The 43,621-nt window shown below is 34.6% G+C and carries 43 protein-coding genes; 8 read left to right on the top strand and 35 right to left on the bottom strand.

Annotated elements, in window-relative coordinates:
- Positions 1-164 precede the first annotated feature (164 nt).
- The 3 genes from V7024_RS16055 to V7024_RS16045 form a co-directional block, all read right to left on the bottom strand.
- Entirely contained in the window at positions 165-1,124 is a 960-nt protein-coding gene (locus V7024_RS16055; protein ID WP_335521688.1) for an SPFH domain-containing protein, read from the bottom strand.
- A complete protein-coding gene (locus V7024_RS16050; protein WP_335521692.1) occupies positions 1,124-1,555 on the bottom strand; it encodes an NfeD family protein in 432 nt (143 codons plus the stop codon). Before V7024_RS16050 ends, V7024_RS16055 begins: the two co-directional genes overlap by 1 nt.
- Positions 1,556-2,070: 515 nt before the next feature.
- A complete protein-coding gene (locus tag V7024_RS16045; RefSeq protein WP_438824475.1) occupies positions 2,071-2,430 on the bottom strand; it encodes a DnaD domain-containing protein in 360 nt (119 codons plus the stop codon).
- Between the two features lie 399 nt (positions 2,431-2,829).
- On the opposite strand from V7024_RS16045, the gene V7024_RS16040 reads away from it, so the two are divergent.
- Positions 2,830-4,278, top strand: coding sequence for a L,D-transpeptidase family protein (locus V7024_RS16040; protein ID WP_335521686.1), 1,449 nt, complete (start codon positions 2,830-2,832; stop codon positions 4,276-4,278).
- Between the two features lie 122 nt (positions 4,279-4,400).
- Here the strand turns inward: V7024_RS16040 and V7024_RS16035 are convergent, their stop codons facing one another.
- The 6 genes from V7024_RS16035 to V7024_RS16010 form a co-directional block, all read right to left on the bottom strand.
- The gene (locus V7024_RS16035; RefSeq protein ID WP_335521684.1) at positions 4,401-5,150 is read right to left on the bottom strand and encodes a GntR family transcriptional regulator; all 750 of its coding nucleotides are present in this window, start codon (positions 5,148-5,150) and stop codon (positions 4,401-4,403) included.
- A gap of 141 nt (positions 5,151-5,291) precedes the next feature.
- On the bottom strand, positions 5,292-6,098 hold the full coding sequence (locus tag V7024_RS16030; RefSeq protein ID WP_335521682.1) for a PTS system mannose/fructose/sorbose family transporter subunit IID: 807 nt from the start codon (positions 6,096-6,098) through the stop codon (positions 5,292-5,294).
- Between the two features lie 2 nt (positions 6,099-6,100).
- Entirely contained in the window at positions 6,101-6,892 is a 792-nt protein-coding gene (locus V7024_RS16025; RefSeq protein ID WP_098917642.1) for a PTS mannose/fructose/sorbose/N-acetylgalactosamine transporter subunit IIC, read from the bottom strand.
- 15 nt (positions 6,893-6,907) lie between these two features.
- Positions 6,908-7,393, bottom strand: coding sequence for a PTS system mannose/fructose/N-acetylgalactosamine-transporter subunit IIB (locus V7024_RS16020; protein WP_098917643.1), 486 nt, complete (start codon positions 7,391-7,393; stop codon positions 6,908-6,910).
- Between the two features lie 19 nt (positions 7,394-7,412).
- The gene (locus tag V7024_RS16015; RefSeq protein WP_335521677.1) at positions 7,413-7,808 is read right to left on the bottom strand and encodes a PTS sugar transporter subunit IIA; all 396 of its coding nucleotides are present in this window, start codon (positions 7,806-7,808) and stop codon (positions 7,413-7,415) included.
- 20 nt (positions 7,809-7,828) lie between these two features.
- Complete coding sequence (locus tag V7024_RS16010) at positions 7,829-9,568, bottom strand: class I mannose-6-phosphate isomerase (protein ID WP_335521675.1); 1,740 nt, start codon at positions 9,566-9,568, stop codon at positions 7,829-7,831.
- A gap of 798 nt (positions 9,569-10,366) precedes the next feature.
- On the opposite strand from V7024_RS16010, the gene manA reads away from it, so the two are divergent.
- Complete coding sequence (manA, locus tag V7024_RS16005; RefSeq protein WP_335521673.1) at positions 10,367-11,311, top strand: mannose-6-phosphate isomerase, class I; 945 nt, start codon at positions 10,367-10,369, stop codon at positions 11,309-11,311.
- 595 nt (positions 11,312-11,906) lie between these two features.
- Here the strand turns inward: manA and V7024_RS16000 are convergent.
- The 9 genes from V7024_RS16000 to V7024_RS15960 all read right to left on the bottom strand — a co-directional run bounded on the left by V7024_RS16000 (position 11,907) and on the right by V7024_RS15960 (position 17,926).
- A complete protein-coding gene (locus V7024_RS16000) occupies positions 11,907-13,454 on the bottom strand; it encodes a recombinase family protein (RefSeq protein ID WP_335521671.1) in 1,548 nt (515 codons plus the stop codon).
- 340 nt (positions 13,455-13,794) lie between these two features.
- Positions 13,795-14,154 (bottom strand): GIY-YIG nuclease family protein, encoded by a 360-nt coding sequence (locus V7024_RS15995; RefSeq protein WP_335521669.1) that lies wholly within the window; start codon positions 14,152-14,154, stop codon positions 13,795-13,797.
- A complete protein-coding gene (locus V7024_RS15990) occupies positions 14,151-15,005 on the bottom strand; it encodes a recombinase family protein (protein WP_335521667.1) in 855 nt (284 codons plus the stop codon). Before V7024_RS15990 ends, V7024_RS15995 begins: the two co-directional genes overlap by 4 nt.
- 220 nt (positions 15,006-15,225) lie before the next feature.
- Positions 15,226-15,477 carry a hypothetical protein gene (locus V7024_RS15985; RefSeq protein ID WP_335521665.1) on the bottom strand — a complete coding sequence of 84 codons (252 nt, stop codon included), beginning with the start codon at positions 15,475-15,477 and terminating at the stop codon, positions 15,226-15,228.
- A gap of 244 nt (positions 15,478-15,721) precedes the next feature.
- Complete coding sequence (locus V7024_RS15980; protein WP_335521664.1) at positions 15,722-16,225, bottom strand: HGGxSTG domain-containing protein; 504 nt, start codon at positions 16,223-16,225, stop codon at positions 15,722-15,724.
- A gap of 204 nt (positions 16,226-16,429) precedes the next feature.
- On the bottom strand, positions 16,430-16,630 hold the full coding sequence (locus tag V7024_RS15975) for a hypothetical protein (RefSeq protein WP_335521662.1): 201 nt from the start codon (positions 16,628-16,630) through the stop codon (positions 16,430-16,432).
- The gene (locus V7024_RS15970) at positions 16,630-17,280 is read right to left on the bottom strand and encodes an HK97 family phage prohead protease (RefSeq protein ID WP_335521660.1); all 651 of its coding nucleotides are present in this window, start codon (positions 17,278-17,280) and stop codon (positions 16,630-16,632) included. Before V7024_RS15970 ends, V7024_RS15975 begins: the two co-directional genes overlap by 1 nt.
- A complete protein-coding gene (locus V7024_RS15965; protein ID WP_335521657.1) occupies positions 17,277-17,465 on the bottom strand; it encodes a hypothetical protein in 189 nt (62 codons plus the stop codon). Before V7024_RS15965 ends, V7024_RS15970 begins: the two co-directional genes overlap by 4 nt.
- The gene (locus V7024_RS15960; protein ID WP_335521656.1) at positions 17,465-17,926 is read right to left on the bottom strand and encodes a hypothetical protein; all 462 of its coding nucleotides are present in this window, start codon (positions 17,924-17,926) and stop codon (positions 17,465-17,467) included. Before V7024_RS15960 ends, V7024_RS15965 begins: the two co-directional genes overlap by 1 nt.
- 339 nt (positions 17,927-18,265) lie before the next feature.
- On the opposite strand from V7024_RS15960, the gene V7024_RS15955 reads away from it, so the two are divergent.
- Positions 18,266-18,889, top strand: coding sequence for a hypothetical protein (locus V7024_RS15955; RefSeq protein ID WP_335521653.1), 624 nt, complete (start codon positions 18,266-18,268; stop codon positions 18,887-18,889).
- A 341-nt stretch (positions 18,890-19,230) separates the two neighbouring features.
- Here V7024_RS15955 and V7024_RS15950 read toward each other — a convergent pair whose 3' ends face one another.
- From V7024_RS15950 to V7024_RS15905, 10 genes are all read right to left on the bottom strand, one after another.
- The gene (locus V7024_RS15950; protein ID WP_335521651.1) at positions 19,231-19,629 is read right to left on the bottom strand and encodes a hypothetical protein; all 399 of its coding nucleotides are present in this window, start codon (positions 19,627-19,629) and stop codon (positions 19,231-19,233) included.
- A gap of 322 nt (positions 19,630-19,951) precedes the next feature.
- Positions 19,952-20,776 (bottom strand): replication initiation protein, encoded by an 825-nt coding sequence (locus V7024_RS15945; RefSeq protein ID WP_335521650.1) that lies wholly within the window; start codon positions 20,774-20,776, stop codon positions 19,952-19,954.
- Between the two features lie 364 nt (positions 20,777-21,140).
- A complete protein-coding gene (locus V7024_RS15940) occupies positions 21,141-21,590 on the bottom strand; it encodes a hypothetical protein (RefSeq protein WP_335521648.1) in 450 nt (149 codons plus the stop codon).
- A gap of 322 nt (positions 21,591-21,912) precedes the next feature.
- Positions 21,913-23,037 carry a TIGR02391 family protein gene (locus V7024_RS15935; RefSeq protein WP_335521645.1) on the bottom strand — a complete coding sequence of 375 codons (1,125 nt, stop codon included), beginning with the start codon at positions 23,035-23,037 and terminating at the stop codon, positions 21,913-21,915.
- A gap of 234 nt (positions 23,038-23,271) precedes the next feature.
- On the bottom strand, positions 23,272-24,300 hold the full coding sequence (locus V7024_RS15930; protein ID WP_335521643.1) for a hypothetical protein: 1,029 nt from the start codon (positions 24,298-24,300) through the stop codon (positions 23,272-23,274).
- A 286-nt stretch (positions 24,301-24,586) separates the two neighbouring features.
- Positions 24,587-25,972, bottom strand: a complete 1,386-nt coding sequence (gene rlmD / locus V7024_RS15925; RefSeq protein ID WP_335521641.1) for a 23S rRNA (uracil(1939)-C(5))-methyltransferase RlmD — start codon at positions 25,970-25,972, stop codon at positions 24,587-24,589.
- A 10-nt stretch (positions 25,973-25,982) separates the two neighbouring features.
- Positions 25,983-26,846: a DNA-3-methyladenine glycosylase family protein gene (locus tag V7024_RS15920; RefSeq protein WP_335521639.1), complete on the bottom strand. Its 864-nt coding sequence runs from the start codon at positions 26,844-26,846 to the stop codon at positions 25,983-25,985.
- A gap of 58 nt (positions 26,847-26,904) precedes the next feature.
- Entirely contained in the window at positions 26,905-27,687 is a 783-nt protein-coding gene (gene pdaA, locus V7024_RS15915) for a delta-lactam-biosynthetic de-N-acetylase (protein ID WP_335521637.1), read from the bottom strand.
- A 238-nt stretch (positions 27,688-27,925) separates the two neighbouring features.
- Positions 27,926-29,452 carry a fumarate hydratase gene (locus V7024_RS15910; RefSeq protein ID WP_335521635.1) on the bottom strand — a complete coding sequence of 509 codons (1,527 nt, stop codon included), beginning with the start codon at positions 29,450-29,452 and terminating at the stop codon, positions 27,926-27,928.
- 118 nt (positions 29,453-29,570) lie between these two features.
- A complete protein-coding gene (locus V7024_RS15905) occupies positions 29,571-29,753 on the bottom strand; it encodes an SE1561 family protein (protein WP_020061169.1) in 183 nt (60 codons plus the stop codon).
- A gap of 488 nt (positions 29,754-30,241) precedes the next feature.
- Here V7024_RS15905 and yfkAB point away from each other — a divergent pair, with 488 nt between their 5' ends.
- The gene (gene yfkAB / locus V7024_RS15900; protein ID WP_335521633.1) at positions 30,242-31,369 is read left to right on the top strand and encodes a radical SAM/CxCxxxxC motif protein YfkAB; all 1,128 of its coding nucleotides are present in this window, start codon (positions 30,242-30,244) and stop codon (positions 31,367-31,369) included.
- Positions 31,370-31,416: 47 nt separating this feature from the next.
- Here the strand turns inward: yfkAB and V7024_RS15895 are convergent, their stop codons facing one another.
- Both V7024_RS15895 and cax read right to left on the bottom strand, forming a co-directional pair.
- Positions 31,417-32,214 carry a YfkD famly protein gene (locus tag V7024_RS15895; protein ID WP_335521631.1) on the bottom strand — a complete coding sequence of 266 codons (798 nt, stop codon included), beginning with the start codon at positions 32,212-32,214 and terminating at the stop codon, positions 31,417-31,419.
- A 72-nt stretch (positions 32,215-32,286) separates the two neighbouring features.
- Positions 32,287-33,342, bottom strand: coding sequence for a calcium/proton exchanger (gene cax, locus V7024_RS15890; protein ID WP_335521629.1), 1,056 nt, complete (start codon positions 33,340-33,342; stop codon positions 32,287-32,289).
- 200 nt (positions 33,343-33,542) lie between these two features.
- Between cax and V7024_RS15885 the strand changes: the two genes are divergently transcribed.
- Positions 33,543-33,959 carry a pyridoxamine 5'-phosphate oxidase family protein gene (locus V7024_RS15885; protein WP_335521627.1) on the top strand — a complete coding sequence of 139 codons (417 nt, stop codon included), beginning with the start codon at positions 33,543-33,545 and terminating at the stop codon, positions 33,957-33,959.
- A 234-nt stretch (positions 33,960-34,193) separates the two neighbouring features.
- Here V7024_RS15885 and V7024_RS15880 read toward each other — a convergent pair whose 3' ends face one another.
- From V7024_RS15880 to V7024_RS15870, 3 genes are read right to left on the bottom strand one after another with little or no spacing between them, the layout of a single operon-like run.
- A complete protein-coding gene (locus tag V7024_RS15880) occupies positions 34,194-35,198 on the bottom strand; it encodes a FecCD family ABC transporter permease (protein WP_335521690.1) in 1,005 nt (334 codons plus the stop codon).
- The gene (locus V7024_RS15875) at positions 35,198-36,232 is read right to left on the bottom strand and encodes a FecCD family ABC transporter permease (RefSeq protein WP_335521624.1); all 1,035 of its coding nucleotides are present in this window, start codon (positions 36,230-36,232) and stop codon (positions 35,198-35,200) included. Before V7024_RS15875 ends, V7024_RS15880 begins: the two co-directional genes overlap by 1 nt.
- A 48-nt stretch (positions 36,233-36,280) precedes the next feature.
- On the bottom strand, positions 36,281-37,204 hold the full coding sequence (locus tag V7024_RS15870; protein ID WP_335521622.1) for an iron-hydroxamate ABC transporter substrate-binding protein: 924 nt from the start codon (positions 37,202-37,204) through the stop codon (positions 36,281-36,283).
- 334 nt (positions 37,205-37,538) lie between these two features.
- Here V7024_RS15870 and V7024_RS15865 point away from each other — a divergent pair, with 334 nt between their 5' ends.
- Together V7024_RS15865 and V7024_RS15860 are read left to right on the top strand one after the other, a co-directional pair.
- On the top strand, positions 37,539-38,588 hold the full coding sequence (locus tag V7024_RS15865) for an NAD(P)/FAD-dependent oxidoreductase (protein WP_335521620.1): 1,050 nt from the start codon (positions 37,539-37,541) through the stop codon (positions 38,586-38,588).
- 218 nt (positions 38,589-38,806) lie between these two features.
- Positions 38,807-38,953, top strand: a complete 147-nt coding sequence (locus V7024_RS15860) for a BH0509 family protein (RefSeq protein WP_028411195.1) — start codon at positions 38,807-38,809, stop codon at positions 38,951-38,953.
- A 23-nt stretch (positions 38,954-38,976) separates the two neighbouring features.
- Here V7024_RS15860 and V7024_RS15855 read toward each other — a convergent pair whose 3' ends face one another.
- Positions 38,977-39,579 carry a DedA family protein gene (locus tag V7024_RS15855; RefSeq protein WP_335521618.1) on the bottom strand — a complete coding sequence of 201 codons (603 nt, stop codon included), beginning with the start codon at positions 39,577-39,579 and terminating at the stop codon, positions 38,977-38,979.
- Between the two features lie 364 nt (positions 39,580-39,943).
- Here V7024_RS15855 and V7024_RS15850 point away from each other — a divergent pair, with 364 nt between their 5' ends.
- Positions 39,944-42,742 carry a dynamin family protein gene (locus V7024_RS15850; protein ID WP_335521616.1) on the top strand — a complete coding sequence of 933 codons (2,799 nt, stop codon included), beginning with the start codon at positions 39,944-39,946 and terminating at the stop codon, positions 42,740-42,742.
- A gap of 59 nt (positions 42,743-42,801) precedes the next feature.
- Here V7024_RS15850 and V7024_RS15845 read toward each other — a convergent pair whose 3' ends face one another.
- Positions 42,802-43,233, bottom strand: a complete 432-nt coding sequence (locus V7024_RS15845) for a hypothetical protein (RefSeq protein WP_335521614.1) — start codon at positions 43,231-43,233, stop codon at positions 42,802-42,804.
- Positions 43,234-43,621: the final 388 nt, after the last annotated feature.

Below are 43,621 nucleotides of genomic sequence, written 5' to 3'. Positions count from 1 at the left end.
AACACCCTTATGGGCGCACAAATGCTTTTTCATCGTACCACCCTTTCTATACATGGGTATGTACAAGCTTTTTGCGATATACATTCTGATTGCACTATTTTGCATTCACATTAAATATGTTTCAAAAAAAGAAGAGAAACGGCATCCATTTCTCTTCATCGTTTCTATTGTTCGTTTTTCGTATCTATCGAAGGTAACTTTTTCTCTTTAAACAACTCTCCAATTGCCCCTAAGCTTCCTAATGTTTCAACAGCATTTGACGGAAGGAATACTTTATTTGCAGGTCCTTTTGCAATTTCTGTTAAGGATTCAAATGACTGGTATGCAAGTACTCTCTCATCAAGTCCTGACTGACGCAACATTTGAATCCGGATTTGTTCTGCTTTTGCAATTTCTTCAATCGCTTTCGCTTCCCCTTGTGCTTCTAATTCTTTCGCTTGTCGTAAACCTTCTGCCTCACGAATGCGCGCTTCTTTATCCCCTTCAGCCATTAAAATTTTACTTTGTTTCTCCCCTTCAGCCCGAAGAACTTTATCTTGTTTTGCTGCCTCAGCTTCAAGAATAATGGCACGCTTATTACGCTCTGCTTTCATTTGTTTTTCCATTGCTGCTTGTATATCTTTTGGAGGGTTAATATCTACAACTTCAACGCGTTCAATACGAACACCCCATTTTTCCGTTGCTTCATCAAGTGCTAAACGGATTTCTGTGGAAATTTTTTCACGTCCAGATAATGTTTCATCCAGCTCCATTTTCCCAATGATTTGTCGCATTGTTGCAGATGTAATATTACGAACCCCAAGTTCATAATTTGAAATACCATACGTTGCAAGCTCTGGATCAACAACTTGATAGAAAATAATCGTATCAATCTCAACTTGTACGTTATCTTTCGTAATTACTTTTTGCGGTGGTACAGTCGTTTGTTGAATACGCAAATCATGATAAAGACGTACACGATCGATAACCGGGATAATCATGTTTAAACCCGGGTGCATCACATGCTGAAATTTACCTAAACGCTCTACAACACCTACTCTTTGCTGCGGAATAATTTTAATTGATAATGCGATAAATACAATCACAATTAATGCTAAAATAATTGATAATGCTAAACCAACCATTATAATTCACACTCCCTTTTCACATGCACTACCGTGCTGCTTCTCTTTACAACAATAACGCTTTCTCCATCTAAAATTGGTTCATCTGACACAGCAGTCCACATATCTCCCTCTATTTTTACAATGCCATTCGCTTCATTTGTAACCGCTTGCACGATTATACCTTTTTTCCCAACAAGCTGATCTACTGCATCTGTATATCCTTTCGCCTCTCGAAAATTTTTAGAAATTCGTTTTGTAAAAAATGTCAAACTAAGACTAACGACAGATGCTATCACAACTTGAAGTAGCAAAGAGTTTGGTACAAATAATCCAATTAGACCTCCGACCACAGCACCTATCCCAAGCCATAATAAGTAGAACGTTACAGTTAGCATTTCCGCAATAAATAAAAGACCGGCAATGACAAACCAAATCATCCACCCTGTCATGTGCAACCCTCGCTTCCATTCTATTTTTATCCCCATTTACGGGCAGTAAGCCCCCCACTGATGGAAGTTTCACTTTATCTTAAAAAATAAAAAGACCGTAAGAAGATGATGTCTTCTTACGGTCTAAATAATCTGTGAATATAATTTATAAGCAAAAAATGTGTACGTCAAAAATACATTGTTATGCCTATATACTTCGCATCCTAAACAAAGGCGAAATATTTCAAAACAACTTTTGAAATATCTTATAAATTATAATCTCGATTTTAGTAAAGTAAGTTACCTTCTAAATCGCCTTAATTCCATAAAGAGCATAACAAAATAAACCTAACCAAATTAGGAAAATTGATACTCGTTATAAAATCCATATTAATTTTAAATTAAAATCAATATTAGCAATTAGTTGGTGTCATAACTTACTTTCCCCCTTCGGAATTTTCTTTATTATCTCACTTTTCTTTATTTTTGTAAATACAATTAATGGAATCCACAGTGTACAATCTCGTTCACGGATGTCATCCATGTTCCTGCAAAAACTTCTGGAGTTCTTCTTCAGACGGTACATGTTTCTCCCACTCTTCACACTCCTTTAGAAACTGCTCAGTCTCATGGACGACAGACGGTTCCTTTTTCCGAAACCTCACTTCTGCTTCTTCTACTTCACTCAGCTTCGTATATCCTTTTTCATGCCAGTCCCGCAGAATCCCCTTCACATAAGCAAGCGTATGCTTGTTATTTTCATGAGCAATTTGGAGTGCTTTCAATACAAGTTCATCTGACAGATCATCCATCCAAACATTCAGTTCCTCCGGCGTTAACTCCAATACAAAATCATCCTGCCAAAAATTCACCTGTACATTCCGGTATACTGCCATATTGATTCCTCCCATCTTTCCCGGCACATAGGAAATTGCCGCTTCCTTAATAGAAATAAAGACGAATGAGGAAAATTGGTAATTTAATTTTTTAAAAATGACTACTACGGTTTTATTTCTTTCAGGGATGATTCTTGTAGTAGTAGTTTTTTATTTTGTTTTTGTAATGATTTATTACTTGTAAGGGGCTTATAATGGGCTTACAAGGGGCTATTTATTGTGAATGGGAAGAGTTTGGCTATCATTTTTTATGTCATTCTATTAAAAAAAGCCAAATTTGACCAATTTAACATAATAAAATCTAATCAAAAATAATGAAAATTTAAGAATAATAAGGTAAACTAGTCAATGGTTTTAGTTTTAAATCGGTTGACGTTGATATATACGGAGGAAAGATTTATGAACAACAATACGCTAAATGAATCAGTTGAAGAAGTTGATAAAAAACGGGTAAACTCACGCAAGCGTTCTACAAATTGGAAGTTTATCACAGCGGGTGGCGTCGGTATAATTGCACTTCTCATTGGGGGAATGAGTTATTATCAGGCAACTCGTTTCAATTCACAGGTTACAATTAATGACACAAAAGTCGGCGGTCTGACTGCTGATCAAGCAATGCAGAAATTAAAAACATCTGGATTAGAAAACAAAGTTTATGTCGGCCAGCAACAAATTTTAGATGAAAAAGATACACAAACCGAACTTACGGAAAAAGATTTGCCTCAAGTTAAGAAACTATTAAAAAGCCAGTGGACATTTTTCCCTTCCTCAAAGGAAAAAAATTATTCGCTGCTACCGGAAAAGGCAGATCAGTATCGAAGCGAAACAATGAAAAAACTTGTAGAAGAAAAGCTCTTATCTATGAATAAAGATTTAAAAGCTCCTCAAGATGCTATGGCGAAGCTCGAACAGGGCAAAGTTGTTATCTCAAAAGGCGTTGACGGAAAACAGTATGATGTTGCTAATCTATTGAAGGATTACGACAAGCAGAAGTATAAAAGTGAAATCCATCTGAAGCCTGTATACATACAGCCTATTAAAGAAAACGATCCGATTGTAAAAAAAGAGGAGAAAGCACTTCAGGACCTTCTTCAACAAATCATTGATTATAAGGTACAAAATGAAGTTTACTCTTTAAAAGCGAAAGATCTAATTCAAAACGCCTCTATGTCAAAAGATATGAAGGCTACAATCGACGCGAGTGACATTAAGAATAAGGTTGCTGAAATTAATACTTCTAAATCAACATTAAATAAGGACTTCACATTTAAAACCCATTCTGGTTCGGTCATATCAGTAAAAGGCCAAGGCTATGGCTGGGCAATAAATGTTGAAAAAGAAGCAAAACGAATCCAAGAAGCCTTCGAAAAAGGGGAAAAATCGCTTTCCGCTTCTAATATTTACGGAAATGGCTGGGATAATGAAGGCATCGGTTATGAAACAACAGCAAATAACGGCATTGGAGACACGTATGCGGAAGTGTCAATTGCAGAACAGCAAATTTGGATTTACAAAGATGGAAATTTAGCAGTCACAACGAATGTAGTAACTGGTAAACATAGCACGAGTGAAGATACATCACCGGGAGTGTGGTACGTCCTTTATAAACGATCACCGTACACACTTAAAGGCAGCGCAGTAGGTAAACCTGATTATTCCGTTAAGGTAGATTACTGGGCTCCGTTCACAAACGGCGGACAAGGGTTCCACGATGCCGCTTGGCGGACGAACTGGGCAAATAATGCCTATTTAACAGGAGGTTCGGGCGGATGTGTTAACCTTCCTCCTAGTGTTGCGAAAACTGTGTATGATAATCTTAGTACTCATGAACCGGTTGTCGTGTACTAGTAAATAGCAAGTATGTATCAAGAACTTAAATTTATAAAAAAGAAGCAGGAAATCTTGAGTGATTTTCTGCTTCTTTTTTTATGTATGATACACCTTTACAAAGCTTCTCCCTAAAGTGATATTTAAGAAAATGCTGCTGAATTAAAATCTAAGTAGTAAGAATATTCATCTCCATTGTAATAGCATTCCGAACACTCAATAAAATCATCATTACTTTTATAAGCATAGCGAATACGTCTTAATATTGGACAATCTTGAGTTACTTCTAACATTTCTCTGATTTCCTCTGTAGATCGGAGCGCCGATAACTTTTCTTTTACTTGCGCTACAATAATCCCATTCTCCTCTAACAAAGCATAAAGAGATTCATAATAATCTTTAGGGTTTAAAGAGATCTTCATGTTAGGCTTCATGTAGGTTTTAAAATAACCTATTTTAACTCCATTAATTCCTCGTATTCTCCTTAATAAAATGACTTCATCCCCCTCTTTAACACATAAAAGTTTAGCTATATGTTCATCGGCTTTCGTAAGCTTAATATCAGCAAATAACGTACTAACATTTAAGCCTCGTTCTTTCATCTCATTCGTAAAGCTTTTTACGTAAGTTGATAATCCAGCCGGTACTGAATTAGCTAAATAATCTAATACATATGTACCCTTAGGTCTTTTCTTCTCAAGATAACCATCATTAACAAGTTCATCAATTGCTTGTCTAATTGTTACACGGCTAACATCATAAAAACTACATAATTCTCCTTCTGTAGGTATTTTCTCACCAATATCCCACTTACCTTCTTCAATCTTATTCTTTATATCAAGCTTTACTTGAATATACAATGGTGCCAAATTTATCATTTCATTATCATTCACTAATGACTATCTCCTTTTTTATAAAAATTTTTGTTCATAATCTATTATTTGTCATTAATTATAACGTACTATCATTATTTGGAAAATACAATAGGGAAGGGGGCAGTTATAAATAGACCCCTTCCTAATTATTTTTTATAATTAAAACAAACCGACTAATACACCTACAATAGATAGAGCTACTAAAAATAACAATACTTTTGTTGCGCTAACTTTCTTAATTGAAATTAGATACCAACTAATCATTACGGCTACTAACGATAATAAACCAGGAAAAAATCCATCTAAAGTTTTTTGGAGCTCTATAAATTTTTCACCATTTGGTATTTTCACTGTCGTTGTTAATTTTACAGAAGATGCCGCCAAACCGCCAATGACCATAGTTCCCAATACGTTTAAAGCATTTTTAATTCGATCAGCGTTCGCTCCCATTAAACCATCTAGAGCACTTGTACCAAGATGATATCCTCGGAAATATAGCCAATAAGATAGCGTCCCCATAATCGCTAAATAAGCAACAATATAGAATATAGCACCTAATGGACTACCACCATTAGAAATACTCATACCTACCGTTAAAAGAATAGGAATAATAATACCTTGAATTGTTGAGTCACCTATACCAGCAACAGGGCCCATTAATCCTGTCTTAATACTGTGGAACATTTCATCCGTAATTGGTTGTCCATTAGCACGTTCTTCTTCAAGTGAAGCTACTACACCATTTACAACACTGCCTACTTGAGGTTCAGTATTGTAAAATACAGAATGTCGCTTCAACGCTTCTTTTTGTTCCTCAGGATTATCTTTATATAGCTTTTTAATAATTGGTGTCATCGAATGAGCGAAGCCATGCGCTTCTAGTTTTTCAAAGCTTATAGAAGACAAGTGGAACATTGCCCATTTCAGCCAACCTTTTCTTAAATCCGCTTTATCTAGTTTTTTCATCGTTAAATCACCTCATCTTCAACTTCTTCAGGAGCATTATTTCCTGAAGCTAAGTAAACAATGTATGCAAACAATACAGCTATAATTGTTAAAGCAATCATGTTTGGAACGATGAATGCGATAATACCAAAACCACCAATAAAAAAGATTAAATATGTTTTTTCTTTAATTAACAAGTTCATTAATAAGGCAATACCTAATGCTGGAAGTAATCCACCTAAAACGTTCATAATATGAATAACTGTTTGAGGAATAGCTTTAAGTGCATTGTCTACGAAACCTTGTCCAAAATAAATAGCTAAAGCAACTGGAATGACACGTAATAAAAAATTGATGATTTGCGGATATACACCGTTGTTTAGAGCAATCCCACGCATATCTCCTCTTTCTGCAGCTTTTTCTGCTCGAGTATTCCAAACAGAGTTTGTAACCATCAACACATTATGGAGAATTAAACCTAGAGCACCAATACCAACCGCTAAAGTAACCGTTACACCCGGAGAGGCATGTGCAATCATACCAAGTGCAATACCACCATATGCTGCATATGTAATCTCAGAGTTTTGTGTACCACCAGTCGAAATAGTGGCAATAAACGCGGCTTGAACAGCTACCCCTAGAAGAACACCCGTTGAAACATCACCAAGAATAAGACCTACAATTAGACCCGCTACTAAAGGTCTTCCAATAATATAGTAGCCCCCTGTTACACCAAGTAACCACGGTGAGGAAACGGATCCAAGATAACAGAATATCCCTATTAATACAGCTTGAATTAAGATGGCAACATCCATAACTTATCCCTCTCTTTAATAGTTTTCTTTTACTTTTTTCCAAGAAAGAGGAGTTTCCTCCGGAATTAGCTGAAATGTAACACTAATATTTTTTTCTACTAGATAATCAAATGCCGTTTTTTCTTCTTCTGTAACAGCTGCATTTTTCGCCACTGTTTTAGCATTTGGACGAGCACTCATTGGTCCAACATTTATCTCATTACCAAAGTCAGCACCTGCTTCAACAAGCTTTTGTAGGGTAACTGGTGTTTTAACAATTACGAAATAACTATTTTTCGCATTTTTTGCTAGCTTAATTTTTTCTAGACCTTCTTCAATGCCATAAATTCCTACTTTAACACCTGAAGGAGCTGCATTTTTTAAGATTTTCTTTTGGAATTCATCCTTCACAATGTTTTCATCAATGACTAAAATTCCGTTTACCGCTTTTTGTCTAGACCATCTTGTTACAACTTGTCCATGGATTACTCGATCATCAATTCGTACAAATGTAATAGGCATTACTCATTCCTCCCAGAGATTATAATGTAATATATTCAATCGATTGCTTACCTGCATCACTCGCAAAGATTGCTAATTCATCCAGACTTTCTACACTGCTACGGCCAAAAATCGTTTCAATTAACATTGGTAAATTTACACCTGCAACTACCTTTATTTTCCCTTCATTAATGAAGCCATATCTCAAGCTTTGGTTACATGGTGTTCCACCTTTTAAATCACACATCACAAGAACTTGATTATACTTTTCTACCATTTCGTCTAACTTTGTTTCTAAACGACTAGCAAAATCATCTATTCCATTTTCATCTAATGAAACAGCGTCAACTCCTTCTTGTTCACCAGCAATCATATGCGCTGCATGTAACAATCCGTTACAAAGTTCACCATGAGTTGTTACTAAAATACCAATCATACCCATTCTCCTTTTCTACTTTAAATTCTTACAAAAGCTTTAATTGTAGCAATTTCTTTTCCTTTTGATTTTCCATATGGTTTTATCGTGTATTCCTCCACACATTCAGGAATAATAAATGTTTCAGCATATCGAACGATGAAAGGCTCGAATTTATTCGTTGGACTTTCAACAATCGCTTCTTCACCTTCAATTAAATTCAACATATTAACGCTTCCATTCGTATTGTGATGAACAGTTGAAGTAAACCAATGTCTTCTAGTCTCAATAAATTCTCTTTCATGAAGCCCTGTTCTTTCTTCTCTCCATCCTTCACCATTTGCAATTGTCTCGATACGATTAATTAAATTCGCTTCTACCCACTTCGTATCTCGATTCCATGCAATATTTTTCTCACCATGATCAATGTGAACAGGTCTTGGTAATCCATCAAGGCCAAGTCGGTCCCAGTCCCATAATTTAAAGGTAAAAATATACGGTGTGGAACTAATTTCCAGAACCATTGTATCTGTACCTGAACAATGAATTGTTCCAGCAGGTATTAAGAAATGATCGTGCTTTTTGACTGGAAATTTATTTATATATTTTTCATCAGGGAAAGAAATTTCTCCACGTTCTGCTCTACGTAAATCCTCCATCATTTCTTCAGGATTCACATCAGATTTCAGTCCAAGATATACATCAGTATTTTCTTTTGCATCAAGAATATAATAACTTTCATCTTGCGTATAGTGCATTCCAAATTTTTCTTGAATGTATTCAACCAATGGATGTACCTGTAAGCTCAAATTTTGCCCAGACATTGTATCTAAAAAATCAAATCGAATCGGAAACTCAGTTCCAAATCTAGCATGCACACGATCTCCTAATAAATCAGCAGGATGCAAGAATACTGTATTAATTGATGGTGTTTCAATTCGTACATCACCAAAAGTTAAATATAAACTGTTTTCTTCTGGTACTCCATCAAAACTCCAAGCAAAGTTCTCTTTCTCTTTATCAAGACCACAAACATCTTTCATCCATTGTCCTCCCCATACTCCGGGATCAAAATAAGGAACTAAACGGAATGGTTGATTAACTGTTTGACGCATACCTTCTAAAAACGCTTTTCCGGATATCATCTTCGCATTATCTTTTTCATTTGTATCTAAATAGTAATGAATATCATTATATAGCGTCTTTTTATGACGATCACTTACTCTCCATTCAACGAAGAAACCGCGCTTATATTTTCGTAGAATATCTTCATCATGATTATCAATTTTCCAATTTCCCAATTCTTTAGAGCGATATCGCTGTTGAATTTCCCAACGAGCTAGGTCAGCGTATATTAATATATCACCTTTTGTTACTAATGAAGCCCCTACACCATAGACCACAACCATTCCATCATGATCTTCTACTTTTTTTCTTGCGTCTTGGATTTTACTCATATCGAAGAATTCTTCTAATGTATGACAGGACAAAACTCCAAATACGCGATCATCTGTTAAATTACGTTTTATTAATGTAGTAATTTCTTCACCGGAATATGCTAAATCATCTGAGAAAATAACTAAATTTGCACCTAATCCATCAATTAATTTTGTTTTAATCTCATCATATCGAACACCTGGATAACAATCGATAACGACTGTTTTCATATTTTCATTATTACTCAGCTGATGTGATAATTCTTTTTGAATTAAGTCATACCCTTGCCAAGATTCATTGATTAGAGGACCTTTTACTCTTATTTCAGGAAACTTATTATACATAATGTTCCCCTCCTTATCATTATAACGTTATAATGATATGATAAAACAACCCTTTCTCCATTGCAAGCGTTTTCTTATAAATTTAAATTAAATAAATTTATACAAACAAACTCCCTAAAAATTATTACAATCCCTTTTCGAGTGTATAGGATTCCTTACTAAGAAAACCCTTGAATTCTTTCAATGGAGTGAAGAGATACGTTTTCTATCTAAGTTGTAGAGTAGAAAACAGGAATTAGATATTGTCTTCTTGTCCTTGCGTTTTAGAATGCTCCACCTTACTAAGCCAGGCAGGAGGGCAATTCCTTTTCCTACTTTCCCTCATACAGCTTTCCTATGCTCTTCTTTATTTTGGTATGGATCTAGCCACTTATCAAAAATGCAATAAGAATATTGAGGCTCCAAGAATGATTGACAAGTACCATGTTGTTTTGTTTAAACTTCGTTAGGTCAGAATTTACAAATTTCCTTTTACTTGAATTTAAAATAAGGAAAAAGTTTTTAATAAAATATATTGAATTAAATAAAGTTTTTATGTACCCTATTGTTATAACATTACATCATTATTACTTTTATAGACTTTAAAAAATTAGAAGCCCACGGTTTCGCTCATTCCATGTTCCATTATTTCTATTCTAAATACGTTATATAAAGATAATACAAGTAAATAAGAGAAAGCTCTAAAAAGACATTCTGTTTTTTACAATACTGAACCTCCATCTGGAAGTCTTGTAAGTAGTATTGTTGCTTCATTTAGAAGAAAAAGAAAAGTTAAACCTAATTCAGGAGGTAATAAAAGTGCAACCTTTATTTTTAAAATCAGTTTTTAAAGAACGAATTTGGGGTGGAACAGCCTTACAAACAGAATTTGGTTACGCTATTCCTAATGATAAAACAGGTGAATGTTGGGCAATTTCCGCTCATTCAAATGGACCTTCGATCATAGAAAATGGACTATATGCCGGTATGGCATTGGACGAGCTATGGAAAAAGCATCCTGAGCTATTTGGCAATCCAAAGGATAAGGTCTTTCCTCTTTTAACAAAAATATTAGATGCGAACATGGATTTATCCGTTCAGGTCCACCCAGAAGATTCTTATGCAAAGGTTCATGAGAATGGTGAGCTTGGCAAAACAGAATGCTGGTATATTCTTGATTGCAAAGAAGGAGCCGATATGATCTTCGGCCACAATGCGCAAACAAAAGAGGAATTAGTTGAGAAAATAAACAAAGGAAATTGGAACGAACTGCTGCGCAGAGTGAAAATTAAACCTAGTGACTTTTTCTATGTTCCAAGCGGAACCATTCACGCATTATGTGAAGGTACTCTAGTATTAGAAACACAGCAAAGTTCTGACACAACCTACAGAGTGTATGATTATGATCGTAGAGATGACAACGGTAACTTGCGGGAACTTCATTTAGAAAAAGCCATAGATGTAACAACTGTGCCATATCATAACACTGCGGTTCCGCCTAAAGTTGAGAAAAAGAATAATGTAATAATTACCACATTTGTAGAATCAGAATTTTTCTCAGTGTACAAGTGGGATGTAAAAGGGGCAGCTATTTTTTCATTTAATGATCAATATTTGCTTTTAAGTGTTATCAAGGGGGACGGTGTCCTTGTTCATAATGGAGACAAATACTCACTAAAAAAAGGAACACATTTAATTATTCCGGTAGGATTAGGTGAATTTGAAGTAGATGGAAACTGTGAATTGATCGTTTCCCATCCGTAATATAGAAGAGCTTTATGTAATTGAAACAGGATAAGAAAAGATCCGACAATCTTTTCTAATAAATTGAATAAAAGCTTAATTCAACAGGGGACCGTACGGTGGTGTGAAAGAGATAAATGGGGATTAGTCGCCTCCCCCTTTCTCAATTTGGTAGGCCTTTATCCCACAACAAAAAGTCATTTCTACTTCGTTTTGATATTGATCTTGCTAGAGACCAACAACTAATTCCAATTAGGTATTAGATTTATTGGATAAAAAATTTGATTGCTTCGATTTGAGAGATAGTAGTAACTATAGATTGAATGCAGACAATAAACTCATTTTTATCAATTATGGAATGACTAAACGCTTATATGAATCGGAGTCCATTAGCCGAAACTAGTGTGCTTAGACGATGTTATTTGTGCAATAAGGAGTAGTGTTTAATTCTTGATTCTAATTCAACTAAATCAAGTAGTGATCGTCATTTTGACTGTTATTTGATTTTCCTTTCCAAACACCGTCCTATGAAGGACATTTCTTCTAAACTACAGAAATGTCCTTCACTCTGATTTTCGATACAGGATGGCAATTAACTTAAAAAAGCCGCCTCTATTTATGGTACGGTTCTGCGAACTTTATTAGATGGTAAAACACTATTAGGTAAAAACCAGAAAGTTATTTCTTTTATATCCTTCCGGTTCTCTTCCATTTGAATTTCTTTAATTAAAGACCTTATAAGTAACTTTCTTTCCTCATCATTTACCATCTTAAAAAACTTATTAAAATTTTTAAGAGCATGTATTACTTCTTCTTTGTTTATCATAGAGTAATTTTTTGTAATTTCGTTCTCAGATTCTCTAATATTTCTTTTTAATTTATTAATTTCTATTTGTAGTCCATTCATTAAACGATTATAAGTACTACTTTCTATGTTCCCCTCAAAGTAATCATTATCCAATTTTGTACGTTTATCATATGCTTTGCTAAGTTGTTTTTTAAATATTTTTATATCTGCTATATGTACCTCATTAACTTTATCATTATCACTATTCAATTCATTTATTAATGCAGTTACAATATCATCTTCATTCACTAAAAGTGATATTACATTTAATACTTGCTGTTCAACTTGGTCTTTGTTTACTAAATTTGCACTACACACCTCTCTTCCCTTACTGTGATATGCTTGGCACATATAATATAGATAATAATCATCACTATTTTTCTTTTTTATTTTAGTCATGACAGTACCAGCCCCACATTTAGGGCATCTTAATATTCCAGTTAAAAGAAAGTTTCCATTAAAATTCCTATTAGAAGAAAATGAATTCTTTTGAAGTTCATTGACCTTTTGTACCCTTGTCCATAAATCTTCGTCTATAATAGCATCGTGTATCCCTTCTGCAATTATCGGTTCTGCTTTCCCTGTTCTCCTCTTTGTATTCCAATCTTGATACTTTTTCCATACCATCATACCAGTGTATATATTATTATTAACAATCAATTTAATTGCTGGAATACTGAAGTTTTTACCTGTCTTAGTTGTAACCCCTCTTTTATTTAAAGTGTTAACTATAAATTTATATCCTTTTCCCTCTGCTCTAAGTTGAAATATTTCTCTAACAATTTTACTCTCATTTTCATTAATAATTAGCTTTTTATCCACTGAATCATATCCTAAAATTAAGCCCCCATTCCAATAACCCTTCTCAGCTCTTTTTTGCATTCCTGCTTTTACACGGTCTATAATAGTCGCTCTTTCATACCGTGCAAACGTACTAAGTAAAGATATAAACATATGTCCTGTCGGCGAAGATGAATCCATATCAATGGAAGTAATAATTAAACTCTTGTTTCTTGGCGTTAACTCAGTATCTATCAGTGACATAACATCGGTATTATTACGAGATAGGCGGTCAACTTTCCATACTAAAATTACATCAATTTTATCGTTCTTTAAATCACTTAATAGTCTTTGAGCTTCAGGTCTATCAAAGTTCTTTCCTGAGTATCCACCATCACTATACACATCATATATTTCATAATCCTTTTTATCTGCAAATTCTTTTATCATGCTTTCTTGTGCTTCTAATGAATGACCTTGTTTTTGCTCTTCTGTTGATACTCTTATATAAATTCCCGCCTTAACTTTATTATTCATTTTTTCCCTTCCCTTGCTATTTGTTCCTACTCTTCTTTTGTTAATTCACCTATATACTTTCTAATAAGTTGTGCAATCACTTTAATTGCTTCATCCTTTTTTAACTCTGCTACATACTGATTATTTTCCATAAACCTATCATCCTTACTATGTCCTTATTAAAGCCATATAAATTGTTAGCTTTATTTATCTTCTAATAGTATGTATAAGAGAAATAACTCATTTTTTAAGTTAGTCCATAAACTTTTGCTGCGTTCCTGTAATTATATATATCTAAATAAAGTTCTTTTTCACCAGTGGTATCGTTAAATTAGGGTATATAGTTATAAAACTCATTTGTTTACCAACTATAAAAATATCTATACCCATTTAACAGCGGTTCAAACTCTTTTATGTATTTACGTTCTAACGTTGTAGGGTCACCTTGCGTATATTTTATTCCTATAAAAAGTACTTCATCAAAATATCCTTCTAGTTTTCGTTTACCTTTATATAAGTGTGATGGCAATCTTGTTTTTAAATCCTTAGAGCAACCTACATATAATGGCTCAAATTGCTTATTAAATATCACATAAACCCCTGAACCATTATCATTTTCAATGAACCACTCTTTTATAAGTAATCTATCAAATTTAGGTGCTTCAATGAATTTATCAAACTTAGCTACAAAGTCATGACCACTTAGACACTTTAGCTTCATATAAACACTACCCCCTTAATGCTCCCATGCTTTATTTTCTGTGTATGTCCCCCTCTTTTTATAACCTCATTCACCGAGTTCCAAAGCTGAGGGCTAACAATTCTAGGGAATACTCCCTTTTGTACAATGCCATTTTTTTCGATTTTACCGTCATACATTTTAATTCCCTTATACACTTGATTTAAAAGTACGTTCTTAATACCTTGTGATGTCCATTTAGTACTTCTTTTAGGACTTATTCCCTCGTCATTTAGTCTCTTTGCAATCTTATACATTGAGTGCCCTTCTAAGTACTCTTGATAAATACGTTTTACAATCGGTACTTGTATTTGGTGTTTCACAACTTCATCGTCCACAATTTCATATCCATAAGGCAGTTCTCCACCAGCAAACTTATTGTTTTTAGCTGTGCTAATACGCCCACCCTTTGTGCGTTGGTAAATCAGTTCTCTTTCAAATTCGGCAAAGCTACCAATCATTTGTAAAAACATCATGCCTTGTGGGGAACTTGTATCAAACATCTCTGTAACACTAATAAAGGATATATCCAAAGGTTTCAGCTCATCTTGTATCATGACAAGCAAATTCTTCAACATGCGGTGAATTCTATCTGATTTCAGTACCAAAATTGCTTTTATGTTTTCAGTTGTCCTTTTTACATATTCAAGCATTTCATTGTAACCTGCACGCTTTTCAGTTTGTTTACCACTTACACCCTCATCTCTAAAAACCTTTACCAGTTCCCAACCTTGAGCCTTGCAATATGCTTGTATTCTTTCTTCTTGCTCCGCAATTGATGTATTTTCAATTTGTGACTCCGAACTTACTCGTACATATCCAACTACTCTCATATAGAACCTCCTAAAAAATTCCATTTATTTGTAATTTAGTGTACGAGTTAATATAAAGAATTACAATACTTTATATTAAAATACTAATTGATGTATTGATGCATCGGCTTTTTACGCTACTTTTTATTATTATGAAGTCTAATTTCCACTAAAATTTTATAAACCTATTTATACAAAAAGCTATCAAAGTATAATCTCGATAGCTTTTTTGTATCCATAATTATTCATTTTTTTGTTGATTGTGAACGCATTCTAGATAAAATTTCTCAAAAGAATCAGCATCTCTCTTTTTAAGTGCTATACATCCACCATAATATTCCTTAATACCCTCTAATAATTTTATTAAATCATCACATTCCTTTTGTACATCTCCACATTCTAATTCATCACGTGGCTCATCAATACTCAACTTAACTGTAATACGCCCTAATACTTCAATATCAAACTTAGGTGATTTAAATAATTGCTCCATAAACACACTTCCTCTTTTCTAATTTTCAAGTTCATACATAAGTACCTATATCAAAACACTCCAATTTTTTAAGTGAAGTTGAAACTTTTTTATAAAAAATAAAAAAAGCACGTCTAGTTAGTCGTGCTTTAAAAAACGACGTTTGTATTCACCTTGTATCATGTTTTTAAAAATAAAGTAATAGTTTTACACTCGAACGATTTAAACCGTCTGTACGAGCCAAATAAAAAGTTCTTACGAGCCATTAATTTTTTTTTTGGCGTTGTTCTCTGATAGTGTTCAAGATTCCGCATAATTGGTCTAATGAACCATCCTCTTTCTTCGTTGTTTTTGATTCTAATTGTTCTAACAGTCTTTCATACTCTGAAGCTCTAGCATCAATACGTATTAACGCCGCATCCAGTTTTATTAATTCATCATCATCAGTTACAAGTGCTTGACGCTTCATAAATCTATTAGCACGTATTTCAAGCATTTTAATCTTTCCAGATAACCTAATTACAGGGTCGTCTGGTATTAACTCATATGAATATTTTTCATCATCGGATAACGTATGATATGAGATTGTTTCATATTCACCTGTTTTAAGAGCATTCTTATTACCTCGCAAACTTGCACTATGCTTTGCTTTATCCTTCGGACCCGTACTCAACCCTCCATGAAACCTACATTTCCCATTCGCCATAGGCTTATTCTTACACTTTCCCTTTTTGCCTTTCTTATTTGCTCCACATATAGCCTTCTCCATGCTTCGCCCTCCTTACCTCATATGCATAGAGTATCGTTTTCAAAAATAAGGGGGAGCCATTTGCCCCACCCTTTTTATCTCCTAATCTAGCTATCTAGATATACTAGTTCCTCGCCAATGTTTTTAAGTGTATTCGATTCTTGCTGAATCCTTGTAAATACTTTGTATAGTCCTTGTATTGTCTGTCGTAGTCTTTGTGTTCTCTTATTTGTCTTCATCAAGCTTTATCATTCGTTTTCTTAATGCTAGGCGTTGCTTTAGGAACTCTTCTTCTAGTCCTAATTTTTTTATGATTATCATATATTCAAGTAATTCAATTCCTCGGCGTTCCGCAACATCAAGCACATAATCAAAGTCTTTCTCCAATTGCTCTTCTAGTTCTTCCATAGTCATAGTCATGTTCATTATTGCTTCCCCCCTCTAATCGAATTTTGCACCGCTGCCTCAACAATTCCCTTTAATTCTTCTGTTGAGCAATTTATATCTATGTATTTACATTCAACGATTTCAATGCAATCATTATCCTCTATTTCGATATATGGTTCATCTTCATTTATTTCGAAATACTTAGCTATTCCGTTACTCATAAGTCCTAATGACTTTGCTTGTTGCAATGCCATCGGATTGCTTGGCACTGGCACCGCTGACAACTCTAATAATTCTTGTCTAGTAAACTTAGTTCCTCCTGTTGGTAATGGCTCGCCCTCTTTACCAATAAAACCAACTGACGTAGCATTTATAAAACCTCGTTTATATAAGTCATATACTTGGTCTGCAAATTCATATATTTCCTTCTCTGGAAACTCAATATCAAATATTAGTTTGTCCGCTTCTCTAAATACATTTATTGCTCTACCAATCGGCGGTTTCGAGTAATCATGTGCCCATAAAAACACTGGATTCTTTTTATAATTATCTAGTTCCCACCCACTTGCTAAAATCACATCACCGTCTCGGTCTGCATGTTCACATGAACCAATGAACCGTAAAATACGCTCTTGCTCGCTGCCTATCTGTTTTACTGTAAAATCAATCGTTTTATTATGCTTACTCATATATTTCCCCTTTCCGCTCGTCGTTTATGAAAACGTGCCTGCCGTGCCTTTTCTTTATCTGGATTATTTCGTCTATATTCCCTGTCATATTCCTTTTCTTTTTCCCTGTATTCAGGATTTTTTCGACGTTTACGCATAGACTCCCTACTTCTTCTCCGTTTAGCTTCAAGAGTCGCTTCATTCATTATTTACCCCTCCGTAACTCCTCTAACTCCATTTTACTTTTCTCTATCGTCCATTCATCCTGTTTTAAATCCCCTTGGATGCTTCGTAAATCCCTCTCTAGCTTTTCTTCTAATTCCTGTTTTCGATTTGCTAAATAAATCTTATGTTTTGTTGCTCTATCTATATCATTTTCCAACCGACTTATTTTAAATTGGACATACCTTAAATGCTCTTGTGCATTTGGTCTATCATTATTTTCTAAATAATTTGCTTGTTCTATATGATTTTGAGATTGCTCTCTTAAAGACTTACCTTTCTCTTTAACACTTATATCCCAAGGACTATTCTTAACAAGTCCTTCAGCTTCATTCCATAATCTCTTAGCTTCCCTATAATTATCTTCAATCTGGTTGCTCACTTCTTTAACTCGTTGTTCCGCTTGTGCAAGCTCCCCTAACTCCTCTTGTTGTTTCCTTGTCATGTTATTTCCCCCTAAAAATAGTTGTATAAACAAAAAAGCCTTACTTCCCCTAACACAAGAGAAATAAGGCTTATAAGTGTTTTTAAGTTGGCTATGCTGATTAGTGGCGATAGTATAACACCTATCATGTAAAATGTTAACTCGTTTATACTCGTTGGCATAAACTTTTTTTAAAACCTGCTCAGCATGATTTACCGTTATATTTTTAGTAATAATTTTAAGTCCTTTTTATATTTTTGTACTTCTAAAAAAATCCAAAAAGGACTTAAAATCTAGACAAAAAATAACTATAATATGGAAATGTACAGATTTAATGTCTAAAAAAAGGGGGGAATAGCAATGGGAAATGATTGGGTGCAGCGTGCTAAGAAAAACTTGTTTGAAAAGAGTAAGGAAAAAGAAGATTTCCAAAAGGCACGTCAAGAATGGCAATACAAAGGCTTGGAAGACAATGAATACTGTGAAGCAGAATGTGAATTATGTAACCATGAAGAAATCCGTTATGAATACATTATTAAAAATAAGCTAAACAACAATATAATGGTTGTAGGTTCAGAGTGCATTAAAAAGTTTACAGACGATTTTAAAACAGATTTTTACGATATAGAAGGTAATCTTGTTAGTGAAAAACGCTTAACAAAAGATAAAAAGGAATACTTGAAAAATATTCTACATGAAGCATTAGATAAAAGGTTAGCTAATTCAAATAGTAATTTTTACAAAAGCATTGCTGAAAAAATTAAAAAAGATGGAAAATTAACACCTAAACAATTAAAATGTTTACATAATTTTTACCCAACACTTGATGATATGGGAAAACGAGCGTTTAAAAGTGTTGTGAAGGTGAGTTTGAAAAAAGACAAAGAAAAAGAACAATTAACTACTCTTAGTCCGATTGATTTAGAGTTTGTTGCACAATTTATGACAAGTGAACAACGAAAGACCCACGGTATTGCTACCTAATGTTAAATAAAATCATACTATGAGATTAGTTAAATATATAAAGGACGTACAATATAAAAAAATTACCTTGCGAAATAATCAATCTTTTTTTATAAACGTTCCTATACTAATATCATGTATAGTGCTCGTTTTAATCAAACTATATTCAAAATGAATACTATTGTTTTGAATAGTTACGTTTTACCTTTTCATTAAACTTTGTTCTAGACTAACAAAAACCAGTAAATTTATACTAAAAAACAAAGTAGTAGCAAGTCTTATTGTAATGAATCTAGTACAAAGTGCTTATAGTGTACCAGGTATTATAAAAAAGCATATCGAAAGTGATATGCTTTTTTATATCAATAATTTAATGCTCTCTCAATCATAAAATCACTTATAACTGTTTGTTCTGAATCACTAAAACCATCTGCTAAATTTATTATTGATTCTTTATATGTCTTATACTCAGAAATAACGTCATACTCAAGATTTTGTAAATCATTTTGGATACTCTCATACTCTGCTTTGTTTTTTAAATCACTAAGCATAGAAAACATTCCCTCTATGGTTATTAGTAACTTACTTGTATCTTTATACAATGAATCCGCTGTCCACATGCTATCCCACAATCCCCCAAGGTCTGCTCTAAAAGTTCCGTCCGCATTATAAACACTTTCCATTAATGCGTCATATTCCTTTTTTATCTTCTTATAACTATTTCGAATCTCTTTAAATCCATGATTATTTATACCTGCCATCAATAATACAACTCCCATCCATTATATTAAGTAATACAAATATAATACCTAGTTTACTACAAATGGAAAAATTAGCATACAAAAAAGACATATCACTATTAGATATGCCTCACTACTCATTAAGTTTTAATTGCCAGTAATGCTTACTTGTTTTTCTACGAATAACTTGTACGTAACGTATATCCATTATACGCATACTGTAAGAACTAACCTAAAATCTACACAACCCCTTATTTTATAGTCGTTTTTCCTCTAGCAAAATCGTACACTATAAATAATCATTACAATATATTTAAATCCTATTAGTATTAAAGCCCGTTCGTTACGCTACTCCAAGTATAATTGAACACGGCTCTTGTATTAACTTTTCCCAATTTAACCTTGCCAACTCGTCGAAGTCCACTTGATACTGGTTGGTAAGGTTCTTTTTTATTTCTCTTCTCACATATTGTGTATACATCTCTTTTCCATCTCGTAAGTTAATTACTCTTTCCACTTGTTTCTTTTTTAAAGTTTCCCAATCTGTTACCACTGCCGCAAAATAATATTCATTCTGCTTCGGTGGATATTTTACTATATCGTTCAATAGTATTTTCTCACTGATTTTATACACAATCTCTATCCTACTTAAATCATGTGTTATATAAATACCTCGATTCCGTTCCAACTCTAGCCTCTTATCATAAATTCGGCAGTATCCATTCTGCTTTCGTTGTTCGGGTTTACCAAAATAGCGTGTTGTCTCATAGTGACTCATTTTCCTTCGCGCATCTGTCGGTATCACAACTATATCTTCTAGTCCTGTTTGTATATCATACGCCACGTCACAACTTACAAATTCTATTCGACTTGCCTTTTCTGCTAGCATCCCTAATATTTCTTGAAAATGTGCATAGTACTCGGGTCTTGTCTCTATTCTTAAAGTATGTAAATATCCCTCCGTTTCTCTAAAATTTTTGTAATACAAGTACATATATGTACCATCACATTTCCCTATATATATTTCATGACCATACGAACCTGTGTATGTCTTTTTTCTTACCTTATACTTCTGCGATACAATCATATACAAATGTAAAAATACTGAATGTGGAATATCTTTATACTCCGTAACAAATTTATCAATCGTCACTTGTATTCCTAGCATATAATCATCCCTTCTATCACTTTTACGCTCTTGTTTATAAAAAATTTAACACTTATTGCACTTATAAATTATAGTATTTGCGACACCATTAATCGCAAAATACAAAAAGCACTTATCGTCCGCAACAGACAATCAAGTGCTTTAAGTTAGTAATTTTATAAGTTTCTTTAAGTTTTTAAGCAGGAGTATCTTATGTGATAGTATGACAGCTCCTATATATATTAACAAGTATAACGTTTAAACCAACGAGCTTGTTCATTCTCGTGAGTTTATTCTCCTTGCCCTGTATTTGTACTTGCTACCCAGTAAAATGTCATCGTGAAAAATCCTCGTACTTGTATACAAACATTCATGTGTCTTCTTTTTATAAAATCATTGATATAGTTTTTTCAAAACGATATCGTTCCAACTCCGGTAAATTCTTTTCCGAAATATTTATTCCCCACTCTGGCTCAGTCTTTAGTCCTTCATAATCGCGGCTTACGAAAACACCATTCGGTTTCTCCCATACTGTTGACGGTATAAGGTAACAGTCAGGTTCTTTTCCTTCATTAAATAGCACCCACACAACAAGCAAATCATTCCTTAGTGAGATTGTGCTTTTCTCAAAGTACACATAATCCAATTTCGTAAGCGTCCTAACTTTAATATCATAATAATTATCGTCTTTTTTTATTTTAAAACCCAAACCTTTACCAAATACTTTGAATGTACAAATATCAAAGCCATAATATCTAAATTTCAATTTTGCAAGTTCTTCGCCGTGGCGTCCTTTTTGCAGATTGTCCAATTGTCTTAAGTTATATTGAGACATTCTATTAGCCCTCCTAAAATTATATATTTAATCTATATAATTTTACGTTCACTAAAAGAGGACCTTCTTACAATTACAATCTTTTTAGCTTTTATCAAATAATTTTATATATACAGGATTTATGATTAATATAGTTTGCTTACTTCAATTATTAGCTTTTACCAACACTTTTAATACGATTTCACCTTATCCTATCTAGGAGCAAATTAATTTTTGAACATAAAATATTTGTTTATATTTAACATCACGCCCCATAATACATTATGGGGCATTTTCACATGAGCAATCACTTATCTATAACCAATAATGGTAATCTTCGATATTAAAACGGTAAATCATGATAAACTATATCTGGATAATTCTTTAATTCTTCCTCAAATACATTCCACCACGGATGGCTTTCTTCAAACATTATCTGTGAATTTAATTTATCTATTATTTTATCATCATTATTATTGAGTCCTGTTGCAATATAATCTTGTAACCAATAATTTATATCATCACGATTTGCCTCACAGATTTTTCTCCAATAGAAATTTTCTATATAAGCTTCCTCTTCAGTATCACCAGATTTTATTTTATTCAACAACATATACATCCAATCTCCGAAATCTTCGAAGTTAACTAAATGTCCCGCATTTATCCAAGTCCCAAGAGAACCAAATGTACACTTTTGAGTCGAAGAATCATATTTCCCCTTCTCTGCACTTTGATATAATATTTCTTCTATCCTAATCTTTACTGCTTTATCTAGTCGGCTCCAATATTTTGATGGCACTATATGTAATATTGTAGCTATATCATCATGCGCACTAGTATACTTTAACTCTTCACTAATTACTTTATATACACGTAATATGTCGCTTTCCTCTAACTTATCGAAAAGAGAGTTCATAAAATATGATAACTTATAGATATCTCCATCCCTCCGAGTTAAAATAATAGATATGGCAATATCAACTCTCTGGCGTTTTGGAATCTCCTTTACTAATAAATCAGAGTATTCCTTCGATTTTACGTAATATTCATCGAATACTCTTTGTAAAAATGTGGATTTTTCAAAACTAGTTTTTGATTTATCAATAGTCTTTAATAAATAACTGATAAAATATATTATTGAATCTGCTTCCTCTTTTGAATCATTATACCTTTCATGGCTTCTTGGGTTCCTAATTGTGGTATATAGACCTCTTAGTAACTCTTGCATCCCTTTTTGTATATTTTTTTCTGATTCTGTTTGCAATTTATTTAATTGTAATTTTGGATTTTCACCACCAAAAGCTTGTCCTATCAAGCCTGAGCCATCACCCTCTAAACCAGTCTTATTTCTAATAGTGTCTGTTAATAAATGCATAGCGTCTAAAATAGCAGTAGAATAGCTTTCATTTTCATAGTTCTTCTCTATAGCTCTCCACAATTCTTGTTCAATATTGACCTTTAAATCCATCAACTAGCTACCCCTTTCTCTATACTGCACGTGTGTTTCTTCAAGTTTCTCTAGATACTGTACCTTATAAGGATAGTATGTCAGCTTTCATATTTCTTACCAAATATAGTATTTAAACCACTGAGCTTGTTAAATTTCACAAGTTTTTCCTGGTGCATTTATTTGTATTCGCACCTTCGAAAAGTGTCATATTGACATACTATCGCGTTTTTTATTATCTTCTAAATTAATTGTTTATTTAAAAAAACTACCCATCTCAAGTCCAGGTGCAAATTTTTTCCCTTCTCTATATCTAAGGTATTCTTGGGCCTTCTCTAGCCCTTTGCTTACAAGTTCTTCATTCTTTACCTTATAGTCTTGTAAGCTATCAATATATAGCCTTAAGGTAATAATAGTACCTGTTACAAAGCATTCTAAAGAACGTTCCATTTTTCCCGAAGCATATAGTACATCTGTATTAGACGCAAGGATAAAATCCCCAGTATCTCTACCTATTTCACTTGTCATATATAAACCAAAACCGGAATTTGGTGCACTATCAATATAATGAGTTGTTGGTTTACTACTGCAACCAGGAACTAAAGCGAACTTCAATACATTCTCCTCTTCATCGCCAAGTTCTTCAATTAAAGAATTTTGTATCCCTATCCCCTCATCCATAATTGCAACTTCAATAAGCTTTCCACCAACAGTAGTTGGCCAATATTGTGCACAATACCATATTTCTCGTTTACCACTATGCTCAATTACATTACGTAATATTTCATTTATGCTAAATTCCATATATTCATACAAATTTTCATTTCCTCTAGAAATCACTTTTGCTATCCTTTTAGAAATCAAATTAATCTCATCTTGTTCATGAATAGCGTTACTAATATCACTAAAATCCGATTTTATTATCGGTATAAATCTTGCTGAAGATGAAACCACGTAATCAGTTTCCGGAGGTTCACCTATATCTAGACCTAAACTGCTATAAAATCTCAATGACCTTGCATATGTGTTCTTTATACCATATTCTTTTGTATACCTTATTTTTATAGGGACATCATGCAATCCACATTTTCTTTTTAAGCTTCTTATAGAATTAATTACCATAAGAGCACCAAAAGGTTCAACTTTCCCATTCGCCTTACTAAAATTTGTAATATCGATTATTACTAAATCTTTATTATTAATCAAATCAATACTCTTTAATTTGTTAGAAAACTCAATGGCAGTTTCGTAATTTAAGCAGATAGGTAAAAATATTTCTCTCATTTTGCGTCCCCTCAACTACATAATAATCTAATAATTATACCATTATTTTGAAATATTATAAGTAGCATAAAGTTATCTGCTTAAAAATTGTAACTATATTACTTAATTTTAAAGAATTACGCTAAATAACTACCCATTAACTTTTTTAATTTCCCCATACAAATAGTTAATTCTACTTTTTTGTTTACCATCACTTGTGGTACGGTTCAGCGTAATTCATCATGAATAAAAATCAGGCCTTATCGATTTTTCGATAAGGCCTGTCCTTCAATGCTGTACCTTTACTTTACTTTTCTTTTCTAACAAGCTTCACAACATTCTCCACATGCGCCGTATGCGGGAACATATCCACTGGCTGTACATACTCCACGTCATAACTCTTCATCAACGTTTTCACATCACGCGCAAGTGATGATGGATTACAAGATACATACACAACCTTTTTCGGTTTTACTTTTAAAATTGTTTCGAGTAATTTATCATCACAGCCTGTACGCGGCGGATCAACAACGATTACATCAGGACGCCAGCCTTCTTTTACCCATTTTGGCAGCCATTGTTCCGCTTTTCCAGCCTCGTACTTTGTATTTGTGAAGCCGTGACGCTTCGCATTTTTCTTCGCATCTTCAATCGCTTCTGGAATCACATCCATACCGCGTACTTCTGCTGCATCTTTTGCAAGCCAAAGTCCGATTGTTCCAACGCCGCAATACGCATCTACGACTTTTTCTGTCCCTGTTAAAGCAGCTGCTTTTTTCGCTTCGTTATATAACACAACGGTTTGCTCAGGATTTAACTGGAAGAATGCGCGTGCAGATAATTCAAATGATAGATCACCAAGTATTTCTTGAATCACTTCTTTTCCAGCTAAGCGGAATGTTTTATCACCGAAGATAACTGATGTGTTACGGCCATTGACGTTTTGCATAATCGATTTTACAGATGGCATTTGTTTTTGCACTTCTGCAATAAATTGTTCTTTATTTGGCAATTCTTCTTTTGTCGTAATTAATGTGACTTGTACTTCCCCTGTTTGTACAGCAGCACGCGTCACAATTGTCCGTACAAGACCTTTTTGTTTTCTTTCATTGTAAATAGAAATGTTCAGTTTTTCTAATATACGTCTTACCACTTTTGTTGCTTCGTTTGTTGCTTTATGTTGAATCATACAATGAGAAATATCAATTAAGCGGTGTGAGTTTTGTTCGTATAATCCTGTGATGACTTTCTCATCTTTACGCCCAACTTGTAATTGACTTTTATTACGATAATGCCACGGATCTCCCATGCCAAGTGTCTTACGAATCTTATCTTCCATACTTCCGTTCATGTACTTCTCAAATGCTTGTACAACGATATCACGCTTTTGATTTAATTGCTCTTGATAATCTAAATGTTGAAGCTGACACCCACCGCATTTCTCATACACAGCACACGGCGGTTTTACGCGATGCGGCGAAGCTTTACGAATTTTTTTCACTTTTGCTTCTGCAAAACCACGCCCCATTTTCGTTGTTTCTGCAACAACTTCTTCTCCTGGAAGCGCCCCTGGAATGAAGACAACTTGTCTCTTAAAGTAACCTACGCCCTCTCCGTTAATCCCAAGACGCTTAATTGTCACCGGAAACGTTTGGCCAACTTCTAACTTACTCTCATGTTGTTTTTGTATCATTGTTCCACCTCTACTCTATACTTTTCCATAAATATAATGATGCATAACTGCAATATGGTTCACACTCTTGTTTCATTCGTTCTAAAAATACGTCATCTGGCTTTTGTTCTAATTGAAATAACTGTTGAAGCGCACGTTGAATCCCAATATCTGCTTTTGGAAACATATTTTGACGTCCAAGAGCAAACAATAAGAAATTTTGTACAGTCCATGCTCCAATACCTCGTATTGGTAATAGCATTGCTGCAACTTCTTCGTCTGTTTTTCCCTCTAACTCCTCTAAGTTTAACTTTCCGTCCACAATATACTGTGCAAGTCCAATGATATACTCTGCTTTACGCTGACTAAATTTTTGATTTCTCAATTCTTCTACTGTAATAGTTGCTACTTGTTCAGGAGCCGGAAAAAAGAAAACATCCTGTTTCTCCGTGCCATATGTTTTTACAAATTGTTCTGTAAGTGCTGTCGCAAATTTCACGTGAACTTGTTGATGAATAATACAACGTAGAAGACAAGCAAAATAATCGAACTCTAAAATAATTGGAGTATATGCAAATGTTTCAAAAAGCGGCCGTAATGATGTGTTTAAAAAATGATGCTGAATCTCATGAAAAGGTTGATTCCATTGAAAAATAGAAGAAATGCGCTTCATAATTTCGTCTTGTTTATCGCTTTGGCTAGAAACCCAAAATTGCGGCTCCTCAGTTGTCGCCTTCCCTTGTACACGGACAATCACTTGTTCTCCATCTAGGGTAAGTGGGACATGAATCGTTTTATCTTCTAAATGAATGATATGTAACGGATCAAAAGATAAACGTTTTAATACTTCTTCAAAACGATATGGATAGTCTAACGTAATTTGTTCGCTCCACATGCATTCCTCATCCTTTTTACACATCATTATAGCATGAGAAAACCGCAAGCATACATGCTTACGGTTGATTGCCTTTTACTAAATCATCTAAGCTTTTAAAATGATACCCCTTCTCGCGTAAATCATCAATGATTTTCGCAAGTGCTTCTGTGTTATCCTTCGAAACAGAGTGCAGCAAAATAATCGCCCCGGGGTGAACCATATTCATTACATTATTATGAGCATATTGCCATCCTCTTTGCTGATCCACTTTCCAATCAAGAAAAGCAAGTGACCAAAAGACATTATAATAACCCATATCTTTCGCGAGTGCCAATGTACGTTCACTGAAAATTCCGCGCGGTGGCCGAACATATCGTACTTCCTTTTGCCCAGTTACCTTTTGAATTTCATCTGTTACAGTTTGCAGTTCTTCACGAAGCTTTGCATCATTTACCGTTGTAAAATCCGGATGAGTCTGTGAATGGTTTCCAACAATATGCCCCTCATTTGCCATTCGTTTTAATAAATCTTCCTGAGTTTTAATATAGTGTCCTGTCACAAAAAAGGTTGCCGGTACTTTCTTTTCTTTTAACACATCAAGAATTTTTCCGGTAAAGCCATTTTCATATCCATTATCAAACGTTAAATAAATATCTTTTTTCTTTGTATCCCCTAAATAAAATCCTCCATTTTTCTGCAGCAGCTCTGTAAATTTCTGACCAGCATCAGGAGGAGTTTCATTCTTCGCACGCGGAATTCCCCAATGATTTGGTGTATTCACATAAGCAAGCACAGAAGCTGGAACAAGTACCATCATAATTGAAAAGATAATACCAATATAGAACCAATTACGCTTCATTTATAAGCTCCTTTTCATATAGAATCGTACTTGTAGTTTCTGTGTCTATAATTTTTTCATGCTGAACACGTTTTTCCATTTATACCAATACAAAGCAAGAAGCTGACTCAATATATCGACCATTCTTTGCAATATATCGACCGTTTTTTAACATTTATCGGCGCTTCGACACGAATTAAAGATCATTCGACAACGTTCGACGCACAAAAAAGAGCCGACAAACGTCAGCTCCTCTTTCTTATTTAAAAACTGGTTCTTTAAACGTTGCTAATTTCTCTAAAGATGATTTATCCACATCAGCATGTAAGCTATTACCATGAGAATCCATTGTTACAACTGCTTTAAATCCTTCTACACGTAAATGCCACATTGCTTCTGGAATACCAAATTGTAAGAAATCAACATCTTGTACATCTTTAATGCACTCTGCGTAGTACTGCGCTGCACCGCCAATTGCATTTAAGTATACGCCGCCATGTTCATTTAATGCCGCCAATGTTTTCGCACCCATGCCGCCTTTACCAATAACAGCGCGAATACCGAATTTCTTCATAATATCGCCTTGGTACGGTTCTTCACGAATACTTGTTGTCGGTCCTGCCGCTTTAATTTTCCAATTGTCGTTTTCATCTTTTACAACAACTGGTCCGCAGTGATAAATAACTTGTCCGTTTAAATCAACTGGGCAGTCGTTATCCATTAAATGTTTATGAATTGCATCGCGGCCTGTGTACATCATACCGTTAATCGTTACAACGTCACCAACGCGAAGTTCGCGAATTTGTTCCTCTGTAATTGGCGCCTGTAAGACGATTTCACGTTGCGTATTTGCCTCTTCGTTTGCTTCCTCGTGTGTTAACGTATCTTCACCTTCTTGGTATAACCAGTCAAGAATTTCACCTGATTCTGGATGAATCGTTACACCTAGGCGGCGATATGCCCAACAGTTATACGCAACAGAAACATAGAAGCTAGCTGGAAGACGGTTGTATACACCGATTTTGCAGCCAAGTAATGTTGTTTCGCCGCCAAATCCCATCGTTCCAATACCAAGCTTATTAGCATTTTCCATAATATAGTCTTCAAGCTGCTTTAATTCTTCTACTTGATTTTCATCATCTAATGCACGGAACAATTGATTTTTCGCAAGCTCATAACCTGACGTGCGATCTCCTCCGATACCAACGCCAATTACGCCAGCGCTACATCCTTGTCCTTGTGCTTGATATACCGCATGAAGAAGGCATTTACGAATTCCTTCTAAATCGCGGCCAGCTCGTCCTAGTCCTTCAATTTCACAAGGTAAGCTGTATTGAATATTTTTATTTTCACAGCCACCGCCTTTTAAAATAAGACGTGCATCGATATAATCTTTTTCCCATTGTTCAAACTTAATGACAGGTGTTCCTGGTCCTAAGTTATTTCCGCTGTTATCACCAAACAGAGAATCAACAGAGTTTGGGCGAAGCTTCCCGTCTTTCGTCGCTTGTTCAATCGCTTTGTAAATTGCTTCTTTAATGTGTAATTGATTTACACCAACTGGTGTGTACACTTTAAAAGTTGGCATCCCTGTATCTTGGCAAATTGGCGAAATATTATCATCTGCCATTTTAATATTATTTGTAATTGTGCCAAGCGCCATCGCTGAACGAGTTCCTGCACTTTCTCGTTCTTTCGCTTGTTGAATCACACGTCGAACATCTTTTGGTAAGTTTGTTGACGTCTCAACAATTAGTTTATACATGCTTTCTTGAAGCTTTTTCATGATTACTTCCCCCTCAATTGTGAACGCTACCAAAATGCATTTCAAAATTTCACAATTTGATTATACATCTTTTTGGGCATTGCTTCTAACAAAAAAGAATCAGCAGTTCGCTGATCCTTTACTCACTCTTTTTAAATTGCTCACACTTAAACTCAATATCATCTAACATTTCAAGAAGGCGATCCACATCTTCTAGTTCCACGTCTTCTGGTTCAATTGTATCAATAACCTCTATAAACATATTTAAACGTTCTTTCAAATATACTAATTGTGAATCTTTATCATAAGTAGCATTTCCCATAGGTGCTCTCTCCTTTTTATGCGAGTTATCCTAATTTCATATCTAGCATACTCATTTGTTTACTTGTTGAATCTTTCTTTTATTATACAGCAAAAGTGATTATTACGGTCATGAAATTTCCCATCAATTTGTGTAAAATGGTTCATCCCGCTATTCACGGACAGTAAAAGTCCGACTGGTTCAACTATATATCCACTTTGATTTTTCAATACACAAATCGCTACTATGCAGAATACAACATGCCCTGCTACTAGCCTGCTCCTTTTGTTTCAAACATCGCATGTGGCAGGAAAAGGCCCTGACCGCTCCTACGCGCGGCCAGACGCTCTCGCCCTCCCCTAAAAAAATGGGGTTTTTATGTCGGTTTTTCAATTTATATTTATATATATACATTCATTTTGATTTTTTCACTTTATAAATAAGCAATCTTCTTCTATCATAGAGGATGGACAAATTGTTATTTCAATAGTCAAAGGAGTATTTCATAAATGAATACATCACAAAAAATGAAGCCAATTACTCCTTCTTATGATCCATGGGAAGCTTATATGGACCTTGAAGAGTATGGCAAATTATTATTAACAAACGTTGAATTTACAACGACAACATTATGCAATATGCGCTGTGAACATTGTGCTGTTGGTTATACATTACAGCCAAAAGATCCAAACCCACTTCCGCTTGATTTATTATTACAACGATTAGATGAAGTTCCACATCTACGTTCTTTAAGTATTACAGGCGGCGAGCCGATGCTTTCCAAAAAGTCTGTTGATAATTATGTAACACCACTCTTAAAATATGCTCACGAACGAGGCGTTCGCACCCAGATTAACTCTAACCTAACTATAGATTTAGCCCGTTATGAACAAATTATTCCTTATCTCGATGTTTTACATATTTCTCATAACTGGGGAACGATTGATGATTTCGCCCAGGGCGGATTTGCGATGATGGAGCGCAAACCGTCATATGAACAACGTGCCAAATTATTTGAACGGATGATTTCAAATAGTAAAGCCTTATCAGAAGCAGGTGTTCTTGTTTCTGCTGAAACAATGCTCAATAAACGTACACTTCCGCATATTGAACATATTCACCGTCAAATCGTTGAAGAGATGGGCTGTAAACGTCATGAAGTACATCCAATGTATCCAAGTGATTTTGCTAGCAATCTTGAAATTTTAACGAAAGATGAAATTTTGAGTGCCATTTCACACCTTCTCGATATTCGCGATGAAAATGTATGGATGCTATTTGGAACATTGCCATTCTATGCATGTAGCAGCGACGAACGCGATTTAGAAATATTCAAAAAGCTGCATACAAGTAAAAATGTCACAGTACGTAATGACCCAGACGGTCGTTCTCGCTTAAATGTAAATATTTTTGACGGCAGTATTATCGTTACAGATTTCGGTGACGTTCCAATGCTCGGAAATGTTCAAACAAATACACTGCAAGAAGCTTATGACAAGTGGAGTTCCTCACAAACAGCAAAAGAATTAAGCTGTCATTGTCCAGCTGTTAAATGTCTTGGACCAAACATTCTTGTAAAAAATAGTTATTATCCAACAGAAAATTTCTTAACGAAACAAGCAAACATCACGTTATAAGAAAAAACGTCAGCGTACTATCATGCTGACGTTTTTTGTATGAACCTTTACCTTGGATCAGGAGACGAAATAAACTTAAAGGAAATATGATCTTGAATTGGTATGGATGCTCCAATTCCTTGTGATGTGATATTTTTAATCATCAATTTTCGCTGATTCCCTTTTAAGACAAGATATACTTCGCCAAATGTTACTTTTCCTTTTTCGTTAACTGCTGGCGTATACGCATATAAATATCCAAGTTGTTTCGGACTAATATTATATACTCGTTCATGCTGGGTTCCATAACCAATAATTGTTTTAAACGAAAGAGGTAAACGTACTTTTTCCATCGCTTTTAACAGCATCATCTTCTTCACATCTTCTGCATCCTTAATGTAAGAAGTAAGCCCACCTTCTACTAGCTTTTGTGCTTCTTGTTTATAGCGAAGTGGATAAAATCCCTGTCCACCGCGATTATCATGAACATTCCGATTGACTTGCCTGTATTCCCAGTTCATTGTTGTTTCAATCGATTCATAATTTAAAGGCCATTGTCCTAAATAAATTTTCGCGCGATATCCAACTGCAAGTGGTGCATTAGAAATAGATGTTTCATTAAACATTCGAATTAAATCCGGATTTTCAATCTTTATTGGCGATGTCTCAAGCAATGTTTTTGCTAGTTCACTCGGTTGTAAGCGCGGCAGGTCCTCTGTTGGATTTGGATACGTATTTTCTTTTGAGACATTTAAAACAGATGGTGGAACTTTCATATTCAATTCTGTCTTCGCAAAACTACTACAAGGAAATAAAAAGATAAACGAGAACATAATGGTGATATAAATATTGCACACTCGTTTCATCCGTAAAGCTCCTTCCTAATGGGACTATACGGTTATATTCTTTTCCCTGCTCTCTATTGTTATCCAAACTTTTTATAATAAATAAAAACCGATTCCCATAATGAGATAAGCGGCAAGTAATGTTAAACCTTCAAACCAATTTGTATCGCCATCATTTGATATGGCAATTGTCAAAAATACAGCCGTAATCATTGCTACCAATTCTGGAATCGTGAATACAAGAGGCATATTTACCGCAAAGAACATAGAAATAATGACAAGTACAGGCGCAACAAACATGGCAATTTGTAATGTTGAGCCAACTGCAATTTCAACAGCAATATTAACTTTATTTTTATAAGCCATAACTATAGCCGATGCATGCTCTGCTGCATTTCCGACAATCGCCACAATGATAATCCCGATAAACAATTCACTCCAGCCAAATGTCTTAGCAACTGTTTCAATTGTATGTACAAGTGCCTCTGATACATAAGCAACCGCTACTGTTGCAATCGCTAAAATAAGCAACGCTTTTCCTTTTGACCATTCTGGCTCTTCATCATGCTCTACTACTTCTTCTTTATGCTGATATACGCCGCGGTGCGTAACAAGTTTGAAAAACAATGCTGCTAAATATAAAACAATCATAATAATAGCAATGCCGATACTAAGTTGGAACGTTTTCTCGACGTTCATTTTCATTGAAAATATTTCGGGAATCACAAAAGCAACAACGACTGCAAAAATTAATAAAGATGAATTATGCCTCGCGTCATATACATTAAAGGTTTGACGTTTATACTTCAGACCACCTACAAAAAAAGAGAGTCCACCCACTAATAATAAGTTCCCAAGAACAGAACCTGTTAACGAAGCGAGTACGACTTCTGTTAACCCAGCTTGCAATGCAAAAATAGAAATAATAAGCTCGACTGCGTTACCAAATGTTGCGTTTAACAAGCCACCTATACGAGGTCCTGACACAACCGCCAAACTTTCCGTTGCTCTCCCCATAAAACCGGCAAGTGCAATAATTGTGACGCAATATACAGCAAACATAATTGTTTGTGGCCAATGCATTACGTTACCAAGGACAGAAAGCGGTACACCAATGACTGCAACAAATAAAAAAATCTTATTAAACATCCTTTTCATCCTTCCCTTCCTTTATCAATCACTCTTTATATTACCATTATTCTTCTTCTAATTTACCCAATTTTTATCGTAATTACGTTTTAAAAGATGTATTGAAGAAAATAATAAGAGCGAGCATAAACAATTGAACTCTTACAGGAAATCCCGCTTCAGAAAAACAGGAGTGTTACACTCGAAAGGAGCAGAAACAAATGCATATAAAAGAAAAAATCGAAAAGATTATCCAAAACCAACAAATCGGTGTTCTCGCAACCATTCGTGACAACAAACCGTACAGCTGCTTTATGATGTTTTTTCATGAAGATTTCGTATTGTACGCTGCAACAGATCGGCAATCAAAAAAAATAACAGATATCGAACAAAATGCAAATGTTCATGTTTTACTTGGTCGCCAGGGAAAACACTGGGAAGAAGAATATCTTGAAATAGAAGGCATTGCTTCTATTGAAGAAGACAGTACGTTAAAAAATAAATTTTGGACAAATAGTTTAAAACGTTGGTTACTTGGTCCTGAAGATCCAAATTACGTGTTAATAAAAATCAATCCTGATACCATTTATTACATTGATAGTGCTGGTACAACACAACCAGAATTTTTACGTCTATAATAAAGTGAAACTTCCATCAGTGGGGGTTTTCTTCATCCCCCACTAATGGAAAGCCCGCCCAATCGGGCTTTTACGGGCAGTTTTCTCCCCGTGCTTCCCCAGCCTTTACTGCCCACGAATAGCGGGATAACGAACAAAACAAGACTTCATTAGATTTTAAATATAGTTTGAAGGGTATAGTCAATAATAAAAAATAGAAAAAGCCTTGAGAAAGGAGATTCTCGAAGGCTTTTTCTACTTTTTCAGTAACAAATACATAAAATAGGGAGCACCAATAAAAGCAACCATAATACCTGCAGGAATTCCACTTGGTTCTACAATATGCCGACCAATTGTATCTGCAAGTAATAATAGCCATCCACCGATCAGAATGGCTACAGGGACAAACATTTGATGTCTTGGCCCAACTAAAGATTTTGCAATGTGCGGGGCCATAAGCCCAATAAAGGCGATTCCCCCTGTAACTGAAACTGCAGTGGCTGCTAATGCAACGGCTGCTAGTAGTAGAGAGCGGCGTTCTTTTTCAATTTCAATCCCGACGCCAATCGCTACGGGTTCGTTTAAGGCAAGAATATTTAGACGGTTTGCCTTATATAATGTGAACGGAATCAGTATAGCTAACCATGGAAGGATAGCCAATACAAAGACCCAATCATCTCCCCAAATATTTCCGGCAAGCCATTTTGCGATAAAATCTACTTTGGCACGTTCAGCAGAGGAGATAATTACAATCATTGTTCCTGAGAGTGCGAATGAGAATCCAATCCCCGTTAATGTTAAATTTATCGGCTGAAGTCCCGTAGTTTTTTTATATGAAAAGACATAAATCAGGCAAGCCGTAATAAAAGCCCCCATAAATCCAACAACTGGTAGTAAGTATACAAATGAACCTGCATCGATTGGAAAATACAAAAAGAAAATCGCAATCGCTACACCTGCTCCTGAATTAATACCGATAATTCCAGGTTCAGCTAAATCGTTTCGAGTAATCCCTTGTAATATAGCCCCTGATAAGGCAAGTGCCATGCCGGCTAATAGTGTAATTGTAATTCTAGGCAATCTAAGAGAGAATAAAACAAATTCTTCTTTAAATGTTCCTTGTCCAAATAATGTTGGAAGCAGCCTATCGTAGGAGAGTGAAGCAGCTCCTAATCCCATACCGACTATGATTGTTGCGATAATAAGTATAAGTAAAGCCATTATAATGAGTCGTTGTTTTTTTAAAATTGATTGTTGAATCATGAGAATGTTCTTCCTCCTTTACGTACAATGAATAGGAAGAATGGTAAACCTACAATGGAAACAATGGCAACAAGTGGTGTTTCATATGGAGCATTCATTGTACGTCCGATTGTGTCAGCCAATAGCATAAAAGAAGCACCAACAATTGCAGACATCGGGACAACAAAGCGATAGTCTGGCCCGACGATTGGTCGTACCATATGGGGCACCATTAAACCTACGAATGCCATGTTTCCAACAAGTGCAACAGAGGCACCTGCAAGCAAAATAATAACAATAAAAAGAACGGTTTTAATGACGATGATTTTTTGACCAAGTCCAATTGCGACTTCTTCACTTAGACTTAAAATCGTTAATTTCTTTGAAAATAAAATGGCAATAAATATACTTACTGAAATAACTGGAATAATGATTTGTAGCTGGCTCCATGTTGTTCCAATTACGCCTCCTGCTGTCCACATAGATACGTCTTGCGAGATCTTGAAGTAAATCCCAATCCCTTCTGAAACCGCGACTAAGAATGCTGAAACTGCCGATCCAGCAAGGACGATTCGAAAGGGAGAAAGCCCTCCCTTTTTCATCAACCCAATGCCAAAAACCATCATTGCACCGAGTGCTGCTCCAATAAAGCAGGCAATCATCATATAAAAATAATTTACAGAGGGTATAAAGGCAATGGTAATAGCAAGTGCAGCGTTAGCACCACCAGTTAGACCAAGTAGACCTGGATCCGCAAGTGGATTGCGGGTTAATCCTTGCATAATTGCACCAGAAACAGCGAGACCGGCCCCAACAAAAATAGCTGCAACTTCACGTGGTAAGCGTAGTTCACGGATTATGGAAAGCTTTTCTCCTTTGGCTGAAGAAGTAAGCGCTAACCATACATCCTTTACAGTTGTATCTGCCGCACCAAACAACATCGCGATTATAAAAATAAGGAAAAACGCAATAATTCCTAAAATAAATTTGTACGTAAAGGAAGCAGAACGTAGATTGTTTTTTGTCATTCGTTTCACATCATTTCTTTTCATAGAATAAAGGAAGAGGAATTCTTAAAATAAGAATTCCTCATTGTTGAATTATTGACCAAGAAAACTTTTCTTGAAGAAGTCTAGTTGGAAATCTAATGTAAGTGGATCATTAAAGTAGAATTCCATCATGTTTACTTCGAATGCTCTATTATTTTTCACAGCTGGAATGTTTTTGTATGATTCTGTTTCTTGGAATGAGTTATCAGTATCTTTATTTTTACTTACAATTAAGTAATCCCCAGCATACTCAGGTAAAACCTCAGTAGATAATGCATAATAACCTGGTTTTAATGCTTTTTCTTTTACTTTTTCAGGCATTTTTAATTTCATTTCTTGATAAAGAATTTCTGTTCCGCGGCCCCAGTTCTCGCCGTACACATAAATTTGCTTGTTGAAGTTTTCAATAACAGAAACAGTTGCGTCTTCTCCGATTTTTGCTTTAATATCTTTCCCTGCTGCTTGTGCGCGTTTCTTGAAATCATCCACCCAAGCTTTTGCTTCTTTTTCTTTATTTAGTAATTTACCGATTTCTAAATGTTGAGTTAAGTAATCTACTTTTCCGTATGTGAATGTAACAGTTGGAGCAATTTTCTTTAACTTATCAACGTTTTTAATATTAGACAAACCAATAATTAAGTCTGGATTTAATTCAATAATTTTTTCGATATTTTCATCTGATACTTCAACAACATCTTTTAATTTCTCTTGAAAACGCGGATTTTGTTTGGACCATGAATCTACCCCAACAAGATTTACACCTAAAGACATTACGTTACCTGCGAATGATGATAATACAACGACTCGTTTTGGGTTTGCAGGGACTTCAACTTTACCATTTTCAGATTGGTATGTAATTGTTTCTGATTTACTTCCCTTTGCACTTGAATCTTCTTTCTTATTTGTTGATCCGTTGCTACAAGCACTCATAACAAGCACAAATAGAACTGTAAGTGAAATAAATAATTTTTTCATTCGTCTTCTCCTTTTATAAAGTGAATGTAATATATAGCTTTCTAACAGGATGAAATCTCACAATTCGTTCTATATTGGACTTATAAATCTTGATCTCGAGATTTATTGTAATAAAAGTACTTGAATAATTTATAAGTCAATGAAACGTTACATTCCCTCCAATTTTGTTAATAGTTTACAAATTGAAAATGATTATCAATTTCAACCACTTAATAATATAATTTTATCTTTTTATATTGTCAATAGTAATTTGGATTGTAAATCTAATTGAAACAGGTTATATTTTATTGAGAATGATAATCAATATACATTAAAAACTGAGGAGTGAACGCGAATGAATCAAGAGGAATTATTTGATGTAACTGTGATTGGTGGTGGACCTGCAGGGCTTTATTCAGCGTTTTATAGTGGATTAAGAGAAATGAAAACGAAGATTATTGAATTTCAGCCACAATTAGGTGGAAAGATACATGTTTATCCAGAAAAAATGATTTGGGATATTGGCGGATTGCCACCAGTTATGGGGGCTAAGTTAATTGATCAACTTGTAGAGCAAGGATTAACATTCCATCCAGAAGTAGTATTAAATGAAAAAGTAGAATCGATAACTCGCAATGAAGAGGGAATCTTTGTGTTAAAGACATCCTCTGGAAAAAGACATTTTTCAAAGACTGTTATTGTAGCAACAGGGAGCGGAATATTAAAGCCACAAAAATTAGCAATTGCAGGTGCTGAAAGATTCGAAGTATCGAATTTAAATTATACTGTAAAATCTTTAAAACATTTTCAGGATAAAACGGTCATTGTTTCAGGCGGAGGCAATTCTGCAATCGATTGGGCTAATGAACTGGAGCCAATTGCAAAAAAAGTGTATTTAACATATAGAAAAGATACTTTGTCTGGTCATGAAGCACAAGTAACACAACTTATGAATAGCTCTGCAACATGCTTCTTGCATACAACAATTACAAAGTTAATTGCAGATAATAATCATGAAGCAATTGAGCGTGTGGAATTAACAAATCATGAAACAGGAGAAGTTTCATATTTACCAATTGATGAAGTCATTATTAATCATGGATACGAACGTGATATGACATTATTGAAGAATAGTGAACTAAATATTGAAATAATAGATGATTACTTTATTGCAGGTAATGCAAATAGTGAATCTTCCATAGAAGGGTTATATGCTGCGGGAGATATTTTAAAACACGAGGGTAAATTGCATTTAATCGCTGGTGCTTTTCAAGATGCTGGGAACGCCGTGAATAAAGCAAAACAATTTATTCAGCCGGATGCAAGTGAATATGGCATGGTTTCTTCCCATAATGATGTTTTTAAACAACGTAACCGGGAACTTATTAAGCAAATGATGGAATAAAAAGCATTCGTGAAATAACGGATGCTTTTTTATATTTTCTTTGCACACAAAAATAGATAGAACTGAGATTATGGTATGAGTTTGTGAGGTCTTGTTTTGTCGAAAAGTTCTTTTCCAAAAAAAATTGAAAAAGCTGGAACTTTCTAAAGATTCTGTTATATAATAGTACTAACTTAAATAAACTGTATTAAAACAGATTGAGAGGAGAAATTAAAATGATCAAAAGAGAAGAACGGAAAAATATGATTGAATTTATTGAAAAGAAAAAAGGAATTGAACGTGAAGAACTGATGTATATGACAGATGACGAGGTAGAACATATTTATAATGTGACGTACTTCTTATATGAGGAAATTGCAGAATAACATAAAAAAAACCGCTATATACATTAGCGGTTTTTCTTATCTTTTTGTATTTTTACATATGTATAAACAATCAAAGCGATAATGATTGAAACAACACCAATCCAAAATCCGTATCGATGTAAATTGTACTCTACATCTCGCCACTTTTCTCCTAATTTCCACCCGAGTCCAATAAAAACGCTCACCCAAATGAGCGCACCGCCATATGCATATAAACAAAACTTACCCCATTTTAAGTCGGACATTCCTGCAAAATAAGCAGTTAAATGTCTAACACCAGGTATAAAATAGCCAAACACCAATAAAAAAGGACCATATTTCTCAAATAAAATATGAGTCTTCTCGATTTGAGCTTCTTTAATCCCCACTTTAGAACCATATTTTTTCAATACAGGGAGTCCTAGTTTTAAACCAAGCATATAACTTAATGTAATCCCAATGATAGCCCCAGCCATGCCGCTCGTAAACGCCTCTGTTCCTGACATATATCCCCTTGAAATATTATATCCGACAAATGTAAGTAGAAATTCATCTGGTATTGGTAATCCGACGATTCCTCCAGCAAGCGCAATAATAATTCCATAATAACCGTAGTGTGCGATTAATTCACCAATATGTTCTTCCATTCGCACGACACATCCCATACGTTATCGTTATTCCACATTGTACCCTTTCCATCAATAAAGCAAACATGGTATACCTATTCACTATACATTGTTTTTATGCCGAACTCTACATCCAATGTTACAACTTCATGTAGAATATTATAGCCTTATTATGTTATTAGGAAGAGTTAATGTTGTTTCAGAACTGAAAGGAAATTGAAAAAAAACTGAAACTTTATGCATGAAAATTCAATCCTACTCTAAAAATGAAAGGAAAATGAAATTTTTTAAAAGAAAATCTTTGCTAGAATAAAGAGCATCAATGCAAAAAAAGTGTTGACATATAAAGAAATATACACTTTTCAAGATATAGTGGGGGAAAAACATGACACTAGAAAAACAATTAATAAAAAAAATATATTATGAAACATTTCTAATGGAAAATGAAACACATCCGCCTCTCCAAGTACTGGGAGAAGCTTATTTAGCCGAACAAAAAAATGAATTTTCGGATGGATCTTATATTCGTTATGCACAAGGTGAGTTTTATTATCACCATCAAGATTTTGAATCCGCTATTTTTAAATGGGAGAAAGTCAATAATGAATTAGAACCATGGGCACAAAAGAATATTGCAGATGCTTACTTCGAGCTCAATCAATTATCCGCTGCCGAAACTGTTTATACGTCCATTGCTACTGATAATAAAATACTTATGACCGAAATTTCATTGCAATTACTCTCTCTTTACATAGAACAAAACAAACTTGATTTAGCTTTCGCAGTTATTAAAGAAGCTGTTTCTGTAAATCCTGATTATCCAAACGTTACAGCTATTGCTCGTTCCTTTTATGAAGAACAGCAAGATTGGGACAGCGCGGTGGAACTTGCAGTAAATGAAATGATTCGAACAGAGTCCTTCCAATGGTTTGAGATTTTAAAGGAATATATTGATGAAGGATTTACGAAAACCATTTCACCAGATTATTTCTATAAGGTACTAGTTACGTTACACAATGTAGACCTAGTCCAATTTACACAAATTGTTTCATCGCTTTGGCACAGCTATAAGAATGAACAAACTTATTTGCTTTGGCTTAAAACAATAAATGACTTTTTCTCACATATCGAAGTATATTCAGCCGATGAATGGGACGACATTTCTTCTCTTTACGAAGAAACGTATTTTGAATTAATTCAAGGCCAGTATATGCTGAGACAATTACATGATATTGTTCCGAATATTTTAACGAATTGGTTAAAAATGGTCAATCCTTCTCGCTCTGTCTTCCCATCTGCAGCAGTATTGGCATGGGATGAGATTTTCTCTGCTAAAATAGATTCGGCAGACGTGAAACATGCAGAAAAACTATTGTTATATTCTACCGATTACAAGGATGGTTTAGACTATAGTTTACATCTTTTTGATTCTATTACACAGTGGGCACAAAACAATGATTTAGAAATGGGACATCGCTTTAGATGGTTGGTCTATGAGCTTGCAGATGTAAGAACAAATCGTCTTTTAGTAACAGGAACTTCTGGAAACGGAAAATCTTCATTTGTTAACTCTGTACTAGGAGAAAATATATTAGAAAACGCAAGCGCAAATACAGTTATCTTTAAAGATGACACTCATACAGAAATTAACGCTATAACAGATGCGACAATTTCAACGACTAATGATTTCTCTGATTTCCATAACATGATGTCTATGCACCGACAAACATATAGAGAAAAAACATGTATTGAATTTAAATTACCTTGCAAGCCTTTAAGTAAAAACAAACTAGCATTCGTTGTTACACCTAGCTTTAATAGAAACAACGATATGAGAAATGAAACATTCGGCTATTTAGACTCAGTAGACAGTTTGTTATTCGTATTGAATGCAGATTCACCTTTTACTGACAAAGAACGTGATATTTTATTAAACATTCAAGAACATGCACCAGATTTACAAATTCATTTCTTATTGAATAAAATTGATAACATTTATAGCGAAGCAGAAGTAAAACGAGTGATACATGATACACAAACGAGAATAAACACATATTTTCCACAGGCGAAAGTTTTACCTTATTCATCGTTATATGCAAACAGTCAACAATTAAACGAGTTAACTGATTTTATTCATTTTAACTTTGAGTATAAAAATCTTGATCAAGAACGTACGAAAAAAATACTACTTTTCATTCGAAAAGCAATTCAATATCTATTGGATAAACGAGTTGAGATGGAAAATAACTTAGTGGATTCTATTAATTGGAATGAAGATATTTTAATGAGACTAAATGGCTTTATTAATAATCTTACTGCTTTTGAAAAAGAAAAAATTCATTTCATTACAGATTCCTATCGTACAATGAAACATAACATTACGAATGATCTTACAGAGCATATTCCGAAGCTACTGCAAAGCTGCTCTGATCTCATTAGTGAAGACAGCGATTTTAGACATATGGATACGGAATTAAATACAGTAATGAACGAGAGAATTCGCAACTATTTAGAACAAACTGTGTTACCTAACTTCGCTTCATCCATGCAAAATTGGATTGAAACTTCAAATCATGAGTTCCTGCAAAGTCAAGCATACTTAGAAGAAATAAGTGAAGGACTTAACTCTTTATGCGGAGAAAATCGAATCCAGTTAGCATGCGACTTTAAAATACTTGATGATTGGCGACGTGATACGGATCGAATGACGAGTCGAATACAGATGGAAGAAATAAATATCTTCCGCCGCTTTACACCTGCGCAATTTTTACTAAAAAGTGCAGGGAAATTATTCGGAGCTCTTCCTAAAAATAAAACAATGCTGTATAACAAATACAAACAGTATTTAGAAAATGAAGATTTTACAGATGTAACTACTTCTATTATAAACAAGTTTTTCTTACAGTTTGAGCTATTTGAAAATGCACTAGAGCGAGATATTACTATGTTCTTTAGAGATCCGTTTAGTTCATTGAAACAAGCTATCGAACAGACTCATTTAGAAATACAAGAACATCAAAATACATTGCATACAATGAAATCAAATCCTGAAGTTTATCGTGATCCTGTCACACTCTTCGAATTAAGATTACGTCAGTATGAAGTAGTCTTAAGTATAGATGAGGGGACTCCTGATGCAGAGTCAATGTTAGAAACAAATATCGAGGAAACGCCGACGCATTAATTGTAATAGATAGAACCAACAAAGCAGCCAATATTGGCTGCTTTTTCATGTAAAAAAGATTAATCCTGTTGTATATCCCAAATCACATCATCAACCTTTGCTTCAATACGGATTCGCTGGATAAATTGCTTACGTTCGTTTTCATTACGAACTACCTTATGTACATACCGCCCTTTACTCAATAAGTGTAGATAACGTTTATCTGTATGAATAACATCTCGGCATTTTTCATTTTCATATATAACCTTAAACCAATCATATCCCTTTAACTTTTCCACATGCCGCGCAAATCTTTTTTGTTTTCGCTGTTCTCGTCCTTCTATCCGTCCTAACGCTAACTCTACAAGTTCTTCTGCTAGAGCTTCTCCTACAGCTCTTCCAACCCGAATTGTTCCTCGAACGATCACTTTAACAGCATCTTCCGCTACTTCCCCAAGTGCAATCGCTCCCCGTGCGATTCCAGCTAAAATATGGCCGACAATCTCTTCCATAGCCTTCCTGGTTTAAAAAACTTATAAAAATCTATCAAAACGTTGGAGAACCAAGACAAAAGCCAACTACCGAAAAGGAATCTCACCTTTTTCCTGCCCGCAAGGCTATCACCTTCTCATTCACCTACTGTGAAAGAATAACGGCAGGTTCCTGTTAGGAACGGTCTTGTTTTGCGCATAATCATTCATCCGAGTCAACTATACGCAAAGGGATATAAGTTTTAAACCAGGTTCCCTCCCTTCTTGATTTGAAATAAAATTTGTTGATTACTCATATACACTGTTTTATGAAGGATACTCCATAATTTCCAGTTGTGATGGTCTTTCCATGTTGCGATGGTTTGTAACCATTTCTTATATACCTTGTTTGTATTCTTATTGCTTTCTT

The sequence above is a fragment of the Bacillus sp. JJ864 genome, assembly GCF_036963045.1.
In the GTDB taxonomy this organism is placed as follows: Bacteria; Bacillota; Bacilli; order Bacillales; family Bacillaceae_G; genus Bacillus_A; species Bacillus_A pseudomycoides_C.
This window is presented reverse-complemented; position numbering and strand designations above follow the sequence as displayed.

Bases quoted from the DNA above. Each gene is read 5' to 3' on its own strand.
- V7024_RS15965 (WP_335521657.1), bottom strand. From the start codon at position 17,465: ATGAATGAAGCGACTCTTGAAGCTAAACGGAGAAGAAGTAGGGAGTCT.
- V7024_RS15955 (WP_335521653.1), top strand. From the start codon at position 18,266: ATGGGAAATGATTGGGTGCAGCGTGCTAAGAAAAACTTGTTTGAAAAG.
- V7024_RS16010 (WP_335521675.1), bottom strand. From the start codon at position 9,568: ATGTATAATAAGTTTCCTGAAATAAGAGTAAAAGGTCCTCTAATCAAT.
- V7024_RS16015 (WP_335521677.1), bottom strand. From the start codon at position 7,808: ATGATTGGTATTTTAGTAACAACTCATGGTGAACTTTGTAACGGATTG.
- V7024_RS15895 (WP_335521631.1), bottom strand. From the start codon at position 32,214: ATGAAACGAGTGTGCAATATTTATATCACCATTATGTTCTCGTTTATC.
- pdaA (WP_335521637.1), bottom strand. From the start codon at position 27,687: ATGAAGCGTAATTGGTTCTATATTGGTATTATCTTTTCAATTATGATG.
- V7024_RS16050 (WP_335521692.1), bottom strand. From the start codon at position 1,555: ATGACAGGGTGGATGATTTGGTTTGTCATTGCCGGTCTTTTATTTATT.
- V7024_RS15995 (WP_335521669.1), bottom strand. From the start codon at position 14,154: ATGAAGCTAAAGTGTCTAAGTGGTCATGACTTTGTAGCTAAGTTTGAT.
- V7024_RS15850 (WP_335521616.1), top strand. From the start codon at position 39,944: ATGACACTAGAAAAACAATTAATAAAAAAAATATATTATGAAACATTT.
- V7024_RS15990 (WP_335521667.1), bottom strand. From the start codon at position 15,005: ATGAGAGTAGTTGGATATGTACGAGTAAGTTCGGAGTCACAAATTGAA.
- V7024_RS15905 (WP_020061169.1), bottom strand. From the start codon at position 29,753: ATGGGAAATGCTACTTATGATAAAGATTCACAATTAGTATATTTGAAA.
- V7024_RS16045 (WP_438824475.1), bottom strand. From the start codon at position 2,430: ATGGCAGTATACCGGAATGTACAGGTGAATTTTTGGCAGGATGATTTT.
- V7024_RS15945 (WP_335521650.1), bottom strand. From the start codon at position 20,776: ATGCTAGGAATACAAGTGACGATTGATAAATTTGTTACGGAGTATAAA.
- cax (WP_335521629.1), bottom strand. From the start codon at position 33,342: ATGTTTAATAAGATTTTTTTATTTGTTGCAGTCATTGGTGTACCGCTT.
- V7024_RS15930 (WP_335521643.1), bottom strand. From the start codon at position 24,300: ATGAGAGAAATATTTTTACCTATCTGCTTAAATTACGAAACTGCCATT.
- V7024_RS16000 (WP_335521671.1), bottom strand. From the start codon at position 13,454: ATGAATAATAAAGTTAAGGCGGGAATTTATATAAGAGTATCAACAGAA.
- V7024_RS15935 (WP_335521645.1), bottom strand. From the start codon at position 23,037: ATGGATTTAAAGGTCAATATTGAACAAGAATTGTGGAGAGCTATAGAG.
- V7024_RS15885 (WP_335521627.1), top strand. From the start codon at position 33,543: ATGCATATAAAAGAAAAAATCGAAAAGATTATCCAAAACCAACAAATC.
- V7024_RS15875 (WP_335521624.1), bottom strand. From the start codon at position 36,232: ATGAAAAGAAATGATGTGAAACGAATGACAAAAAACAATCTACGTTCT.
- V7024_RS15910 (WP_335521635.1), bottom strand. From the start codon at position 29,452: ATGAAAAAGCTTCAAGAAAGCATGTATAAACTAATTGTTGAGACGTCA.
- V7024_RS15845 (WP_335521614.1), bottom strand. From the start codon at position 43,233: ATGGAAGAGATTGTCGGCCATATTTTAGCTGGAATCGCACGGGGAGCG.
- V7024_RS15960 (WP_335521656.1), bottom strand. From the start codon at position 17,926: ATGACAAGGAAACAACAAGAGGAGTTAGGGGAGCTTGCACAAGCGGAA.
- V7024_RS16040 (WP_335521686.1), top strand. From the start codon at position 2,830: ATGAACAACAATACGCTAAATGAATCAGTTGAAGAAGTTGATAAAAAA.
- V7024_RS15970 (WP_335521660.1), bottom strand. From the start codon at position 17,280: ATGAGTAAGCATAATAAAACGATTGATTTTACAGTAAAACAGATAGGC.
- V7024_RS15975 (WP_335521662.1), bottom strand. From the start codon at position 16,630: ATGAACATGACTATGACTATGGAAGAACTAGAAGAGCAATTGGAGAAA.
- V7024_RS16055 (WP_335521688.1), bottom strand. From the start codon at position 1,124: ATGGTTGGTTTAGCATTATCAATTATTTTAGCATTAATTGTGATTGTA.
- V7024_RS15940 (WP_335521648.1), bottom strand. From the start codon at position 21,590: ATGTCTCAATATAACTTAAGACAATTGGACAATCTGCAAAAAGGACGC.
- V7024_RS15950 (WP_335521651.1), bottom strand. From the start codon at position 19,629: ATGGCAGGTATAAATAATCATGGATTTAAAGAGATTCGAAATAGTTAT.
- V7024_RS16020 (WP_098917643.1), bottom strand. From the start codon at position 7,393: ATGCCTATTACATTTGTACGAATTGATGATCGAGTAATCCATGGACAA.
- V7024_RS16025 (WP_098917642.1), bottom strand. From the start codon at position 6,892: ATGGATGTTGCCATCTTAATTCAAGCTGTATTAATAGGGATATTCTGT.
- V7024_RS15980 (WP_335521664.1), bottom strand. From the start codon at position 16,225: ATGGAGAAGGCTATATGTGGAGCAAATAAGAAAGGCAAAAAGGGAAAG.
- V7024_RS15865 (WP_335521620.1), top strand. From the start codon at position 37,539: ATGAATCAAGAGGAATTATTTGATGTAACTGTGATTGGTGGTGGACCT.
- rlmD (WP_335521641.1), bottom strand. From the start codon at position 25,972: ATGATACAAAAACAACATGAGAGTAAGTTAGAAGTTGGCCAAACGTTT.
- V7024_RS15855 (WP_335521618.1), bottom strand. From the start codon at position 39,579: ATGGAAGAACATATTGGTGAATTAATCGCACACTACGGTTATTATGGA.
- V7024_RS15985 (WP_335521665.1), bottom strand. From the start codon at position 15,477: ATGGAGCAATTATTTAAATCACCTAAGTTTGATATTGAAGTATTAGGG.
- V7024_RS15870 (WP_335521622.1), bottom strand. From the start codon at position 37,204: ATGAAAAAATTATTTATTTCACTTACAGTTCTATTTGTGCTTGTTATG.
- V7024_RS16030 (WP_335521682.1), bottom strand. From the start codon at position 6,098: ATGAAAAAACTAGATAAAGCGGATTTAAGAAAAGGTTGGCTGAAATGG.
- V7024_RS15920 (WP_335521639.1), bottom strand. From the start codon at position 26,846: ATGTGGAGCGAACAAATTACGTTAGACTATCCATATCGTTTTGAAGAA.
- yfkAB (WP_335521633.1), top strand. From the start codon at position 30,242: ATGAATACATCACAAAAAATGAAGCCAATTACTCCTTCTTATGATCCA.